84 protein-coding genes (1 of these 84 only partly in view) are annotated in these 54,774 nt (G+C 34.5%); 18 read left to right on the top strand and 66 right to left on the bottom strand.

The features are described from left to right. Window positions 1–3: 3 nt before the first annotated feature. Window positions 4–135 carry a hypothetical protein gene (locus WFI24_RS13370; RefSeq protein WP_260984592.1) on the top strand — a complete coding sequence of 44 codons (132 nt, stop codon included), beginning with the start codon at window positions 4–6 and terminating at the stop codon, window positions 133–135. Between the two features lie 112 nt (window positions 136–247). Here the strand turns inward: WFI24_RS13370 and WFI24_RS13375 are convergent, their stop codons facing one another. From WFI24_RS13375 to WFI24_RS13455, 17 genes are all read right to left on the bottom strand, one after another. Further along, entirely contained in the window at window positions 248–610 is a 363-nt protein-coding gene (locus WFI24_RS13375; protein ID WP_336761451.1) for a hypothetical protein, read from the bottom strand. Then, complete coding sequence (locus WFI24_RS13380; protein ID WP_336761453.1) at window positions 582–965, bottom strand: hypothetical protein; 384 nt, start codon at window positions 963–965, stop codon at window positions 582–584. The genes WFI24_RS13375 and WFI24_RS13380 overlap by 29 nt, the downstream gene beginning before the upstream one ends. 225 nt (window positions 966–1,190) lie before the next feature. Then, on the bottom strand, window positions 1,191–1,469 hold the full coding sequence (locus tag WFI24_RS13385; RefSeq protein WP_336761455.1) for a nucleotide modification associated domain-containing protein: 279 nt from the start codon (window positions 1,467–1,469) through the stop codon (window positions 1,191–1,193). Between the two features lie 16 nt (window positions 1,470–1,485). Beyond that, a complete protein-coding gene (locus WFI24_RS13390; RefSeq protein WP_336761457.1) occupies window positions 1,486–1,992 on the bottom strand; it encodes a 3D domain-containing protein in 507 nt (168 codons plus the stop codon). 72 nt (window positions 1,993–2,064) lie between these two features. Beyond that, entirely contained in the window at window positions 2,065–2,568 is a 504-nt protein-coding gene (locus WFI24_RS13395; RefSeq protein WP_336761459.1) for an HNH endonuclease, read from the bottom strand. Between the two features lie 96 nt (window positions 2,569–2,664). After that, complete coding sequence (locus WFI24_RS13400; RefSeq protein WP_336761461.1) at window positions 2,665–3,654, bottom strand: ATP-binding protein; 990 nt, start codon at window positions 3,652–3,654, stop codon at window positions 2,665–2,667. A 92-nt stretch (window positions 3,655–3,746) separates the two neighbouring features. Beyond that, window positions 3,747–4,778: a hypothetical protein gene (locus tag WFI24_RS13405; protein ID WP_336761463.1), complete on the bottom strand. Its 1,032-nt coding sequence runs from the start codon at window positions 4,776–4,778 to the stop codon at window positions 3,747–3,749. Window positions 4,779–4,893: 115 nt separating this feature from the next. Next, complete coding sequence (locus WFI24_RS13410; protein ID WP_336761465.1) at window positions 4,894–5,784, bottom strand: hypothetical protein; 891 nt, start codon at window positions 5,782–5,784, stop codon at window positions 4,894–4,896. Window positions 5,785–6,050: 266 nt separating this feature from the next. Beyond that, a complete protein-coding gene (locus WFI24_RS13415; RefSeq protein WP_336761466.1) occupies window positions 6,051–6,422 on the bottom strand; it encodes a hypothetical protein in 372 nt (123 codons plus the stop codon). A gap of 291 nt (window positions 6,423–6,713) precedes the next feature. Beyond that, complete coding sequence (locus tag WFI24_RS13420; protein ID WP_336761468.1) at window positions 6,714–7,091, bottom strand: hypothetical protein; 378 nt, start codon at window positions 7,089–7,091, stop codon at window positions 6,714–6,716. A gap of 62 nt (window positions 7,092–7,153) precedes the next feature. Continuing rightward, entirely contained in the window at window positions 7,154–7,288 is a 135-nt protein-coding gene (locus WFI24_RS13425; protein WP_336761470.1) for a cyclic lactone autoinducer peptide, read from the bottom strand. Next, window positions 7,281–7,814, bottom strand: coding sequence for an accessory gene regulator B family protein (locus tag WFI24_RS13430; protein WP_336761472.1), 534 nt, complete (start codon window positions 7,812–7,814; stop codon window positions 7,281–7,283). The genes WFI24_RS13425 and WFI24_RS13430 overlap by 8 nt, the downstream gene beginning before the upstream one ends. Beyond that, a complete protein-coding gene (locus WFI24_RS13435) occupies window positions 7,807–8,454 on the bottom strand; it encodes a hypothetical protein (protein WP_336761474.1) in 648 nt (215 codons plus the stop codon). Before WFI24_RS13435 ends, WFI24_RS13430 begins: the two co-directional genes overlap by 8 nt. 134 nt (window positions 8,455–8,588) lie before the next feature. Continuing rightward, entirely contained in the window at window positions 8,589–9,602 is a 1,014-nt protein-coding gene (locus WFI24_RS13440; RefSeq protein WP_336761476.1) for a phage lytic cycle repressor MrpR family protein, read from the bottom strand. Further along, a complete protein-coding gene (locus WFI24_RS13445; protein WP_336761478.1) occupies window positions 9,595–10,914 on the bottom strand; it encodes a DNA sulfur modification protein DndB in 1,320 nt (439 codons plus the stop codon). Before WFI24_RS13445 ends, WFI24_RS13440 begins: the two co-directional genes overlap by 8 nt. A 153-nt stretch (window positions 10,915–11,067) precedes the next feature. Further along, on the bottom strand, window positions 11,068–11,256 hold the full coding sequence (locus tag WFI24_RS13450) for a hypothetical protein (RefSeq protein WP_336761480.1): 189 nt from the start codon (window positions 11,254–11,256) through the stop codon (window positions 11,068–11,070). A gap of 87 nt (window positions 11,257–11,343) precedes the next feature. Beyond that, a complete protein-coding gene (locus WFI24_RS13455) occupies window positions 11,344–11,709 on the bottom strand; it encodes a type II toxin-antitoxin system PemK/MazF family toxin (protein ID WP_110894699.1) in 366 nt (121 codons plus the stop codon). Window positions 11,710–11,952: 243 nt separating this feature from the next. Between WFI24_RS13455 and WFI24_RS13460 the strand changes: the two genes are divergently transcribed. Then, entirely contained in the window at window positions 11,953–12,435 is a 483-nt protein-coding gene (locus WFI24_RS13460; protein WP_336761484.1) for a hypothetical protein, read from the top strand. Between the two features lie 69 nt (window positions 12,436–12,504). Here the strand turns inward: WFI24_RS13460 and WFI24_RS13465 are convergent, their stop codons facing one another. The 30 genes from WFI24_RS13465 to WFI24_RS13610 all read right to left on the bottom strand — a co-directional run bounded on the left by WFI24_RS13465 (window position 12,505) and on the right by WFI24_RS13610 (window position 25,359). Further along, a complete protein-coding gene (locus tag WFI24_RS13465; RefSeq protein WP_336761486.1) occupies window positions 12,505–13,956 on the bottom strand; it encodes a hypothetical protein in 1,452 nt (483 codons plus the stop codon). A 50-nt stretch (window positions 13,957–14,006) separates the two neighbouring features. Further along, on the bottom strand, window positions 14,007–14,420 hold the full coding sequence (locus WFI24_RS13470; protein ID WP_336761488.1) for a hypothetical protein: 414 nt from the start codon (window positions 14,418–14,420) through the stop codon (window positions 14,007–14,009). A 17-nt stretch (window positions 14,421–14,437) separates the two neighbouring features. Beyond that, entirely contained in the window at window positions 14,438–14,797 is a 360-nt protein-coding gene (locus tag WFI24_RS13475; RefSeq protein ID WP_336761490.1) for a cyclic-phosphate processing receiver domain-containing protein, read from the bottom strand. A 46-nt stretch (window positions 14,798–14,843) separates the two neighbouring features. After that, the gene (locus tag WFI24_RS13480; protein WP_336761492.1) at window positions 14,844–15,068 is read right to left on the bottom strand and encodes a hypothetical protein; all 225 of its coding nucleotides are present in this window, start codon (window positions 15,066–15,068) and stop codon (window positions 14,844–14,846) included. A 32-nt stretch (window positions 15,069–15,100) separates the two neighbouring features. Further along, window positions 15,101–15,427 (bottom strand): hypothetical protein, encoded by a 327-nt coding sequence (locus WFI24_RS13485; protein ID WP_336761494.1) that lies wholly within the window; start codon window positions 15,425–15,427, stop codon window positions 15,101–15,103. A gap of 42 nt (window positions 15,428–15,469) precedes the next feature. Next, on the bottom strand, window positions 15,470–16,081 hold the full coding sequence (locus tag WFI24_RS13490; protein ID WP_336761496.1) for a DUF2971 domain-containing protein: 612 nt from the start codon (window positions 16,079–16,081) through the stop codon (window positions 15,470–15,472). 290 nt (window positions 16,082–16,371) lie between these two features. Beyond that, the gene (locus WFI24_RS13495) at window positions 16,372–16,608 is read right to left on the bottom strand and encodes a hypothetical protein (RefSeq protein WP_336761497.1); all 237 of its coding nucleotides are present in this window, start codon (window positions 16,606–16,608) and stop codon (window positions 16,372–16,374) included. A gap of 1 nt (window position 16,609) precedes the next feature. Further along, complete coding sequence (locus tag WFI24_RS13500; protein WP_336761499.1) at window positions 16,610–17,002, bottom strand: hypothetical protein; 393 nt, start codon at window positions 17,000–17,002, stop codon at window positions 16,610–16,612. Between the two features lie 107 nt (window positions 17,003–17,109). Then, window positions 17,110–17,442, bottom strand: a complete 333-nt coding sequence (locus WFI24_RS13505) for a LytTR family transcriptional regulator DNA-binding domain-containing protein (RefSeq protein ID WP_336762235.1) — start codon at window positions 17,440–17,442, stop codon at window positions 17,110–17,112. Between the two features lie 280 nt (window positions 17,443–17,722). Then, complete coding sequence (locus tag WFI24_RS13510) at window positions 17,723–17,905, bottom strand: hypothetical protein (protein ID WP_110894719.1); 183 nt, start codon at window positions 17,903–17,905, stop codon at window positions 17,723–17,725. Between the two features lie 275 nt (window positions 17,906–18,180). After that, window positions 18,181–18,399, bottom strand: coding sequence for a hypothetical protein (locus WFI24_RS13515; RefSeq protein ID WP_336761501.1), 219 nt, complete (start codon window positions 18,397–18,399; stop codon window positions 18,181–18,183). 202 nt (window positions 18,400–18,601) lie between these two features. Then, window positions 18,602–18,769, bottom strand: coding sequence for a hypothetical protein (locus tag WFI24_RS13520; RefSeq protein WP_336761503.1), 168 nt, complete (start codon window positions 18,767–18,769; stop codon window positions 18,602–18,604). Window positions 18,770–18,801: 32 nt separating this feature from the next. Further along, window positions 18,802–19,026, bottom strand: a complete 225-nt coding sequence (locus WFI24_RS13525; protein WP_336761505.1) for a hypothetical protein — start codon at window positions 19,024–19,026, stop codon at window positions 18,802–18,804. A gap of 30 nt (window positions 19,027–19,056) precedes the next feature. Then, entirely contained in the window at window positions 19,057–19,311 is a 255-nt protein-coding gene (locus WFI24_RS13530; protein ID WP_336761507.1) for a hypothetical protein, read from the bottom strand. 35 nt (window positions 19,312–19,346) lie between these two features. Then, window positions 19,347–19,514, bottom strand: coding sequence for a hypothetical protein (locus WFI24_RS13535; RefSeq protein WP_336761509.1), 168 nt, complete (start codon window positions 19,512–19,514; stop codon window positions 19,347–19,349). A gap of 21 nt (window positions 19,515–19,535) precedes the next feature. Beyond that, window positions 19,536–19,778: a hypothetical protein gene (locus tag WFI24_RS13540; protein WP_336761511.1), complete on the bottom strand. Its 243-nt coding sequence runs from the start codon at window positions 19,776–19,778 to the stop codon at window positions 19,536–19,538. A 34-nt stretch (window positions 19,779–19,812) separates the two neighbouring features. Next, a complete protein-coding gene (locus tag WFI24_RS13545) occupies window positions 19,813–20,256 on the bottom strand; it encodes a GTP pyrophosphokinase (RefSeq protein WP_336761513.1) in 444 nt (147 codons plus the stop codon). A gap of 9 nt (window positions 20,257–20,265) precedes the next feature. Next, the gene (locus WFI24_RS13550) at window positions 20,266–20,433 is read right to left on the bottom strand and encodes a hypothetical protein (protein WP_336761515.1); all 168 of its coding nucleotides are present in this window, start codon (window positions 20,431–20,433) and stop codon (window positions 20,266–20,268) included. A 42-nt stretch (window positions 20,434–20,475) separates the two neighbouring features. Then, window positions 20,476–20,625, bottom strand: coding sequence for a hypothetical protein (locus tag WFI24_RS13555; RefSeq protein ID WP_336761517.1), 150 nt, complete (start codon window positions 20,623–20,625; stop codon window positions 20,476–20,478). Between the two features lie 532 nt (window positions 20,626–21,157). Further along, window positions 21,158–21,940, bottom strand: a complete 783-nt coding sequence (locus WFI24_RS13560; protein ID WP_336761518.1) for a hypothetical protein — start codon at window positions 21,938–21,940, stop codon at window positions 21,158–21,160. Window positions 21,941–22,066: 126 nt separating this feature from the next. After that, window positions 22,067–22,291, bottom strand: a complete 225-nt coding sequence (locus WFI24_RS13565; RefSeq protein WP_336761519.1) for a hypothetical protein — start codon at window positions 22,289–22,291, stop codon at window positions 22,067–22,069. A gap of 26 nt (window positions 22,292–22,317) precedes the next feature. Then, window positions 22,318–22,479 carry a hypothetical protein gene (locus WFI24_RS13570; protein ID WP_336761521.1) on the bottom strand — a complete coding sequence of 54 codons (162 nt, stop codon included), beginning with the start codon at window positions 22,477–22,479 and terminating at the stop codon, window positions 22,318–22,320. Further along, window positions 22,469–22,726, bottom strand: a complete 258-nt coding sequence (locus tag WFI24_RS13575) for a ClpX C4-type zinc finger protein (RefSeq protein ID WP_336761522.1) — start codon at window positions 22,724–22,726, stop codon at window positions 22,469–22,471. The genes WFI24_RS13570 and WFI24_RS13575 overlap by 11 nt, the downstream gene beginning before the upstream one ends. A gap of 25 nt (window positions 22,727–22,751) precedes the next feature. After that, window positions 22,752–22,907: a hypothetical protein gene (locus tag WFI24_RS13580; protein ID WP_336761523.1), complete on the bottom strand. Its 156-nt coding sequence runs from the start codon at window positions 22,905–22,907 to the stop codon at window positions 22,752–22,754. A 37-nt stretch (window positions 22,908–22,944) separates the two neighbouring features. Then, window positions 22,945–23,196 (bottom strand): hypothetical protein, encoded by a 252-nt coding sequence (locus WFI24_RS13585; protein WP_336761525.1) that lies wholly within the window; start codon window positions 23,194–23,196, stop codon window positions 22,945–22,947. 31 nt (window positions 23,197–23,227) lie between these two features. Further along, complete coding sequence (locus tag WFI24_RS13590; protein WP_336761526.1) at window positions 23,228–23,479, bottom strand: hypothetical protein; 252 nt, start codon at window positions 23,477–23,479, stop codon at window positions 23,228–23,230. 49 nt (window positions 23,480–23,528) lie between these two features. After that, window positions 23,529–23,903, bottom strand: a complete 375-nt coding sequence (locus WFI24_RS13595; protein ID WP_336761528.1) for a hypothetical protein — start codon at window positions 23,901–23,903, stop codon at window positions 23,529–23,531. A gap of 30 nt (window positions 23,904–23,933) precedes the next feature. Beyond that, window positions 23,934–24,200, bottom strand: a complete 267-nt coding sequence (locus WFI24_RS13600; RefSeq protein WP_336761529.1) for a hypothetical protein — start codon at window positions 24,198–24,200, stop codon at window positions 23,934–23,936. Between the two features lie 93 nt (window positions 24,201–24,293). After that, entirely contained in the window at window positions 24,294–24,794 is a 501-nt protein-coding gene (locus tag WFI24_RS13605) for a hypothetical protein (RefSeq protein ID WP_336761531.1), read from the bottom strand. Between the two features lie 172 nt (window positions 24,795–24,966). Beyond that, window positions 24,967–25,359: a hypothetical protein gene (locus tag WFI24_RS13610; RefSeq protein WP_336761532.1), complete on the bottom strand. Its 393-nt coding sequence runs from the start codon at window positions 25,357–25,359 to the stop codon at window positions 24,967–24,969. Between the two features lie 223 nt (window positions 25,360–25,582). Between WFI24_RS13610 and WFI24_RS13615 the strand changes: the two genes are divergently transcribed. Then, window positions 25,583–25,804 (top strand): helix-turn-helix domain-containing protein, encoded by a 222-nt coding sequence (locus WFI24_RS13615; RefSeq protein WP_336761534.1) that lies wholly within the window; start codon window positions 25,583–25,585, stop codon window positions 25,802–25,804. 203 nt (window positions 25,805–26,007) lie between these two features. Here the strand turns inward: WFI24_RS13615 and WFI24_RS13620 are convergent, their stop codons facing one another. The 19 genes from WFI24_RS13620 to WFI24_RS13710 form a co-directional block, all read right to left on the bottom strand. Then, entirely contained in the window at window positions 26,008–26,217 is a 210-nt protein-coding gene (locus WFI24_RS13620; RefSeq protein ID WP_336761536.1) for a hypothetical protein, read from the bottom strand. Between the two features lie 42 nt (window positions 26,218–26,259). Then, window positions 26,260–26,511, bottom strand: a complete 252-nt coding sequence (locus tag WFI24_RS13625; protein WP_336761538.1) for a hypothetical protein — start codon at window positions 26,509–26,511, stop codon at window positions 26,260–26,262. Window positions 26,512–26,554: 43 nt separating this feature from the next. Continuing rightward, window positions 26,555–26,758, bottom strand: coding sequence for a hypothetical protein (locus WFI24_RS13630; RefSeq protein ID WP_336761541.1), 204 nt, complete (start codon window positions 26,756–26,758; stop codon window positions 26,555–26,557). Window positions 26,759–27,060: 302 nt separating this feature from the next. After that, on the bottom strand, window positions 27,061–27,510 hold the full coding sequence (locus WFI24_RS13635; RefSeq protein WP_336761543.1) for a hypothetical protein: 450 nt from the start codon (window positions 27,508–27,510) through the stop codon (window positions 27,061–27,063). A 107-nt stretch (window positions 27,511–27,617) separates the two neighbouring features. Beyond that, window positions 27,618–28,664: a hypothetical protein gene (locus WFI24_RS13640; RefSeq protein ID WP_336761545.1), complete on the bottom strand. Its 1,047-nt coding sequence runs from the start codon at window positions 28,662–28,664 to the stop codon at window positions 27,618–27,620. 15 nt (window positions 28,665–28,679) lie between these two features. Then, window positions 28,680–28,862, bottom strand: coding sequence for a hypothetical protein (locus WFI24_RS13645; RefSeq protein ID WP_336761546.1), 183 nt, complete (start codon window positions 28,860–28,862; stop codon window positions 28,680–28,682). Between the two features lie 45 nt (window positions 28,863–28,907). Continuing rightward, complete coding sequence (locus WFI24_RS13650) at window positions 28,908–29,102, bottom strand: hypothetical protein (RefSeq protein WP_336761547.1); 195 nt, start codon at window positions 29,100–29,102, stop codon at window positions 28,908–28,910. 15 nt (window positions 29,103–29,117) lie between these two features. Further along, window positions 29,118–29,336 (bottom strand): hypothetical protein, encoded by a 219-nt coding sequence (locus tag WFI24_RS13655; protein ID WP_336761549.1) that lies wholly within the window; start codon window positions 29,334–29,336, stop codon window positions 29,118–29,120. A 41-nt stretch (window positions 29,337–29,377) separates the two neighbouring features. After that, window positions 29,378–30,253, bottom strand: a complete 876-nt coding sequence (dcm, locus tag WFI24_RS13660) for a DNA (cytosine-5-)-methyltransferase (RefSeq protein ID WP_336761551.1) — start codon at window positions 30,251–30,253, stop codon at window positions 29,378–29,380. A 46-nt stretch (window positions 30,254–30,299) separates the two neighbouring features. Further along, window positions 30,300–30,569 (bottom strand): hypothetical protein, encoded by a 270-nt coding sequence (locus tag WFI24_RS13665; RefSeq protein WP_336761553.1) that lies wholly within the window; start codon window positions 30,567–30,569, stop codon window positions 30,300–30,302. Between the two features lie 429 nt (window positions 30,570–30,998). Next, window positions 30,999–31,241: a hypothetical protein gene (locus WFI24_RS13670; protein ID WP_336761554.1), complete on the bottom strand. Its 243-nt coding sequence runs from the start codon at window positions 31,239–31,241 to the stop codon at window positions 30,999–31,001. 56 nt (window positions 31,242–31,297) lie between these two features. Then, window positions 31,298–31,552 carry a hypothetical protein gene (locus WFI24_RS13675; protein WP_336761555.1) on the bottom strand — a complete coding sequence of 85 codons (255 nt, stop codon included), beginning with the start codon at window positions 31,550–31,552 and terminating at the stop codon, window positions 31,298–31,300. A 194-nt stretch (window positions 31,553–31,746) separates the two neighbouring features. Then, window positions 31,747–32,088 (bottom strand): hypothetical protein, encoded by a 342-nt coding sequence (locus WFI24_RS13680; RefSeq protein WP_336761556.1) that lies wholly within the window; start codon window positions 32,086–32,088, stop codon window positions 31,747–31,749. Window positions 32,089–32,351: 263 nt separating this feature from the next. Next, window positions 32,352–32,513, bottom strand: coding sequence for a hypothetical protein (locus tag WFI24_RS13685; protein WP_336761558.1), 162 nt, complete (start codon window positions 32,511–32,513; stop codon window positions 32,352–32,354). 613 nt (window positions 32,514–33,126) lie between these two features. Next, window positions 33,127–34,674 carry a DEAD/DEAH box helicase family protein gene (locus WFI24_RS13690; RefSeq protein ID WP_336762237.1) on the bottom strand — a complete coding sequence of 516 codons (1,548 nt, stop codon included), beginning with the start codon at window positions 34,672–34,674 and terminating at the stop codon, window positions 33,127–33,129. Between the two features lie 97 nt (window positions 34,675–34,771). After that, the gene (locus WFI24_RS13695) at window positions 34,772–35,020 is read right to left on the bottom strand and encodes a hypothetical protein (protein WP_336761560.1); all 249 of its coding nucleotides are present in this window, start codon (window positions 35,018–35,020) and stop codon (window positions 34,772–34,774) included. Window positions 35,021–36,487: 1,467 nt separating this feature from the next. Further along, entirely contained in the window at window positions 36,488–38,005 is a 1,518-nt protein-coding gene (locus WFI24_RS13700; protein WP_336761562.1) for an ATP-dependent DNA helicase, read from the bottom strand. Window positions 38,006–38,058: 53 nt separating this feature from the next. Beyond that, window positions 38,059–38,727 (bottom strand): helix-hairpin-helix domain-containing protein, encoded by a 669-nt coding sequence (locus WFI24_RS13705; protein ID WP_336761564.1) that lies wholly within the window; start codon window positions 38,725–38,727, stop codon window positions 38,059–38,061. Next, on the bottom strand, window positions 38,724–39,773 hold the full coding sequence (locus WFI24_RS13710; protein WP_336761565.1) for a tyrosine-type recombinase/integrase: 1,050 nt from the start codon (window positions 39,771–39,773) through the stop codon (window positions 38,724–38,726). Before WFI24_RS13710 ends, WFI24_RS13705 begins: the two co-directional genes overlap by 4 nt. A gap of 156 nt (window positions 39,774–39,929) precedes the next feature. Between WFI24_RS13710 and WFI24_RS13715 the strand changes: the two genes are divergently transcribed. The 15 genes from WFI24_RS13715 to WFI24_RS13785 all read left to right on the top strand — a co-directional run. Continuing rightward, entirely contained in the window at window positions 39,930–40,136 is a 207-nt protein-coding gene (locus tag WFI24_RS13715) for a hypothetical protein (RefSeq protein WP_336761567.1), read from the top strand. Between the two features lie 30 nt (window positions 40,137–40,166). After that, window positions 40,167–40,631, top strand: a complete 465-nt coding sequence (locus WFI24_RS13720; protein ID WP_336761569.1) for a hypothetical protein — start codon at window positions 40,167–40,169, stop codon at window positions 40,629–40,631. Continuing rightward, window positions 40,632–43,208 (top strand): RNA dependent RNA polymerase, encoded by a 2,577-nt coding sequence (locus tag WFI24_RS13725; protein ID WP_336761571.1) that lies wholly within the window; start codon window positions 40,632–40,634, stop codon window positions 43,206–43,208. It abuts the gene before it with no gap. A 190-nt stretch (window positions 43,209–43,398) separates the two neighbouring features. After that, window positions 43,399–43,722, top strand: a complete 324-nt coding sequence (locus WFI24_RS13730) for an HU family DNA-binding protein (protein WP_336761573.1) — start codon at window positions 43,399–43,401, stop codon at window positions 43,720–43,722. Window positions 43,723–43,837: 115 nt separating this feature from the next. Beyond that, complete coding sequence (locus WFI24_RS13735; RefSeq protein ID WP_336761574.1) at window positions 43,838–44,032, top strand: YonK family protein; 195 nt, start codon at window positions 43,838–43,840, stop codon at window positions 44,030–44,032. 11 nt (window positions 44,033–44,043) lie between these two features. Continuing rightward, the gene (locus tag WFI24_RS13740; protein WP_336761576.1) at window positions 44,044–45,258 is read left to right on the top strand and encodes a metallophosphoesterase; all 1,215 of its coding nucleotides are present in this window, start codon (window positions 44,044–44,046) and stop codon (window positions 45,256–45,258) included. A 160-nt stretch (window positions 45,259–45,418) separates the two neighbouring features. Beyond that, complete coding sequence (locus WFI24_RS13745; RefSeq protein ID WP_336761579.1) at window positions 45,419–46,321, top strand: hypothetical protein; 903 nt, start codon at window positions 45,419–45,421, stop codon at window positions 46,319–46,321. After that, the gene (locus tag WFI24_RS13750; protein WP_336761580.1) at window positions 46,321–48,072 is read left to right on the top strand and encodes a DNA-packaging protein; all 1,752 of its coding nucleotides are present in this window, start codon (window positions 46,321–46,323) and stop codon (window positions 48,070–48,072) included. The genes WFI24_RS13745 and WFI24_RS13750 overlap by 1 nt, the downstream gene beginning before the upstream one ends. A 33-nt stretch (window positions 48,073–48,105) precedes the next feature. Next, on the top strand, window positions 48,106–49,671 hold the full coding sequence (locus tag WFI24_RS13755) for a hypothetical protein (protein WP_336761582.1): 1,566 nt from the start codon (window positions 48,106–48,108) through the stop codon (window positions 49,669–49,671). Window positions 49,672–49,694: 23 nt separating this feature from the next. Beyond that, entirely contained in the window at window positions 49,695–51,215 is a 1,521-nt protein-coding gene (locus WFI24_RS13760; protein WP_336761584.1) for a hypothetical protein, read from the top strand. A 27-nt stretch (window positions 51,216–51,242) separates the two neighbouring features. Next, window positions 51,243–51,749: a hypothetical protein gene (locus WFI24_RS13765; RefSeq protein WP_336761586.1), complete on the top strand. Its 507-nt coding sequence runs from the start codon at window positions 51,243–51,245 to the stop codon at window positions 51,747–51,749. 37 nt (window positions 51,750–51,786) lie between these two features. Then, window positions 51,787–52,896, top strand: coding sequence for a hypothetical protein (locus WFI24_RS13770; protein ID WP_336761589.1), 1,110 nt, complete (start codon window positions 51,787–51,789; stop codon window positions 52,894–52,896). A gap of 74 nt (window positions 52,897–52,970) precedes the next feature. Next, a complete protein-coding gene (locus WFI24_RS13775; protein ID WP_336761590.1) occupies window positions 52,971–53,639 on the top strand; it encodes a hypothetical protein in 669 nt (222 codons plus the stop codon). Between the two features lie 15 nt (window positions 53,640–53,654). Beyond that, window positions 53,655–54,080 (top strand): hypothetical protein, encoded by a 426-nt coding sequence (locus WFI24_RS13780; RefSeq protein ID WP_336761592.1) that lies wholly within the window; start codon window positions 53,655–53,657, stop codon window positions 54,078–54,080. Further along, window positions 54,071–54,774, top strand: partial view of an Ig-like domain-containing protein gene (locus tag WFI24_RS13785; protein ID WP_336761594.1) — the 5' portion only. The gene runs 526 nt beyond the window's last position; only the first 704 of its 1,230 coding nucleotides appear in the window; the start codon lies at window positions 54,071–54,073; the stop codon falls past the right edge of the window. The genes WFI24_RS13780 and WFI24_RS13785 overlap by 10 nt, the downstream gene beginning before the upstream one ends.

The following is a 54,774-nucleotide window of genomic DNA, read 5'->3' on the forward strand; positions in this document are numbered from 1 at the left end:
TAAATGGCTAAAAAGATTAAAATTAACTTGTCAGGTTCAAAGTCACAAATCAAAAGTCAACTGAGAAAAGCTGAGCGAGAAATTACAAGAGATATTGAAAGACAGTTGGAACGCCAGATCAATAAGTTAAGATAGTATTCTTCATAACCTTTTATCTCCTCCAGATGCCGGATAATATCTGGGGGAAACCTTATGACATAACTTTGAAGCTACTCAATTAATCGTATTACACCATCTGAAAGACTACCTACTCATATGTATTAATTGCTTTCTCAATGTCGTTTAATATCTTTTTCATTTCTTCAGCATTCTTTCCAAAAATTGAACCACCGCTTGATTTAATCTCAAACTTGAAGTTGTCCTTGTCCATCTCTGGTTCAACTGGAACGGTATTGTATATCAATGTACCTTTTGGAAAAGTCTTTTTAGTGTAGCTATCGCAATAATCTTCCTTAAGTTCTGTTAGACCTTTACAACCTCTAATTTGCTTAACACTTTTCTTTGATCTGATCCAACAAGAACCAAGTGAATTGAACTTATGAACTTCTAAAAGTAAACCATCTCTGATTCGCCATATATCCTTAATTGCGTGTGATTGTATTTTTTCCATATGTATCAATCCGTTTCTGAATCTTCTTTTTAATTCGGCTACTTTTTGTTTTCTTCATGCGTCTATTCAAATCAGGATATTTTACAAACTCTTTCTTGATCCATTTTGGGCTAAATGGCGCTTCAATCATCTCAGCTTCTACGATCGAACTTGGATTACCTACTGTCAAATTGATTCCCTTATCAGAAGTAATGTGAACATCGCCATTCGAGTGAATTTTAAAGTTTCCCAGCTCGATGCTATCTTTACTAATCTTGATGATCTTTTCTTCCTCAAACACGTCCGCTGCCAATGGTTTAACTGGTGTACTAAATCTATTTTTAACTTTTTGGATAAACTCTTTAAAATTACTCATTCGATCTCTCCTTGTTATATGAATTTATAATTCCGATGAAATACAGCTTTTACAGTAACTCAAGTCGTTTAATTAACTCCTGCACTTTAAGTCCATATTCAGTCCTACTTGCTTTTACTGCTTCAATAACCTTATCTATATCACTCTGCTTAGAGACGATCTGTTTGATCATCTCATCTACAGAGGTTTCACTTATGTATTTAACTGTTTTGAGTCTATTCATTCTTAAAATTCTTTCTGTTTTCTCAACTCAACTAAAGCAAGAGCCCCGTAACCTACCAAGTCAATAAGAGTATCTTCGATTGATTCGTCAACCTGTGCAAGATTACCCTTCATTAGATTCTCAAGTCTTCGCATTTTATCATCCATGCGAATCATTGCGCTCATCACCCCATACTTCTCAAACTGAATACTGAAGGAATTCCCGTAATCATGATTCTTTTTTTTAAGCAATGCTTCTACTTCACTACAAACATCTTCAATTCTTTGCTCTTGTGACTTCATATGTATTCATCCTCTACTAATCTATAATTCGAACTCTTACGTGTTTCCTTTTACCGAAATCGAAAGCATCTTTTTCACTCTCAAAGTAGACATCTATCTTATTCTTTTTAATTGCTCCACCTACATCTTGTACGATACGTTCACCAACGCCTTCGATGTACACCTTTGTACCTTTAGGCAACACCTTCCAGTCAGCAGCAATTGTTACTCCTTCTTTAGTCATTGCTCCACTTGCTGTCTTCCCATAATCGGGATGTCCTTTGCTTTTACCCGTACTATTTTCGTGATTAGTATAGGCGGTGAGTGTAAAATACATCCAATCATACTCTTCGTTACTCTTCTTGCTTGCAGTTGCCTTTACTTGCTTAATTTCCTTTTGAACAACTTTCTTAGACTCAACCGACTTTTCAACTTTAACACTCTCAATCTTAGTCGTGTTTTTCGCTTCTCGTGCTTGATTGGCACTTTCTAATCCTGCCTGACCAATGGACAGTGCCAACAATAGAGATAGGAGTACTTCCAACGTATCACCTTCCTGATATTTGATTATAGTAAAGCCCCACTATTTCAAGTGAGACCATATGTATTATTGATTCTAATTTCCTGCAAACTCTCCGTAATGTTTTGCTCTCATCTTTTTAGCAAATTCGTCTGCTACCTTTAAGTCATCAAACTTACCAACAATAGTATTGATTCCTTCAATTTGAATTTGTACAGTCCATTTTCTTGTTCTTTTACACCAATACACATTTCTAATGCCAGATTTACTATTCCTATTTGCTTGTGGACGATTACACATATTTTGTTTCTTATTAACTACTCTCATATTTGTAATCCTATTGTCTAGAGTGTCATGGTTAATATGATCGACATACATCAATGGGTCTTTGACATCCATAAGAAGTCTATGTAAATGAACTGTCTTTTGTTTTCTATTGCCTAGTTCGTCTCTAACCGTTTCAGTTGCTTTGACATAATAAGACTTGGTTTTATTGTCCCATTTCAAATGCCATGATAAGTTGAGTTTTTCAATTTCACTCAACTTATCGACATTAAATAGCGTTTCTAGGTGGACACCTTTCTTATTCTTAAGTTTCATATAGACAAGGTTATCTTCAATTCTATAATCGTTTCTAATTTCTTAATTATCCCTTTCTATATTTATATGATATCTGTCTTTCGTGAACTTTATGTATTAACCCTCAAGCTTATCTACTTCATCTTTAAGTTCATCCAATACAACTGCCATGACTTCTACTTGAGACTTCACAAAGTCAGTAACTTTTTTGTCCTTACCAAGATTGTTTTCAATGATTTCATTAACAATCGAACCTTTGTCATTTGCATGAAGCTTCTTACCATACTCGATGATTTTTGCTTTAAGTTTATCGAACTCCAACTCTTCACCAGTCAAAGTTTCTTTTTGCTCATCATATGTAACAGCAGTAATACCCTCAATTTCTTCTTGTTTCTCAATCGCTCTAACAATAGCCTCTTCCAGTGCTTCTGCTGTAAACTCCTGAAGCCCAGTCTGAATATAGTCAAAACGGCTACGTGCAAAGAACTTGTCTGTTTCTGCCATGAATGCTGATGACTTAATAACCTGATTCTTTTCATCCGTACCGTTGGAGCGGACATACACCACGATATCGCTATTATCAATCACTGGAGACAAAGCGCGCTTATCACCTTTAGGCCAAATCTTACCCTCTTTGTCTTCGGTTTGGTGAGCAATAAATACTACTGTAAATCCTGCTCCAATAAGTTTATCAATTTCTTCCCAATATGCCGTTTCGTACTCTTTCCATAGACCAAAACCATCTCGACCAGATGCAATTGTATCTGCCTCATACTTATCACAAATGAACTTAGAGCAATATCGAGCAGATGCTTCTACCTCATCGAAAATAATAGTTTGATAATACTCTCTTGCTTTAGCAACAGTAGATTTATGTGTGAGTTGTTTATTTACCTTCTTAAAATCGCTCCAGTTGTTAATTGCGGCAAATGGGACACCAGCAATTGCATTCAACCCTTTTTCGAATCCAAGGTAATAGGGCTTTTTAAGTCGTGTCGCTTGCTTTGTTTTACCCAAGTTGTTGCTACCATAGATAGTAATGATTTTTCCTTCAAGACCTTTTGCTACTTTGGAAACTGGTGGATTAAAGATATCGAGTGTTGACATATGTATAAAATCTCTCCCTATTATTTTATTATTTTTATGTTGGTATTGAGGCGGCTTGATTTTCAAACCGCCATTATTTATTTATGTATCAATTAAAACGGAAGATCATCATCGGAGATATCAATCGGTTTGCCATCATCAGAGAATGGATCGTCATTTTTAGGTTTTGCTTTAGTACTTTCTTGACCAAAAGGATCTTTGTCATCAAAAGTGTTGCCAAAACCATTAGAAGATTGTGATGAATTATTTCCCTTTTTCTTCTTCTCTTCCTTCTTGGCTTCAATTGCTGCATCGCGTTTTTTTAGTGCTTCTCGAATAAGGCTAGTATCAAAAGTATTCTTATCTTCATCATCATAGGGTGGAGTTCCTCCGACAATCACGTATTCACGAACATCTTTCCGGTCAATTTGTTCCTGTGGTTCTCCAAATCCAACTTCAATCAATTTTTTGGTGATGATGGTTTGATTAACAATGTTACCGAAAACTTTGACTGTCTGCCCTTTTTCATATGTATTTTGTACATAATTTACTGAAGTTGGATTATCTACGATAAAATCAAAAGGAACAATTTTCTTATAGTCATCTTTTTGTTCTTGATAGTTCACAATATATCCCTTAAGAATCAATCTTCCAGTCTCTTCACCATTGCGTGTTTCATCTTTAAGTGCTGCAATAACAATTTCAAGGGTGAACTTCGCTTGGGGCTCAAACACGTCGCTTGGAGTGACACGGTTAACAAACTTGGCATTCAATTGTGGGTAAGACTTCCATTCTCCGTCTTGTCCTACATACTCATTTTTCGCAACCTTACCATTATCGAAATTTTTGGTTGTCTCAATACGAACTTTATCGGCATTTTCGATTCCATCTTTTTCAATTGTTTTATATTCATCCCTAATTGTGCAGATTGCTTTATATAGTCCACTCACCTTATTTTCCTTTGTCATCTTAAAGGAGAATACGTTGACGGTATGTGTAGATTCTGCTGTCTCTTGAATATCGATCTCTCCGGTAATAGCATCTTTTCCATTAATCACAGTTTCCTCAATACGAATCTCTTTTACGATGCCCTCGATGTGAATGCTGTTAATTCCTTCTTGAAGTTGTTGTTTTTCGTTTGTCATTAAATTAATCTCTCCTAATATGTATTATTTTATTGTTTAATATAATCATTCCACCGTGAGTATGATTAGTTTGGTGGGCTGCGCATGGATAAAATATCTATGCTCTCACATCCTTTCAAAAGCCCCATTCATTAACTTTCTCGTCATGCTTCTCTTCTTCAAATGGACTTCCTATAATTCTATCATCTTCAAGTTCTTCGTTTGAGTATCTGCTTTGGACTATAGAGTTCGTGCTTCCACCTGTTATAACTAATTCCTTTATTGCTGATCCTGTAATGACTTCATAGCCATCAACAGTCTCCGTAGGGACGTAATGCTTAATAACTCCATGAACTCTAAGAGTTGAATTGGGTTGGATATTCGCTTTGAAATAGTTAATCAACTCATCATTTTTAGCGCTGAATTCATAAGGAACAATCTCAATATCCCCATGTTTCCGATAAATCAATTTGGTTTGGATCTTCTCGTTATTCGCGCTCAAGTATACAATCTCTTGATTAAAATAAGCTTCCTCATTACCTTGTATCTCTTCTGAAGATTCGCAATCATATAGTTCTTTAATTACAAACTTCTCTTGTATCTTATCTTTATACTCATCTATCTGAAGAGATCCTTTGACTAGAACAATTATTCCATCGCTCAGGTTCTCGTGGATACTTTTAATTGAATCGTATGGCAGCAATGAGGTATCTCTATTCTCATTAATGTTTAATCGTACATTGAATGAATTCCTAAAGGAGCTATATCTCTCACTATATCTGTCAGACCAAGGAACTGTAATTGAATCATCCTTGTCCACTCTCTTCCCAATTTTCTTATACATCTTAATTCTGTCTTGCTTAGAGCCCATCAGCTCAACATAGACTATAGAGTTGCTGCTAACTTTGACACCAAATTGGATTCTATTCCAAGTACCGTTATCACCTTCTGTATAAGCCTTATCGCTCATCATGCCAACTACTTGACCTCTAAGTTGAAAGTATCCATATGTAGGTTCTAAGGTCATTCATAACCCATCTCATTCTTTACTGGTGATGCTCTATTTCTCATAGTCACGCCTCCTGAATGATGTATTTATATAATCACGCTGAGCGTGTTATTTTCATCTTCGTTATGCTCACTTATACTCTCTTATGCTTCACTTTACAAGTCCAAATTCTTGATGAAACTATTATTTGATTAACTTGTTCACCTTACTTACTTAGTATAAGTTTAATATCTAATATCGTCAAGTATTATTTTTGTCCTTTAATGTTAACCGGGAAATCCCGGCTACATAAACTGCATTGAAAATCGGTCAAATCTAATTTCTGGATTGTTCAAATGAAGATTATAAATAGTCATTGTATCATTGCAATTAAATCTATCCATCTGCCATTTTGAAATGGGCTCTTGGAATAAACGCTCTAAAGCAGTTTTGTCATCGGTATTATATGTATCATTAAACTCTTCGAAAGAAGCAAAACGAGTTCTTTTAATCATATCTTTTCTGTAGTCATACAAAAAAGAATGCATGAACCCAGAAGATTTATCTTTGCATTTATCAATAAAAAAATCTAGGTTACCTTGGAAAAGAAACGCAACCATGTTTAAGAAATCTCCAGCCTTCTTGTCAACACCTAGTAGATCAATTATTTGCTGCATATACTCAAACCCTCTCGTGATAAAAATGTATTTTCTAGATGACAGTTTATCTTATGTACCAATCATAATCCATCATTATACACTTGACAATGACTGTTAGTAGTCTACTAAAAGTGCTTGACATGTGCATAAATATGGATATTATCCCAAATAGATGTCGCACTTTGTCGAATATGATAAATATAGAACTTGTGTTCGTATTTATTATACAACAAATTCAATGAATGATACAGCACTTGAGGGAGTATTCTTTTAACTAAAAAGAAAATATTTTAATCTATGTATAGCTGCTTATTTTCCAAACAGCTTTTTAATGTACTCTCTTACTAAATTAGTTCTTGGTCTTGAGATAGTTATGTACTCTTCCTCTTCCAAATCGAAGTACACTTTGCCGTTCTCATAATCTACACTTTTCATTTTAGTTAGGTTTCCCACTACTCCTGCATCAGTCATTATCATTCCATGTCTCTTGCTCATTAGTCTTAAAAACGCGTCATTACTAAAACAATGCACAAACTGTCCATCTTCTGTGTGAATCACAATTCGGTATTGCTGTTTAGCGAACATTTCTCTTGTAAAGTGCTTGACGTCATCAGCATTGATCCATTCTGCCTCATCACTTATGTTTTTACCGTCTCTCCTCTGCACCATAATTCTATCTCTAAACAATGCATTCACCTCATTTAAAATCAGCTCCCCATCCCTACAAGAAGAACAGGGAGCTTAATTTGTTACTTCATTTCTTCTGGTACTGGTTCATTATGAATCACAGTCCAGCTTGCGACATTGGCACCTACTGTTGCTACTGTCATAAATAAAAATCCTAGGGCAGTTACACCCATTCTAATCATTTTTGTTTTAATCATTCTTTTCACCTCCCTTCAAGCGAATGAGCAGGAGGGACTGAACTAATAGAGCCGCACAAATTAGATAGTTATTTAACAAAAAGCTCACTATTATCATGCCTATAGATATCCACTTTAAGTATTTAAAATGCTCCTTGAGAATCTTAGTTTGGTTCTCGATATTCGACGGTGCGAAGATTGCCACCAACCCTAAACTTAATAAATTCATAAGCATCGTGTAGTCACTTAAAAGATATCCAAACTTCGCAATAAGAGCGATTAAAATGGTTGAAATAACAAGGCATACTTCAGGTTTTTTAGCGTGATACCCACCAGAAACCATCCTTAAGGATGAGAAGGCGATTAAGCATATTATTACTTCGCTAACGATATTTAGTATTAAGCCGATAATCAATAATAGTACTACGGGTGCAATGTTAGATATTAAGAATTTGATGCCATATCTTGTTATACCTATTGGCGGTAACTCATCTGGAAATCTTTCAACCAGCTTAGTCGATATTCGTGTGGCGAAACTATCAATCATACATTCCACTCTTTTCTTTTTTAATATCTATGTACATTAAATTTATTAAGCACACTCCCCAGAACAAGATAGTCAGATATATATTTTCAACTGTTTTCACATTGTACAGCAGCGCCATAATTACGATGGCAATAAGTGTGCTAAAAATGTTAATTTTGTTTAACTTAATTTTGAAACTATAATCGTAGGACATAGTACTGAACCAGATTCTTTTATGTCTTAGAATAAGTGTAAGAACTATTAAAAATCCATTTGCCAAGAGCTGTACTAAAGAGCCAAACTCACTTGATGCTTCTGTAAAGTTTAATCCTGAACTAAGCATAAACAGTGCAACAACTGAGAACTGAGCCACTATTTGTGCCACAAAACCATAACATGCCAACTTGAAGCTCTCCCACAATTTTATTCTAAAATAGAAAGTTAATGATAATACTAATAAGGCAAAACATAACACTGGAACAAATCCTAAAATTGTCTCATACCCTTTAAGAAAGAAAGTTCCTATTGAGATTATTAGATTAGTTACTAGAATCTCTTTCCAGTAATCTTTAAAGCTGATCTTGAAACAGCCAAATGCAAACATAAATATTGTTACTCCATCCATTAGACTCATTAGCGCATACACGATATCGTTCTTCATCTTACTGTCTCCATCCTCTTATGTAGTTTATAACACAAAGATAATATGTATTTCTTGATTTAAATATAACATGGCCTCTATCAAGAGTCAACAGTTAAAACAACAAAAAAAGAATAAAGTTTGCACTCTATTCTTTAAAGGTTGTACACTTTTTTAATTGTTGGGACATTCAAAAATTCTGACTTCATGGAACCGTAATGATACAGGCCATTTTTATCCTTTTTAATGTTGTAATGATCACAAACAATACTGTATTCTTCTTCTTCCAGCTTCCCACGTTCAACATATAGATCCTTTGCCATCTTAAGCATTCCGCTATTTCGAACATTAACAATAGTTAGAAGGGGTAGGTTGTGCCACTCAGCAATCTTAGATAGTCTCATTGTTACTAAATAAATTGATGCTGGTTCATCAACGCCTTGTTTGATACTAGAATTCACAGCGGATCTAATAATATAGTCATTATCTATTAAATTATTATGAGTAACTTTTGTACTCGGTACTAAATTTCCATTGTTCTTAATATATTTATCTTCTTTATTTGCTATCCTGAGGATATTATACAGATATCCTGAAATAATTATCTCTCTGATTTCTTGACCATCACGAGATTCGTTAAATAATTTTATCTTATATTTATCTATTTCATTTGTCTCAATTATATGTTCCATTTTCATGTTAAGTAATTCACTATTCTCTCGTCCCATTATACCTTCAAATAATGCTTGAACCACGGCTTTATCTTGGAAGTTTAAGCAGCCTTCTACTACGTTTTCTATATCCTCTTCAGTAAATAAAGTTTGTCGACTATCATCCACAAACTGACTATACCATTCAAAAGATGTTACCGCATTTAGTGGATTAATATTATCTTTACGTAAGTCTTGTTCTATGGCCCAACCTATGTAGTTGTTGATAATACTCCCAGCCTGTTGCAAAGATGACACTTTTGTAGACTTTAGTAAATATAGAAATTGCGATATTTCTTGAAGATTAAAATCATATAGATCTTTATCTAGCTTTTTTTCCATTATTGAAACTCTCTTTAGTACTCGACCATATGCCTTTTTAGTAGCATCGCTTAAATTTTGAAGATATCTGTCTTTTTGTTCTTTATTAAAGAATTCTTCGTCATATATTTTATTCACTCTTATCGCCTCCAAAAACATTTACAAAATAATCAAAAAGTTTCTCACGAATTCTTTTATTGCCCGTAAGTGATTTCTTTGCATTCAAAAGTGGCACAAATTCATCGGCATTTTTACCAATAGTATCAATATACTTCTCTATTTCATCAAAATCAATTTCATTGTCTTGCATATATCGTGACAATACAATGTAGCCAATAAACATTAGTGGATGACTCATGAACTCATTTTTTCTTTCATTAAAGTTCTTTGAAAACTCATTGGGGTAACTACCCACGAGATAAACAAAAAACTCGTTTAGATACTTAGATATCTTTATAACATCTAATTGTCTTTCAATTGTATAGGAACGATCAATTGCGTATGACATAATATCAAAAGTTGTTAGATCTCCAGCTAAATCACTAACCATACTGCCTGAAGCAATTTGCTTTCCGATTTCAGACTTACGCTGAAGGTCTGCTACTACTTTATCAGACAATCTTTCTTGTGCTAATTCTTTTCTTCTTTCTTTATTTAAAACATTAATTGTATTTAACTGACTAAAAAAACGTTTTGCAGTCTCATAGTCATATACTCTAATTGATAATATTTCGTTTAATTCAACGTCTGGATTTAGACTAACAGCAGCGATGAACCCTTGTAAGCGATGGAATCCATCTAGTATAGACACTATTGCACCATCATTAATGGTTAATGATTTAGAGTTTGTGTCATAACTAACAGGCTCAACCTCAGTTGAGTACACGTTCAGAGTAATCATGTCCTCAAAGTATTGATTTTCAGACACTTTAGATGCAATTCTTTTCACACTTGCCTTGTTAACAATAGGAGTTTTAACTATTCCACCTGATTTATTTTCCTTATAGGTTACTCCGCGCTGAGTCTCTTCTTCATAAATAATGAGTTGACTATCGACCATTTTTACTAATTCTTTAATATTTATTTTAGTTATATAACTATCAAACTTAATTTCAATGACCTCTTTAAATGTGTGTGGTAAATATAACTTATCGAGATCTTTATCTTTTAATGTACGTTCCGCATCTCTTATCTCTCTTACACCAAAATAAGTTTCTGGGTTAGGATTTGAATTGTCAGCATCATACATTGCAGAAACAATACCTATCAAATGGTGTACATCAAATTCAGATATTACTTCTTCGTTTTGTGAGATTTTTTGCACCATACCAAAAGGCACATTATAATCAGCAAGTTTTAAATTAAGTTCATATTGTTTTTGTCTTGAATTTTGAATCAACTTTAAATTCTCTAATACTTCTTTTTCAATAATGTTACGATCTACTTTCATATGTACTCACCTCTAATAAACATTATAGCACATATAGTTAAAAATAATACATGTATCAATATCAAAGTGCTATAATTTCGAGGAAATATGTTAAGAAACTATTATGAATATACTACACAATTCAACCCTTTGCAAAATAAGAAAAAGCCTCAATTAGAGACTTTTATCATTTAACCACTTATGTAAATCTAAATTTGTTTTTACTACTTTATTCTCTTGTATGTCGTAAATTCTATAGCCATTAAACAAAAAATTATTTAGTTCATGTGGCTTTTCAGTTCCTAAATTGAGACACTTCCAAGTTTCAACTTTCAACTCTTTATCGTAATCTACAAGCTTCATTAACCAGTATCTCTTCATGCTCCACCTACCTTAACAATAGTATTCAAATTATATTTGTGTCAATGGTATGTGACAAGCGGTAAAAAATTACAATGAAAGAGATAGCTGCAGTGCTTTGTTAATTGCATTCCCAAAGTGTCTAGGTAGTTCTGCAATCTTAAAATCAAGTTGATCTTTTGATACAGTCATTATCTGTTCCAACAAAATGATACTGTCGTCATATAGCCCAATCTCTTCTTTTTCTACTTTTACGTGTGTGGGCATAGGTTTTTTAACTCTGCTCGTGACTGGTGCAACAATTACTACTGGACTATATTTGTTACCCATGTCATTTCCTAATACTACGCATGGTCTTTCTCCGCTCTGTACGCTTCCTTTGTTTCTACCCAAGTTCACATTCCACATATCTAAGCGCTTTACATCCTTCATCATTCGCTCCATTGCTACTGCCATCTTTAACACTCCTTATTATCTATTATCTTCTATAATCTATATGTACCACATTCAATGTGTTTTTAAACTGTATGTTCTATATAAGTATTATAGTTGTATTATAAAATTAAAACAATACGGAACGTTTGTTCTGTCAAGAACTTTTAGTAGCCGACTAAAATATTGCGTGGGTGAGCGAATAACCTATTGACTTTTAGGATATATATGGTATTAAGACTAATCAAATCAAGTTGGGGTGTTTAAATGAAAAGAAAAGATGAGTGGAATGTCGATGATGATAACTTATTAGCTAGCACAGTACTAATGTACATTAAATCAGGAAAAACTCAATTAAAAGCCTTTGAAGATGTAGGCTCAAAACTTAGTAGGACTTCTGCTGCCTGTGGATTTAGATGGAATTCAGCTGTTAGGCATAGATATATCGAAAGTATTGCTGAGGCAAAGACATATAAAATAAAAAACAATTACAAAAAATCGTATTCTCATGATGAGCTATCAATTGATAGCATTATCTCATGCCTTCTGACTCTTAAGGATGATCTACAGCGCGTTGAGATACAGAAGAGTATAATTAGTAAGAAGATACAGAACGTATCGTCAGAAATCAATGCTAGACGTTCTGAAAGGCATTTAGATGCTGCGGCAAATAAAGAAGCCCTTTCATTATTATTGTCCAAAGCTGCTGAGCTAGGACTATTTGAACAAAACAAAAAACCCGCCATTTAATTGGTGGGTTTTAATATTGTCTCTATTTAAAATCTACACTTCATTGTATTTTTCTATACACACAACAATTTAATATTTCGTCCAAAAATCAAATAAATGTTCAGTTGTGTTATGAGATATCTGATAGTACGTTAGATAAATTGCAACTAACGCTAAAAAAATAGTTGCAATTGTTAAAGCTACAGTTTTCCTCTGTAAAGAAAAATTTGTCTGTAGAGTTGCTAATTGAATAGTACTGTCAAATTGTCTAGTTAATGATTTTGCATGATCATCCGTTTTATTAATTAAATTGACCGTATATTCAAACAAGAGCTTGTCGAAACTTTCTGTTTGAAGTTTTGAATAATAGTTATAGTCTGCCTCGAATTCGTCTTTGATCCTGTTAAACATATGAATGTCCCGCTCTAGTTCTAGTCTGAGATTTATTATGTTTTTATAGTTGATCTTTTTAATGGACATTGAGTTATATGAACTAACTCGAAACAAAGCAATCTTTTCACTTATAAAAAGGGTGTATCTTTTGACTGTCAGCATTGGCAGTATAGACCTAACAAAGTCATCTGCTTTATGAATAATAAAATCAACATTTTGTTTTTCGAAGTGCTCATCGTCACTTGCATTATATAAAATATTAAGAGAGTCGTCGAGTCCGTCAAAATATTCTTCGTGGAGATACCACATTTTATCTTCTGATAGACTATAATTACGTCCATTTTTTAATCCAACCGAAGGCCAAAAATAATTTTTCTCAGGTATATCAGATTTCTGTTTAATTCTATACAACAACAAACTCGGAGCTACAATGTTGTTTTTATAAAAGAAAGCTGGGATATAATCACTAATCGTATTAAATAATTTCCATTTTAATTCTAAAATTTGATCTTCTAGCATTCTTCTTTTTACAATCTCAGGAGGTAGAGTTGAGCTATTCCAATATTTAAAAAACCCCTTAATTTTGGGTTTGAATATCAATTCTCCTTTAACATTATTCTGGATCAAATCCGTTAAGTTGGATAAATATTTGGAAGAAGGATTTATCAAAAAGTTTACAACCACAATTGAAGATGTAACTTGTGTCGCCTGTATGTTGACACGATCTATAAAGCTGCCTATCTCCGTGTCTCCCCTGAATTTTATGTAGCCTAGGTTACTCCATCGGTTTCCATGAATGTTACTTGCTACATTATCACAAAATTCATCAATATAATCGAGATTATTAATGTTCAATTCTGGACGATACTGATGAATTAACTTTTTCAATCCGTTTTTTAAGTCTACTAACTTTTCTACTGGTACTATCTCGGCAGCCGCTATGGATAATAAGTCTACCTCAGTACCTTTCGGAATGGAAACCTCACCTTTATTTAGTATTGAACCCTTTTTGCTCCAATAAAAACATGATAGTAAATTATTTCGATCTTGTTCCTTAATTTCAATGCGAGATATTTGTTGCGCCAAGAAACGTCCTAATTTTTCCCGTCTACTTAATCTTCTTTTACTCCAAGGATTGGTTAATTTCAAAATGTTCCCCCACTCTTTTTTAGAACTAAAGATTCGATGAAGCATGCCTTTCATCGATAGTCCTGACTGGCGCCATTTGTTTTAATTATCTTAGCGATTCTACCCTCTAAGTGTTCTGGGCGAATCATTTGTTTTACATCCAAACCATACTGTAAACACAAAGACTTATAAAAATCATGTCTCTCAGTAGTGGGTCTGTGTTCTACCCAAGAAAGAACATGTTCTTTTAAGTCAATATTGAACTCATCCGAGTCGTTGATTTGATTTTTGATTTCGGCAATATAATCTGAGTCTTTTCTGGGAGCGATATTTTTATATCTCCACACGATCTTGGCATAAATTGCATCGATATCAGAATCATTATAATCACTTTGGAGGAAACCCAATCTTTCACGAATATATACATCGATATAATGAAATAGGCTTGCTTTTGCTTTTACTGATAATTGATCAACTTTAGACACTATAATTCCTCCTTATTTTATCCTGAATACTTATTCACCGTTATCGGATAATGATAGACCTCAATATCCTCTGCAATGAACTCTCTTCGTTGAGCTGCTAACAGAGTCTCATACATGTTCTGTCTCCCAACTGGGTTATCGGTGTGTATGTATATCTTATCTACCCTCATTCCGTGTTCACAGAAGTGCTTCACCAAGTCATATCCATTAGGTAATTCTACACCATCTACATCTTCACCCAGATCATGGTCTAATGTAAGAATAGCCACCTCTCTACTCTCAAGGATATGTATTGCTTCGTAGTATGTACGAGCGACCACAAAGCCATCTGGACAGTCTCTGAGGTCGTCAACGTATAGGTTGATCTTATCTGTCATGGTCGCATATCCCTCCCCGTGAAACACATCCTTTACTGACTCTAATCTATTTGAAAATCACATAGAGAGCTGCTAATACAGTAATGCAACTGAAACCAACCACTACATCCTCCATGCCTACAGGAATTGTTAAAGGCATCAGAAGTAAAATTGTTAAAAAGATCGCTGGCAACCCGACAATTCTGAACAAGAATTTCAATCTTTTTCTACGTTCATCTTTATCCTTAGTTAATAGATCAGAGATACTAATTAGTTTTTTACTGTAGAACATTTCAATCCCCCCTATACTTGCAAGAATCCAAATTACAAATTATTCAATTCATTCTCACAACACAATAAATCGAGCTTATAATTCTCAATTCGTCTGTTGATTGCTTTAATTTCTTCCTGTTCCTTCTCAATGAGCATGTTAATCTCATACTTTTTTCTATGTAACTGTATGATTTTATCTTCTTTGCTCACCGTAGTTATTTCTTGAAGATCTTTCAATTTAGACTTTCCCACTCTTCCTGTATCCATAAATTTAATCTTCACCATATCACCCTCTAAAAAGTCAAGCACTATACACTTTCTGCCGTTGTTTTTAGTACTACTGTTGATAAGGTAGGAATAACCTCTTTTTATGTTCATTTGTTATCCCCACTCTCTTTGAAATAGCCATTTTACAGGTTATCAACTTAATACAGGATCTAAAACAACCACCCCTGATATACTACTTAGTATTTCTTTATCGGCTTTTTCCATAAATTCTCGGTATTGCTCCCCCTTAGTTAATAGAACAGTAGCTTCGTACAATTGAAATGTCATGTCACCCTTAACTCTCCACTCTCTTTCGTGAGTCCAATCTTGCATATTATTTGCGTCCCCTATATGGAAGTTTACAATCCTCCACCACTCATCTTCTGGTAAAATCCTTTTTGCTATAACAGAAGCTTCATAAATTACTGGTCGGCCACCCTTATGAAAAATATTCTTTTTTGTGAAACCCAAACCCACAGGTTGATATCGAACTTTGCCCCCGAGTTCCTTTCTATACATCTCTTCATATAAAGTGTTCTGGCACAAGCTACTGAGTGGAACATCTTGAAAACATACGGCTGGATTCTGACCAATTACAAAACCAGATGAAGTAGTGCTACCAATTAGCTTTCTTTCTTTTAAAATTTTTAGAAGAACATCTACGACAGACATTGAATCGGTTTTTCTAGTTAAATGGTAGACATAAGTGCTCATATCTGTACGATGTCGCATTCTTTGCCGCCATTGACTAATGTTATATGGCATTGTGCTATCTCCTTAATCTAATTTAACAAAATGAAACAGTCATTTGATCAGATCTTTACCAACTGTTACCCAAAAGATTGTAGGATTTAAGAATTATTCCTAATAACCCACAACCAAAGCCTCCGAGTAAGGTAAAACCTATGCATAGCCTATATGCAAATTTAAAACCCTCATCTTCTATGTTTCTAAAATTCTTAATTAATAGCAATCCTATGATTAAAGATATACATGTCACAAATACCCATATCGATTGAGTAATAATATATACTCCCCCTCTTCAGATGAAATAGTTATTTGATCAACTTTAAGTTATCTTTATATTCTTTTCTCTTCTTTTTACTATATTTCAGATCAATATTGTACTTATCACGAAAATATTTATCGTAGTCTTCTACTTGCTCTTTGGATGAACAATACTCCGATTCCATTTCAAATTGAGTTCCATCATCATTTTTAACTTGTACACACCATAAACGGATGTTCCAATCAAACCAAACGTCTGTCCATGTCGGCATTTGATCATTCATATTAATTTTCTCCTTGAATAAGGTTCATTTTCAATAACTGAGATGTGAAGCCTTTCGCTCTTTTTAGGCCAGCTTCGTTTTTATCACCAGTCACAGCATTCAATGAAGATATCTCAAGTATAACGCCATAAGTGTGGAATTCATCCCACTTCTTTCTTGTATTCTTTACGCTTCTGATGCCATATTCAGCATAGTCATAATCACTCTCTATCGAGCTCAATTTCAGTTTAATGTATTTTGGAAACTTGGAAATAAACTCTCTAACCGCTTCTTCGCTTTCAAATCCTTGTAAAGTAACTGCCCCATTTAATTCAACAGCTTCTAGTATTGCCTTTTCTGTTTCATCTATTTCATTTTGGTATCCCCTAGATGTAATCTTACTATATGGTTTCATGCTAATCCTCCTCATTCTATTAAGTTCTGATGAAATAAACCTTTCACAACCATATGTATGTGCCACTATATCATTAACTTAATTATATAGCAGCGACCACTTATACACTACTCAGATTTATCTAAAAGTTTCTCTATCCTATTTATATGCATCTTTGATACACTTGCTTGCTTTCCACTTTCAAATTCTGCCATCAGGAGCTCTTTGTCTAATTTCTTTACTTTTGTAGGATTAATGTACGTTGACCAATCAGATTTTACGAGTAATTCCTGATCATTTAGATATCTTAATATCTCAACATTGTTTAACATTCTGTATTCAGTGTTGTTGGCAACTAAATTTATCATTGATCCGTTTAATCCAGTCCTTCGAACGTATGCAATATCAGAAGCATTCACAGTTTTAACTTCATCTGTCACAATATCAATTACGGGTATCATCAAATGGATTCACCTCTTATTATATTTTATGTAATTCCGCTCCATCACATCGTTGCCAGTTACAGTAATATGTTGCTTTCTTAACTGATATCATCTTATCACAATTATTATATATTTGTCAATATTATCTTTGTGTATAAAAAAGACGGAGGGTTATCCTCTCGCCTTCGAATATGTATTCTGATCTCTGCTATATATTTCAGCAGCCTCTTTTAAGCTCATCCACCTACCATCATGGTCTTGTACCCACATAGATCCGTCTGGAAGACGTTTACCTCGTTTATACACTGTAGTAGTAAGCTTCCCCTGTCTGAGCGATACGAACATCTACAGCCTGTTTTAGATCCATGGTCAGCGAGTACACTCTGTCCATGAGGATGTGAGCAATAGTATTTTTACAGCGCCCTTGTTCTTCTACTGTTTCGATTACCTCATTGTTTACGATGATATTGTATGTGTTCATTTCATTTTCTCCTTTATTGTTATATATTATTTTTGTGTTTATTGATTTCCTTAAAAAGACTTATTTTACTTACTTAAACAGCGACAAGGTTTCTCTAGCGTGTTGTCATTCCTTTTTCCTCTATAAGACATAACAACTAGTTTACGCTGGCAATGTTTACAGTACCAAGTTTCTCGCTCTCCAGTTGTTACACCGTAACACTCGGCCACTGAGAACCTCCAATGTTGATATAACACAGGCATTATTACTACTCCCCTTCCTTTAAAATACTTCTTTCATTCATAGTCCTTTGCGCAGATACGTCCATTATAGAAGAACATAATCTTATACTGATTTTCCAATGAATCTCTAATGATCGAACCAATCTTCAAACTTGCATCCCTTAGTATAAAGAAGTAATCATCTTTATCATAAATCTTTACTGGTGTATATCCGTTTTCCTCTGCTTGCTTCAATCGTTCGTCTAATGTTAGTTTCTTAACATTCCAAATCAACTTTTTTCATCTCCCCATGAAAGAATCCTTTTACTTACTTCCAGATAAGCTTCTGATTGCAGCTCCAACATCTATCTTCTTTTGGATGCCAACCTATAGATTTATTACAATTTGGGCAATATGTGAAGCTTGGAGTGTATCCTACACTGTGCCAGCCTCTTTTCGATACTGTATCAGTGGGAACTTCTTTATCCATTTGCAATTAAATTCGCTCCTCTCTGCTTCTACAATTATGACAAAGAGGATTGTTCTTTTTTAATACCTCTATCTCTTTCTGTTGCTTCTTTAGAAGTGAAATAATCCCCATCATGACGGGACTATTTCTCCAGTGCCTATCGTCTATAAGTTTCTCTAATTGCTTAATATTCATAATGACAACTCCTTCCATGTTGTTTAACATCCTTATCTGAATTGCTTTATTTCTTCTATCTCTTTGCGCTTTAACACATCTAAAACTTTACCCAAATCTTTATCAGATATATTGTTTTCATCGCGAAAAGCTTCGTGTCGCAAATGCCAGTACTTCATTCTAATTTCTCTAAGTTCCCTGTTTTCAATGCGATCTATTTCTTCATTATTTAGAATCTCCTTGAATTGTTCCTTGTAACTCAAAAATTCTTTGCCCATAAAAATTCATCTCCTTGTAAAATAATCTATTTATTCGAACGTCCAAAAACAGTTACCTGTGTTGTTGTAACTCAACTCATAAATTTTCTTGTGAGCAAAAAAGTTTTCTAGTTTTTTATAAAAATCTTTAGTGGGGTTCACAATGAAATTTTTGATGTATTGACTATCTGACAAAACAATATCTACAACATTGTCCCCATTCCTATAAAGACGGATAATGCTACCCTCTAATTCAAGAATTTTGCTAAACTCATCCACGTGTTCTTGAGTAATTACAGATTTCATAATGTTCCTTCTCCTTTTTAAATAAAATATTCAATTCATTTAAACCTTTCTATCGAAATCACTTCTTCAGATATACCTTGTACCTCATAGTCATTTATGCAATCGAAATCTTTATATTTATTTATCGCTTCTTCTTCACTGCGCGCTTCAACTTCCATTATGTGTTCGCATTCCTTATAATACTTTACTTTATAAATAGCCATGTGAGCGTCTCTCCTTCGCAATCATAATGGATACTTCCGATAAAGTTTTTCCCTGAACTCATCATTTTCTATTAAATAGAACTCATCAATAACTTCATTATCACCGTTCCAGACTTTTAATTTCCAATCGTTTTGAATTTCAATTGTCATATCATTGTACTTAGCTAAAGATTCTAAAAGAAATTCCACTTCATTGTATTGAATACTTTCTTCATTAATGTCTATCCAGTTAGACTCTAAGACCTTGATGCCGAAGAGCTCCATTCGATTACCTCCATTTATGGTTTAAGTAAAAGGATCATTTTATGTATTCTATCAGCATCAGATATGCTTGTTGATATTTTTGCATACGCTTCATATCTTCTTCTTTTGGGTTTGGAATTCTACTCCAATCCATATTGTCTTTTACATCGGCAAGCTTAACTTTCACCCCAATAGGATTCAGTCTTGCTCTTCGAATGAAGTCCCAATAATTCTCCATTCTACCCGGAGATAATCTATTTCGAGTCACACTCTTTATTGCCTCAACGATTTCTTCAGTGAACCCTAAATCCAATAAATCTTTCTCCTTAATATACGTATCCTCTAAAACATCATGCAGTACACCCACAATTCGCTCTGCTTCAGTATCAAACTGCATCATAACCCTCAATGGATGGAGAATGTACGGATCTCCTGCCTTATCAATTTGACCAACGTGCGCTTCCGCTGCTATCTTGATTGCTAGATTTAAATTTGACATATATCTCTCCTATCCGAATTGTTCGCAAAGCTCATCTTCTTCCACAATTCTATCTTTAATCATGCAGTGCAATCTATTGTCATCAGTTGAGAATGAATTATCACATCCCATACAATCAAAGTATCGTCTGCTGGGGAAATCCTCTCTCAATTGATCAATTAGTTTTTCTTTGTTCACAATACTCCCCCTTTAAATATCTTGATCAAATTATAGATTCATTTAAACTGCAATCAAATCTCTTTGAAAAACAAATACGTCATCATCCTCACACAATTCCATAAACATGTCACGCTGTTCTTCAGTTGGAAATCCATATGTATTCTCTGTAACTATACCAAGAATCTTCTCAATGACAACCACTTGATACAATGTGATCACCTCTTCTATTTGATAATCTTATTGTATACTATCGATCTTTATTTGTAAAGTATTATCTTTGTCTTTTAAAAAAAGAAAAGAGATGCTTTTGGCATCTACAGTTATACTCAATTAGTATTGGTTTTCATAAACTCAATATAATGCTTCTTGCATCTATTTCTCATAAACGACCTCTTTTTGCAACCCTTAATACTGCAAACATTGTATTCGTACTGCATCATATCAGCCTTTGATTTGTGTTCTGCTTTTGTTGTACTTCTAATTATTCGAGCAGTATCAATCAGGTACTCCCTACATTGGTAACATAGTCCCATAGGAGAGTTCTCATTTCTGTAGTTCTTACAACCATCTCTTAAGCACTTGACGAGAGTTTTACTCATAGCATCCACCATCCAGTAAATTCTAAGTTGTCTATATATCTATTCTAACACTGGATGATCTTCTGGGTAAAATTAATCTTTCATGAGGTACTTATGCAGAAAAAAGGGAATGCCCTTTATCGACACTCCCTCTAAAATCAAAACTATTTAGCATCCAACTTTAATCTCACAGCTTCTTTGGCTTCCATTATCTTCAGAATTCCATTCATAACAAATGAATCGGACATGGCAATTTCATCTTTAAACTTAGACATATGACTTGGCTTTTGATCATCTAAGAATTCAAGAACAGCATCGAATGCCTTACCTTTAGAGTAGTAAGCTGTACTTAAATCAGAAGTGGCTCCATTTAACTTCGTTTTTACATCTTTAGGGAGACCTTCTGGAACCTCTAAATTATAAAACTTAGACTGCAAGTGATCAGCAGCTTTCTTCGCATTTTCTGTTGCTTCATATACGGTATAAATATCAACAGTACCATTTCCCAAACCAGTCATTGCTTCTTGGTATGTACTCATAATTGGAGACATAGTTTCTTCTAATGCGTAAACGGATTTTTCAAATGCTAGCACTTCTTTTTGATGGGCTTTTTTAGTAGCAGCATTTTTGGCTTTTAGCTCGGCTTCTTCTTTAGCCTTCTTTTCTTTTTCTAGCTTTTCCGCTTCCTCATCTGACTTAGCTGTACCTTTATCAACCACTGCAACCGCCTTTTCCACTTCTGGCACTTTTTCTTGCGTGGCTACTTTTTCTGTTTCACCCGTTGCCGTCACGTTTGGCTTTTCCTCGGTAGGTATCACAATAATCAATAAAACTAAGCCAGCCCATATAGCACCGCCGATTCTTGCAACCTTGCCAAGTTTCTTCCACGAGACAGCAATAATGATGAAAGGCAAGAATATCCATGCTAAAATTCTTAGTAACTTCAAAACACTACCTCCTAATGTACTATTTATCTCAGCTAATTATATAGTAAAGGGTGACTAATGTCTTTAAATATTTTCCATTTTACCTATATGAAAATAGGTCTTAATGATCAATATAAAATCAGACTTTCATAAACTCTTTGACGTATCAATTAATCCTGACAGCAAACTCCCCATTTGACCAATACTATTCTTATACAATCCATCTATGTAGTTGTCTCGATCATTTAATCTTTTTGTTAGTTCCCTATTTTCGTATCTTAAATTGATTAGTTCTTCTATCATTTCAACAGTTGACAGAGCGTTTTCATAAGTAAGCCTTTCTTGAGGCGATAAAAAGTCCATATAATTCATATCAATTCTCCCCTTTTATGTATCTATTATATTTCTTCATATGATTTAATCTTCTCAGTAGCTTCAATATATCTACTCAGGTAGCTTGGTGAAACTCCAAAAGAGCCTATTTTAACGGCTAAATCGTGCTCTTGTTTGTTGTTCTTCATATTACTATCAAATAGCTCTAGTAACTCTTCACGGCTCATTTCTGTTAGTTCCTTCAGTAATCCCATCGCGATCGTCTCCCTCATCTAAAATTTCTTTGCATATCTCTATACATTCATCACAGATACTTGCCTGTTTTGATGCTACCATTCTTACCACTTCTGATTGACCCTTGCCGCAAAAAGAACAATGCATTTCAAGTTTTCTCTCTGGAAAGGCAATTAACTCATCATATTTCTTAGCTTTGTCCATTAAGATCATAGCTTCTTGCATCAATTGTGCATTCATTTTGAATTCTCTCCTTTATCTATGTTTATTCCTCTGATTTAAATAAATCTTTCCAATCTTTATCTACAATCTCTTTTATGTTTCCATCTTGTTGTTCTACTTGCGTATTTTGTTGGTCTGGATCATAAGCCAATCCATATCTCTCAGCAATTTCTTTAATCTTATGTTGGATATCTCCCATTTGACACCAGCTTTCTAAGTGATATTCAACTTTTATCTCAATCCCAGACCCACATAGAATATTCTGCTATGGGCTGGATCAGTCTCGTTTTAAAACCCATAGCCTCTATATGACTAACTAGCCTGTTTAGTGCTTCATTTCTAACTTCTTTATTTGCATATCCATCTTGAAATTCTTCATAGTATTTACAATTGAATGCATACAGTGTGTCGCTGAATATTTCTTCAGGCAATTCTGATTCAATCACATGATAATTGCTGTAGTTATCAGTCAATCCAAAAGATTTCATTGCTTTACCTCCTTGTAAAATAACTGTTTTATTAAGAAAATAATTTATAGTTTCGATCTAATAAATCCAATTCATCGTCATTAAAGAACTGCCACCAATACTTCTCCACTAGATCAAAGTTAGCAGTATAAACTGTATCTTTGTCTACATAAGGAATATGTAATTTAATCTTATAATCATATCCACCGTAATCTTCATAGCCGCTATCTTTTCGCCCTATGATAATTCCGGTTACTTGGGCATAAGGGTTGATATAAACTTTATCTCCTACCTGTCGTTTCATTTTAAATCCGTACCTCCTTTTCTCGATCAAATCCTGCTTTGATTAACTTTCAACCTAACCCCAGTGCCTTAATTATCTCTTTTTGTTTTGCTGCTTTTCCTTGTAAATATCCTTCGTTACGCTGTTCAGAAATCTTATGTCCTATCATAGTGATAAATTCAATTGCTCCAAATTTACGAATTACTAAACTGTACAAATATTCAACCATCTCTACACCGCAATCTTCAATCTTCAATAAATTTTCAATTACATCAATGACCTCTGGTTCTGTTATGTAATAAGTCTCATTAAATCTACTCTCAAATCTATACAGTCTCTTTGAGTTAGTCCTGCCGCCTTTACGGATTCTCAATTCTGGCGTTCCTCGCTCATAGTAACTTCCACTTGTGTCATCCTTTTCACCAATCCACTTTTCATTAGACATTTTTTTATCTCTCCTTGTGAAATACTGTATTTACTCAGAATCAGCTATACTACTTCTTACAAATTCTTTAATGTCATCAAGGATTTCAAATTGCCAACTAGAGAAATCGTACCTTTCTCCATAACGTTCACAGGCTTCAGCTTTGGCAATTACTACTTTACCTTCCCAATCATCAAACCTATGAGTTGTTTGCCAGTCATTAAACGATCTAATGACTAAATTCACTCTCTCCCTGTTACTGTTCCACCAGTCAATATCAGTGTCGGTGTCCAGTTCCTCAATAAGTTTAAAATTCAACCCTTATCCTCCTTTTCTGTATGAATCGTTGTTTTATCGTTGTTGGGCACATGTTTGATTATTTACATGTGCCACAGTTGCAATTGATTAATCTTACTCGATACCACATTTGTCACAAAAATTGTCCCACGCTTTATCATATTTTTTGCTCCCCGCTCTTCCTCCAAATTCCTTTGACCACATATCTGCCACAATTTCAAACTGTCTATCAGAAATATCTTCAATTTCCTTTGTGAAGAGAAGCTCTGCTATACTGTAGAAAATTCCTTTTTCCTGAATACGAATTTCCATTCCACTTGCTGGATAATATCGTTTATTGTCTTTATCCATAAGGTAATCGATAAGCCATCCATTTTTACTGTAATAAAAATCTCTATCTTTTTTCTCTTTTTCTGCTCTCTCCTCCAACTCGGATAGTCTTTTTACTTTAAATTCTATGTATTCATTAACATTTCTTCTATCTCCCATTTCCCACACTTTAATTCCTGAAACGATTTGGACACATTCAGAGCCATAGGATTGGCCATCAAATTCAAAAACATTCTTAATTCCTTGTCCACATCGTGCACAGTTTGTTATGATACCTGTTTCCATATTTGTTACCTCCCTTAGTTTTAATGAAATCGTTGTATTATATTATCTTTATGTAATTAATTTTCCAGTATAGTGTTTCTAATTCCAATACATTGTTTCCTCTGCTTCATACCCAAATTATACATCTAACTATATGTATTGTCAATATTATCTTTGTGTTTTAAACAGGGTATTAAACTTTCGCTAGTATACCCAACACCACTCCAAATCTATTTGTTTTATTCTCACTCCACAAATTGAACAGATCGCCAAAAATAACCCCGTATTGCTTCATCTGTTGCACATGAGAATCTGTTATAGATTCGTTGAATAGATCGCTCAAAGTTTTTACGGGATTTTCTTGAAACTCTTGATATATTGTATCAGTTACAATAGAATTACTTTGATGTAATTTTCTGAATTGATACAACACTCTATGGATATTCAACTCTGAATAATCATTATCTAGACGCAAATAGAACTCATCAGTTTCTTCATGAGTCTTCAGAATTGTCCGTATGTTTGATTTTAATATTGTAGCTTTTTCGCTGATCTCTAAAATATCGAACAATGATTCTATTGTCATAGATGAATCTCCTTATGTATGTTTTACTTTGCTGCCTTGGAGGTCATTTAACTTTTGTGCTTCATAATACTTAACAGTCCAGTTTAATCAACTGCTAGTTAAGCACTCTCTATAATGAGGGTGCTTTTGTTATGTCTTCTTTTTGTTACTCGAATAGTAACACTGTTCTAAATTTAACCCAGTTACTGTCTGTTGTCAACTGAATTTGTAAGGAGGATTGTAAATGGTTTCTCGACGCTTAAAAGTACATTTAGGGAATCTACTCGCAAGTAAAGATTTGTCTGCTAGACAACTTGCAAAACGAACTGGTTTACGTCATGTGACCATAAGTAATATCATCAAAGGTGAAGCTGTATACATATCATTTGAAGCCGTCGAGAAGATCTGTAATGAATTAGATATTGACGTTAATGAGATAATGTCCATGATTGAAGAAGATGAGTAGAAGCACGTTTATCTGGCTAGTAGGCAATTGCTTGGCCCTCATAGCTTATCTGATATATGTTCTTACAGATTTAATTGAGTATGTATATGTTGTTTTGACTTGCGCGCTAATTCTTTTAATACTCTCCATATACTCAATAATCAAAAAGAAATAAAAAAGGAGCTGCTTAGTGGCAGACTCCTCTTTCTTATGTACAAGTAACTTTAAATTGATTTTCTATTTCTAATCCAAACCAGTACCTTTTCCCTTACTTCGGTATCAAACCATCCCCATTCGGCTGCTAAGTGTTTGATGTCACTGGGCAACTGTTCGTGAATATTCTTAATAGTATCTTCAGACGGTACTCTGTTATAGGTGTCTACATAACAATCGTTAATCACAGAGCTTCTATCGTGGATTTCTACATCTTTCATTTATGCGTCTCCATTCTTTATCAAAGTAACATTTGATCACCTTTAGGTTGATTTAATCCGTTTTCTATATTCCCTGCGCTTCTTTAAACTGTATTTGTGATCAATATTGTATTCCTTTTCCCATTCGGATTCTGTTAGCAGAGCACCCTCTTTAGAGCCGTAAAAAGCCTCTCCTACTTGAGTTTCATCATCAGTCATTAGTTGAACACAATATCCGTATTTCCCGTTGTACCAATTCTCAATCCATGTGGGAGTGACATCTTTTGGTTCGTCATCTGGAAAGTTGAATTGCATTCTACTCATTCCCTTCTGAGGATTTTTTGATCATATTAAAATTTCATTTGAATTTAGTATTTATCAATGTCATCTCATCAACACTAAAATCATTCATGAATTTACTCATACAATGCTCACTATGGAAATCATATTCTTTGTTGTCCATTTCAACACTTTTACATTCATCACCTTGGGAGAATCGTTTTTGACCACAATAGCACTTTGTATTTGTTTGCAATGTACCTTCGTTATTCTTCTTAATCATGTTATCGCCTCCATAATTTTATTATCTCATGAATCTAAAGTTCAATGGAATACCCAATCTGTCTTCAATTTTTCTGATTTTACTCTTCAGGATCATTCTCTCTTCCCAATTTAAATTGTCATTCATTAGATAATCTTCCTTGAGACTTTTCAGTAGATCTCTTGCACTCAATCCTAACACCTCTCTATGTATTATCATCTCTATCTGATTATAATTATACAACAATAAATATACATATACAAGTATTATTTTAGTGTTAATCATGATAAAAGTCTTGTTTTACCAAAAACAAAAACAGCCCGTTAAGGCTGCTGGTTGACTGTTTCTGTTGTTGGGATCTCAACCCCTAAAGATAATCCTGTCACAATGAATGAGACGATAAAAACAAGGATATATAACCATATAACCGTAAACCTTGATCTGCCATCCATAAAGGCCAATGCAGGATGAATAATGCCAAATAGCATTAATGGGACTGAACTAACCATAATCGTAAATGGTATAGCTGCAAAACGATTGAATGGTGCAAAGACAAAGCAGATAAAGAAAAAGACTGCAATTGTGGCAATTGTCATGTACTTGAATGTCTGAAGCTTCTTAATGCGCTTTCTAGCCTTTGGTTCTCTGTCGTAATAATCACTTATGTACTTATCTTGGATGTAGCTGTAAACCTTGTCTGATCCCCTCTTTGATGATTGTCGTTCTATCTTGTTCATTGATCTCTGAAACTTCTTCTGAGTCGGTGTTGGCAAGCCGTATCCCCCTTTTCGCTTTGTATACAGAGTGTATCATCATTCGAGTGTTTTGAGAACAAAAAAGAGCCCAATATGGACTCCTTTATCTTTGTGAAAGACTGGTTTTACTTAGTTTCAATAACTCCATTTTTGATTACATATTTCTTCGTTTCTTGCATTTCTACCTGAGTATTATCAACTACTTTACTACTATTAAGGATCTGGGAGATGAATTTCAGTTTATGTTCTAAAACAGACTTTTCTTTTTTAAGTTTACTATTTAACTTGGTTTTGTTGTTCAGTTGAGCATCTTTTCCTTCAATTAGAACTTCTTTCAATTTAAGTTGATTCTTTAGATCGTTAACTTCTAACTTCAACTCATTTATTTGAGACTGCAAGTTAGAGTCTTCTCTGACAATCCTCATAGCCTTTTCAAATTCACCTACAAGAGACTGTACTATGTCCGGTTGCTGTTGTTCATCTAAACTCTGAATCGGATTAACGATGTATTCTGGAGCGTTTAAATAGATTACATTCTTCTCCACTAAGTAATTCCGTAGAGATCCATATTTCTTTTTTATTTGGTAGTACTTTTGTTGAACATTATTAGCGTTCCTATTTAGTTTCTTGGCTGCTAGGCGAAGTGCGCCCATTTTTGAGTTTCCTTTGTTTGATTCTTCATTGATTGTCTGTTCAATCAGAAGCAAATCGCCATCAGACCAATTACCCAAAATTTCATTTTTCACCTCGTCAGGCACAACCGCTTCTACCTTAAGCAAATAATCTCTTACTTTTACAGCCACTTCGCTATCCTTTAAAAGCATTCCGATACGCAACATGGCTTTTCTTGTAAAGAGAGTGATGTTTGATTTTGCTGATAGCGTGACACCGTGTAACGCTATATTTTGTTTATAATCTTTAAACTCGATTCCAGCCATTGTAACTACGCCATCTTGATCTAACTCTTCTTTATGACGATTTCTAACTTGGCGAATGGTTGACACATCTACATCATAGTAGTTAGCCACTTCTTTGGACTCAATATGAACTTTATCTGGGAGTACAATAATATTTTTAACTTTATCAAGAACTTCTGTTTTGTTTATGTATTCGTTTCTAATACCTTTATTTTCAATAAATGATTCAGGCTGTAGTTTTAAAGCTGCATTCATATCAATCACTCCTAATTAGTTAAGTTTATAAGTACCAATGAATTCTTCGAGTTTCAAAATTTCAGGTTTTTGTAGAGGTTGCTTACCATTAATGAAAAGTGAAAATAACGCATTACTAATTCCTAATTTCTTTGCTATAAATGATTTCTTAATCCCGTGTTCGTTTATAACAATCTGAGTTCTCTCTTTCAGCGTCATGTGTTCACCTCCTTAAAATAAATTTTAATTTATGATTAAAAAAAATCACCTCACTTCTTCTAAATTAATTTTATAAACGTCTTTGACAATTTTTTTTATAACTCTTGTCGAGGAGCTTGTTCCAAATTCCCATTTTACTGCAAGTTCGAATACTTCATCCTCTGAAAGGTTGTCGATTTCTACTTCAGAAAGTCCAAGAATCTCTTTTACAGCTTCATAAGTACGCTCTGAATATCTCATAATTCATCCTCCGCTTTAGTTATATTTTTTAATGAATCGCTCAATTTGTCTTCTCATCGTTTTTAATTCATCAGGATCTTCTTCTTCATAATAGCTCCCACCGTCATTGATGACAGAGAGAACATAAAATGAATCTTCAATTGCTTCTTCTAACGTCTTATTTTCGGTATCTCCATCCCATCTAGAAAATACTTCATTTGGGACATCAGTCATCCAGTTATTGAGCGTTTTCATGTTATATTCTCCCTCTCATCTATTATATCAATCTATGTATTTTACTTCATAAAACTTAGTATGTGAGCAATAACATCTACTGTCCAACCATCGCCAAGCATATTATATCTATGTCCTTCTGCTACTCCTTCGGTGTATCCTTCCGGTACTGTTTGAAGTCTCTCGTACTCTAACGGGGTTAACCGTCTTATTTTATTTTCATTTTCTATGTATACTTTCTTTTGTTTATATCCGCCCCTACAAGCTGTTAAGGTGGCACATTTATTATTTTCGTTATAAACTCTCTTTAGTAAGTCATGCGTATTCAAATGGAGCCTAGTAACTATTTTCTTTGACAAGTCTAATGGATCATAAGTACGTTCGTAATAATACTTGCTGTCCACTTTTTCTTCCATAATATCTCTTAAGACTAGTCTTTTATCTTTGGGCTGCTCTACGCCTTCAATGTTTGTCCAATAGTATCTTTTTCGATCTTGAGCACTGACCAGTGCACTATCGATCATTATAGGTTCTACATCTAGCACTTTCGATATTACATCTCTGTCCTCATTGGACATACTCTCTACATTTTCAAGAATAAAATATTTAGGTTTTACTATTTGTAGGGCTCGTACATATTCATAAAATAATTTCGATTTTTCACCATCTAATCCTTGACTGTGCTCTGATCGGTCTATGTTGATAATCGAGAGATTTTGACAAGGGCTGCCGCCGACCAACAAATCTATTTTTCCTAACTCCCTTAATTCCACTTCTCTTAGATGCTCTACGTTCCCCAATTGTATTGTTTTAGGAAAGTTCTTATTTGTGATTTTAATACTGTGTACGTTTATTTCACTTGCATAGTACTTCTCTACTTGGATTCCCAATTTGTTTAATGCGATCTGTCCACAACTCATCCCATCAAATAGACTCAAAACTTTTATAATTAACCATCTCCATATATTATATAAGTGTATAAAATTAAACTTCGTACTGTCCTACAGTCATCATACCGTGTCCGTGATCCTGTTCCACTAATACAACACCTTTATCTACATAGTGAGTAAGAAGCAATTCTACTTCCTCATCACGAGACTCATTAAACGCTGCAACATGGTATTCTTTGTTCCCATTCTTGTCTAAAGTAAAAGATTTTGCATCTACATTGATGTAATCATCTACTGCATCAAGTCCCTCTAATATTGGTGTAAGTACTTCCCATTCTGCTTTCAGTTCTTCAAATCTTGTCATTTTAATTGTTCCTCTCTTTGTTTTATTTGTTATATTCATTATAACAATAAATATAAATATAATCAAGTATTATCTTTGTATTATTAGAACAAAATAAGCATTTTATTCAAACTCTTCTTTGCAAGAATAACACTCTTTACTTTCTTCTATGACTTGTTCTTTACTATTCACCACATACGAAATTGCGGAAAGTTGATTGCAAATGTAACATTTTCCTAATCCATTTCGCTCCTCATATTGTCCAGTATAGATTGAATTGTCTTCTTTTAAGTACACTATAGGCACTAAACTCTCCACCCTTCACCCATTAATTATAGTTATGCATTTTTATGTATGAATCTATCATTAATTACGAGGGTTATACTTGTGAGTGTGAATATTCATACGGTTACATCTAAGTGAAACAAGAATTTCATCTGGATTCCAATCTTAGCTTTGGAACAATAATTCTGAATATTCATCGATGAGATTGGTTGTTAGCAGACGGTTATTGTATGAATCATACTCCAATTGAGATAAGTAGACTTTCATATTTTTCTTCTTCACCTTTTTTATTGCTTCTATTACTTCATCTGCATTAGAAGTGGCACTTTCTTCTTTCAAGAAACTATTCATGTTTTGTCCACCGTCTTCAGATACTACAACCACTCCATAGAGTATATCTATTCTCATAATTGATCCTCCAAGTAATCATATTTTTGAATGAATTCACTCTTTTACTTAGTGTTTTAGAGATTGGAAACAAGAGTGTATGGTATATCGCCCTTTTTTAAAATCCCTTTCTCAAGCAAGTCCATACAAACTTTATGAGAACCTATTTCACGTAAGACATCAAGAGTTTCGCCCTCGCTTTTACTTGCGACTAACGCATGTATTTTTCTTGTCTTGGGAATTAATCTATAATACACAGATTCTTTATGATTTTTTTCAACCTCATTCATTCTCTGAACAAATGTAGATTGTGCTTTTGTTAGTGCTGTCATTAACTCTCATCCTTTCCAGAGTGTTTTGATAAAATGAGTATTTTAAATCGTTACAATACAATGTTCTTTTTCCAATTCGTTGTTTATCTATTATCTTCTACTTGATAATGCAATTATAACACCTAAAAGAACTATTGTCTAGTATTATCTTTGTATATTAAAAGAGATTCCTAAGTGGAATCCCTCATCACAATCTATTTAACTTTAACACTCCAAATTTCAACCTCTTCATCTACATCAATGGGTTCGACATAAGTAACAATAACCTGCTTACCTTGATACTGTTTACGCAATACATTGGTAAACGACTTGTCCTCTTTAGTTGTAGCAATATCGGTCACTTGCAACACCCAGAAACGACCATCCTGATCCTTGGTGGTGTGAGCCACATAATAACCGCTACCTTTCATGTAATACACCTTCTCGACCTTCATAGTCGCTTGCTTAGCCTCTTGGTTGACCCCATTTGCCATACTCACACCGGACATCATCAACGACAATACAAACACCATTAGCGTTACAGTATACTTTTTCATTCAACACACATCCATTCTCATATTATTTTAGTCTATTTATTAAATGAATTTATCAGTTCGAGATGCTGGCTGAAGGATAACCCTACCGATGAACGTTTAGTCTGATTTTGTGAGTTTACTCTTTGCTCTGGCTGCTTAAACGCTGCATATGGATTAGTTTTATGTACTGGATGTATGTAATAGATTCTTAACAAGTGATTTCCTCCTTTATTCAAGTTCATTATCTATGTGAAAGGCCACTTTCATGGACTCTTATTTTAATCTTATTTGCAGCTCTCATGAGTTTCGTCTCCATTTAGTATCCACTCTCTCACAATTGCACGAAGCTCCTCTACACTAATGTCATCAGGTAAATCCATCACATCAACAATATCGTTCTCCAAGATAGCTATTTCCAATTCTTCTTTATTCATATTATCAACCATTATAATTACCACCTTATAATTTATTATTTTTGTGTATAATATATTAACGAAGGATTAGTGCTCCTACGATTGTTTTACTTTTCAACGCTTGCTTACGTGTCCATTGTGATTTCATAATTGCCAGTTTAGTCTGACTCATTTGGTTTCAACTCCTTGTTTCGTTTTCCTTTACCTTATATACCTATTATACATCACAATTATACAATTGTACAGTATTATCTTAGTGTTTTAACCCAAATAAGCCACCTTTTTTATGGGTGACCTAAATGAGTTATAGATTAGAATTGAGTTACAGGGAATTAGTAGATCAAATGACAGACACAACGGTCTTTGTTGTGGATGAAGGTGAAGCGACAGCCATGGAGTGAAACGGAATGGATCTCGCCACCTATTATTAAGTGTAAGATGAGATTCAATATGATTAATTCCATTTTCCTTATGTATCAACGATTTTTTAAGTTTTACTACATCAAAAATAATCAATTATGTACTTTCATTTTCCACGTTTTGGACGCAAAAAAATTCAAAAACCCTTATGTATCAACGGTTTCAAGCATGTTATTACCTATTAAAAACCCTTATATAAAGGATTATTCCACGATTTGGACGCAAGCTACACGTCAAAAGCCTGATATTTAGCCAAAATCCAGCATCTCTTGTTGTAATTTGGATTGATTTGACCGTCCTCCAATTTCCGTCTTCTGTCTTTGTTCGTTCTGTCATTATTATTTAAACTATAAGGTAAATCATTCTTCAAGAAGTACATGTTTAACTGATCGCAATCCTTCTGTAATCTGCCACGTCCATCTCTTAAATCAATTCTTTTGATTAATTCAGCCTGATCGTCCTTGTATAAGCGCTTTCCTACAATACAATCCAGATAATCTGATATTGTAGCCTTATTAACTGTATCATCCAATACACTGTGATTCAATTGTCCTAGCTTATCTTTCATATAGTTAATATATCCTTCCTCTTTGTTAAGTAAGTTATTGTATAAATTTTGATCATAGCATTCTTTAAAGTATCTTATTTCGTTTACTACCTTCTCATATCCAACCACATTTTTAGCTGCTTTGTCGTAGATAAGAGGATTGTTACTTCTGCGATACTTTTTAATATACTCAGCAGATCCAGTTTCAAGTAAATATTTCGCTGGAACAATAGTACGTTCACATTGAACCATTTTCTTATTCATCATCTTGTTAGACATGTCTTTGATTATGATAGTAACCTTATCTCGACCATCTACAATACGCTTTCTGCCTAAACATTGGATTAGAGTATCCACATCTTCAATATCAGCAATAACATATTTGATATGTCTGTCTTTGAGGTTAATACCATTATCCAGTGTGGATGTAGTAAATAAGAATTTCTCTTCAAACATTTCATTAACAAGCATGTGACTGATTTTTTCTTTGTCTATTTTCTTCCCTACACCAGATACTGTTTTCTCAGCACAAACAAAGAGCGAATCCTTAAACAACAAATGTAAATCTGCTGCTCTTGTTGCTGACTTAGTAAAGCATATCACCTTCTGATTCTTAGGAATCGTATGTAGAAACTTTTCCAACACCTTATCGCTTCTATAGAAAATTAATTCTTTAATATGACTATAATCGTGAGGAACATTGTAACTTCTGTATTGGATACCCTTATGTTTGAAGTACTCAATAGAAGAATCTGCTGTAGCTGACATAAAGATTTTTGTTTTGTTGGTATCAGCCAAAATCATATTGAACGAGTCTTCAGTATTAAAATTAAACTTTGACTCCGTTAAGAAATAATGAAACTCATCAGACACAATATATTGATACTTGTTACTGAACACCCTACTCTTCTTGCGTAAAGCACTCTCAATAGTTTGATAAAGAAAGATATCAATCGTATCTCCTTTATTATCTTGTTCAATCTCTCGTTGAAATTGTTCACTTAGTCGTGTTCGGTTAAGTAAGAATAATATCTTGGTTCCTTCACGTTTAGCCTTCTCATATAGAGTGTTCTTGATGAAGTATGACTTACCTACACCTGTACCAGCTTCAATCGTGATAATCTCACCTTGCTGCCATTGTTCAACTTCATTGCCTATGATGTCTGTTACTGTGAGTCTCTTTTTGCGAGCAATAACTTTGGCCCTCCCTTCTGTGATAAGTGATATGAATCATATATATAAAACTCTATTGCTAGAGTGGAAGCGTACATCCTTTAATGAATATGTAATATGTTATTATTGTGTTAAATGACAAGGGAAAAGACTATTCCCCTTTGACTATGCTTAACAACTTAACAGTGTACTCTTCTAGAAATATTCTAATTTGCTCCTGTGCTAAATCCTCATTTGAAATAGATCCATGTTTATATGCTTCCATTACACCCAGTAAATCATCAACTGTATATCCTACTACATTATTGTATGCTTCAGTATTGTTAGGTGTAATGACATCACTGATGATAGTTTGTTTAAGCTGCTTGTCTTTGTTGTACAAGTTATCAAAGCTGTTCATATGTAACTCCTCCTTATTAATTGTATTGGCTACTACATTGCCAAGTGTAATCATACGTATTATACCCCATTCATATGTAATTGTAATTTGGATTGTTGATATAGATGAAGCCAGTAGCCACAGTTAGAACACCGTGACTACCTTGATATATGTATTGCTTATGATAAGACTAACAATTGCATGACGCTTATTGAACCCTTGAACCTTATACTTATATGCTTGTCTACCTTCATCCCATTCATGTGTTATAGTCTTTGGATGCTTTAGGATGAACAGTAAACGTTCAAAAGTAAAATTTCTATCTGGCTGAGATAGTCGTTGTTCAGCATGTGATGATAATATGATATGTCTCTGTGATGCTAGTTGTGGTATAAGTGTTAGTAATGTATCAGTTGATAATGGTTCATGTATCATGATGTTCACCCCCTATAGTGGATTGCTTATTTGATAATCTAATTATACCATTAAAATATATAAATTGAAAGTATTATCTTTGTATTTTTAGATTGAGATTATGAAGTGGACAAGTGAAAAGTAAAATTGGAAATGGAAAGTTGGATTCGAGATTCGGTTTAGGGATTGCTAAGATTAAATTTGGATGAGATTATACATACGATAAGTAAGACTAATGGCAGATAGATAGATGAGCATATGTGATGAGTAGGAAGATATGTAGGTGATACGTGGAAAGTAGTGATGAGAGAGATAGATTAAGGTGAGAGTGATGAGATGAGTGGATAGAGTTATAGTGATAGTGGAGATAGTTAATACAATAGTTATAGTTATAATAAGTCATGATTTATGCAAACACTGTTACCCAGCGATTTGGATACCCCCATAGGGTATAATGATTCCGAAATGGAAACTTTGAATTTTTTTGAGTTTTCGAATATTTTTTTGAAAATTACATTGACAATTAGGCAGCATACTGGATCAGTTCAAGTTGTGTTGGTGAGTGTGTCTATCAGTAATACAATGTATCTTATATACCTGATAGCAAGGGTATGGGGGGCTATTTTAAATCCAAAATCGAGTCATAATTGGAAAATAGTGGCCTAGCACTTCCACTTCCACACCCTGATTTAATATTCATCCCTCCCATATTATTACCAATATATTGTAATATCTTTGTAACTATTCACTCTATTTTCACCAAATATCAATCACAATCTCAATCGCAACTATTCTAATTTCTCTTACTCCCATCTACCTTTATAAATTTATTACATTGCTGTAACCATCGCATATCATCTCATATTCTGTCCTTTTTCACCCTGTTTCCCTTGATACGTATAGGTTTTTGCGATACACATCACTGATCAACATACCCCCTAACACAATTTCTCTCATTTTCCCTTGGTGTATCTGTGTTTTACGCTACAGCGACTCAATTCACGATTACCCTTTAATCGTAAAACAAAAAAAGCCTACTGGACAATTCATCCAATAGACCTTCGATTCACTTATTTAATTATTTTCTTGTAACAGTCTACACAAATGTGTATTTCTTCTCTTGCTTTCTACTTTTCTAATGGCAAAGTTTAGTGTCTCTGCTTGAGTTAGAAAAATACACTTCGAAACACTTCGAGTTATTGCTGTATAAACTAAGTTGGCACTAATCTGAAATTTATTAGATCTATCAACTACAATTAATGTTGCTTCACTGGAGCTTCCCTGGCTCTTATGTATGGTCAATGCCCAAGCAGATAATAATTGAGCTGCTAAATTAATGTCTAATCTGACCAATTGATCGTCAAATTGAATAATAATTCCTTTTCTTTCACTCTCCGCTAATTCATCGTCACTATTCTTTTTATCATCTTCCAGCTTTATATCGATTACTTTACCTGAATCTCCATTTACTATATCTGTTCCTTCTTCAGACATGTTCGCTATCTGGTACATGTTAACCGTATTAAGGATGTAGTCTCCAACTCTAATTAAACCATCATATCCATATTCATGTTGTTTCTTTGTTGAATCAAATGGATTAACTTGCTCTTGTATGTATTTGTTCAATTCTACAGTTCCCAACTTCCCTTTCTTAGTTGGAGACAGCACCATAATATCTTCAGGCTTATATGTATTCAGTAACAAATTATAATAGTGTTTATAACCCTTTTCAATCTGTACCTGATCAACACAGTGCAGTAAAAAGTCGTTTCCAAATAAGTGCTTACCTTCAAAATCATTATTTACAATTTGCTTGCCCTCTCTTATTTTAGTTGCAACATCAAGGATACCTCCATCCCCTTGCCTAAATACGATGTCCAATTTAGTCATTGGAATTACTCCGCTTTCAATAGCATCGTGAAGAAAGTTTCCTGCCTGTACAGATAATAACTGAAAATCATCACCAACGAATAATATTCTTGTATTCGGATTTTTAATCTTAGAGAGTAATGATGATAGTATAAATACATCGGTCATACCGGATTCATCAATAATCACAAAGTCTTCATGGATTTCTAACATCATCTCTTCTCCCTTATCCATACCAAAACCAATTCTTCTATGTATAGTTTGAGCATTTACTCCTGTGTAGGTACGAGTAACTTTCGCTGCTTTTGCAGATGGGGATAGTAATACATATGTGAGTCCTAATTTATTTAGTAAATCTACAAGGAACTTTTGAAGCTTACTTTTCCCTGTTCCGGCATACCCAATAAGTAAGTTGACTGAATATTTCTGAATACTTCTAAAGAAATCCTTTTGTTGATATGTAAGTCCTTTGGGTATATCTTCTTTATACGTTTCTTCAATCTCCAGAATGTACTTATCAGGATCAAAGTTTAGTGAAACTCCGCCTTCCAACATTTCAAATAATCGTTTTGCTATGTATTTTTCAGCGTTGTAAGTTCTAGTAAGAGAAACTTTGTCATCTACAAATACTAATCCATCTGTATCATATAGAAAATTCTCAATCATTACTTCAGCAAGTTCTAGTTTCTCAGAAGCGTTCCTCAGCAACTCATCTTTTAACATATACGTGTGCCCTTGTAGTTGGTTATCATCAATGGTGAATCTTATCCCATACTTTATTCATGTGGATCGTCTTTCTTGAAACCCATTAACTGTGCTATCTTATCAGCTCTTTTAAATCCAAATCCAGATAATTGAGTAAGCTCGTATGGGTTGTCCTCAATTTTCTGGATAGCTAATTCCTTTGACCCAAATGTTCTCTCAAGTTTTAAAATAATGTCATATGTTATACCGTACTTCCCCAATCGGCTCAATACATCTCTATAGGCTATATTCTCAAGAATTCTGTCTCTTATCTTATTGTATGTCTTTGATCCAAACTGTTTAACTTGCTCATATTCAAATTTATTATCTACAATCAGCTTAACAATATCCTCGTTTGGATAGGTTTTATATACTTCCTTTAACTGTAGATCCGTCATAAGTGTCGCTAGGAACGCCTTCTGACCCTCCATTGTCTCAGGAACATCCTGATATATCGATAACACGTTATAACTTGCTCCATATTTTGCATCAACTTTTTCAAGCTCAATTTGAGCTTCATACTCCACACCTAATTCTAGTCGTTGCATGATCCCTTTAACACTAAGATTCCCGTATGAGTTTAAAATCACATTTGGGCTATTGGTGTTACATGAGTATATCCTGAAATCATTTTTGTTATCTGCTTCTTTTCTGGGGAACATCATTTTCTCTGGCGTTAACTTCAATTCAACAATACTCAATTATTCATCTCTCCTTTATTTTGAATGTACTCTTGTGCCTCTCTTTTTAATTGCGCTAATGTTCCATTATTTTGATTCATAATCAAATCAATGAGTTCTTGCTTAGTAAGTTGCTCAAGAACAGAGTCATCAATTTTATCCTCGATTCTTAAACTTATACTGTTTGAATAGTCTTCGTTTATATGGCGGTAGTAAGTCTCAGTCGTAGAGATATTTGAATGATTAAGATGCTTCTTTGCCTCTTCTAAAGTACCAAAGCTCGCAGCCACGTTTCTGAAACTGTGAAACTTGACATTTCTATCAGAAGAGATATTCATTTTTTCTTTCAACTTGTTCATCATTGTCTGTATAGTATTGTTGGATAAATGAAAAATCTTGTTGTCCTTATATTTGTGATAGTATTTCTGGTCTTTAATTTTCAAGAGTTCGTTGTACAGATCAACCGATATCGGCATTGTATGTCTTTTATTCCCCTTCCCTATGGTTGTAACTAAATAGTTTTCTGCATTAGGATTCTTCTTTATGTCATCCCACTCTAGCGATAAAATCGAACTTTTTCTAAAACTAGTAGTGTAAGCAGTTCTAATGAGAGCAGATTTTTCTTGTCCTTGTTTTCTGTCATCATGAACAATTCTAGCCATTTCTTCTGCCTCATTTAGATATAGTGGGCCAGTGTGTTCTGAGTCATCAGAAAGCATATCGACTTTTACATGCTTCGAGTTGATGGGATATTCGTTTATCTCCAGAAACTCATATAAACTTTGGATCGGAGCTATGTAATTGTTTATGGTGATATTTGTGTACTCGGCCTCATGATCTTTTAGATACTTTTGATATCGAATCATATCCGCATTCCTTACTTTTAAATCATCAACGCTCAAATATTCTATATCTTTGTTAACATTATGCAACCATAAAAAGAAATTTCGAATGCTCCTCTCATAATTTTTTTGCGTGTGTTTGCTCTCGAACTTGCCTATGAAAGTCATAATGTCTTCATAAACTCTTCTACTATACAACTGAATTACATTGGCTTCGCTTTTCATAAAGCATTCCTCCTTCGACCTCTTGATTTTATTATATATGATATGCATTTAAAACACAATGATAATACTTGACAATATTTAAATATAAACTTATATTGTATCTACGGACATCAAATCCGAATAAACGAAGGCTACTAAGCCGAAAGGGAAGATTTAATGAGAAAAGGACAACAGGGAAATCATTCAACTATCACGTGGGAGGATCGATACTACGATGGATACGGCGATGACCGGGATTATTATGATGAAAGAATGGTATCAGAGTATATGAAACAAGGAATTGATGATTGTATCGAATACATAGAAGTGGTAGTAGATCAAGAAGTCTTATGGTTGAAAAAAATACACATAGATAATACATAGAACATTTTATTAGTAAGGAGAAAGAAACTATTGAATATTGAAAAGTATATCAACACAAGATTTAAACATTTAGGGGTTCACGGTTTTAGAAATGAGTTGATTGAACAAAAGCATTACTTAGTTTTTAATACAACTATTAAATATTTCGAAGTTCTAGCCTTATACTTTCATGACAAAATGAGCAACAAAGAGATCAAAAAATTTATTAATGATTTTAGTAAGGAACTGCACGGAGTTATTAATCAAGGTTTCGACGATTGTCACGAGTATGGCAGTAACTGCGGCTGTATAGATAGCGAGTCCAATGTCGCTTGGGATTTAGGTTTTAGTATAGATGATGATGGACACTGGATTCCACATGATGATAATTTTGTTGGTCGCTTTGAATTTTTATATCCAGATGAATATGAATTAGTGGATGCTAACGGTAATAAATTTGATGTAGAAGAGTATCACTACTTTATGGTTTTGAAATACATAGTAAAGGGTGTTTGAATGGCATTGGATAAGCAAGTCTACATATACAGTGTTGACACAAGTGCTTTCTTCACACAAAGGGAAGGTTTACTTCGTAAAGAAATTAACAAAGCAAAATTAAAAAAAGAAACCGAGAAAGTTAAAGAACTTGATGAGAGTTTTCGCAATATCATCGATTCTAATGTACATTTAAAACGTAAACTTAATCCAAATAGTTTATCCATAGCCAATAAAGTCTCATTATTTGAGTCCTCGCTCACAAGAACGCTGGGACTTAAAGAAAACAATACATACGAAGATGTAATTATTGTAGAGACACACTACTACAGCATCTTTGACAGTCTCATTGAGAATGGCTTTACTCTTAATGATGAAGAGTATGTACCATTTACAGCCTCAGCAGGACAAATTAGAACTAAAAAAACCGTATTTATGAAAAAAAACACTTGGGATGAGGTTAAGCAAACTCTGATGTGTGGTCTCTCAGAGGACAGAATTAACAATCATTACGATATTAGCAAGAACGATAAAAGACTATATGGTGTAAGTATAAATAAATACTTGGCATATTTAGCGCTATGCTCAAGCGCAACTGACTTATGGGAAGGATTCAACATAGATCGTTCAATTGTTGTAGATGATTTCGAAACTTCGATCAATACAACAGTTGATTATGTAGATGATGTCACCTACACAGTTAGTCGCAGAAAAATGGATGTACCCATAAATCATACCGATGGTTGCGGAATGATTTTACCGAAGAAAAGTAAAAAAGCATTCATGGTTCGCCTACCATGGGTTAAAGGATTGCTAGTCCCTTTCCCCTTCAATAAATTCGTCGATGAGAAGAATAGGTTCTTGATAGACATTTATGGTAAGAAACACGATGTAATTAAAGAAAAAATAGAGGTTATTTTTACCAAGAGTCAATTTAAGATGTGGAAGTATTATCAAAGCTGGGATGAATATAAGTCTCTATATAAGCAACACAATTGTCATGCAAGCTTAACCAATACAGAAGAGGATGAATTAAGCTCAGCGCGACTTTGCTATCAAATGTTGCAAACTCTGACCCTTATCTCCGAAGAAGAACTTGATAAATTAGTATCAGTTACGCGTAATGAAATTCAAGAAACGGTCAGCAATCCAGAGGAAATGCTCAACTTATTGGGGGCAACTAAGGGAAAGTTTGAAGATAAAAACAATTTACAACAATCATTATACATATATCCTGAACTTTTATTAGACCCACATGTAAAAAACAAACTTAAGGAAGCAAAAGCTAGTTTGATGAGGAAGGTGTATACAGGAAAAGTTAAGGTCGATGGTTGTTACACTTTTATCGCTCCAGACTTGTATGCTTTTTGTGAGTATTTATTTGAGGGAAATAACAATCCAATGGGTATCTTGAAGAATGGAGAAGTGTCATGCGTTGCAATTCAGAATGGTGAGAAAGTTGATTGTTTGCGGAGCCCTCATCTTTACAAGGAGCATGCTGTTAGATTAAATGTTAAAAATGATCAAACTCAAGAATGGTTCATTAGCAAAAGCGTTCACACCTCTATTCACGATCCCATCAGTAAAATACTAATGTTTGATTGTGATGGTGATAAGGTAACAGTAAGCAATGATAATACATTAGTAAGTGTTGCCGAAAGGAATATGGCAGACGTTGTACCTCTGTACTATGACATGAAAAAAGCGCCAGCAGAAAAAATCAACAGAAATAGCATAAAGCAGAATCTAAAAAGAGCCTTTAGTGGCAACATTGGTATCATTAGTAATGATATTACGAAACTCTGGAATAGCGATTCCGTAGATATCGATCTTGTTAAAATTAGAACGATGGAAAATAACTTTGAAATTGACGCTGCTAAGACAAACTATAAGCCAGTTCGACCAAAGCATATCAAGCAATTATTTAAACCATTCAATAAAATGAAAATGCCACACTTCTTTTCTTATGAAAAATACAGACTCAAACCACAGGACAGAAAAAACAAGAAATCTAAGCGAACCACTGAGCCTTGGACTAACACTACAACAGTTAACAGACTTAAAGGGATGTTTCCAGATGTCCGTATTAGATTTAAAACAGTGTCCGACAAGTATGAGTTCGACTATAAGAACATGATACACCAAGAAAGAACAAAGGATGATTTATACTACACCATACTAGATAAGTATAAAGAGTTAAATGATACTAAGTGGATGCTGTCTTCTAGAAATAAAAGTAGCGACATTAACAATTCCGACCACCTCCCTGTCTATATTTATATAAGAAATGAGCTTTTGAAAATACATAATGATCCATATTACGTTGCAGATGTAATTATTGAATATCTCTATAGTGGATCAAACACAGGATATAAAACAACTCTTTGGTCTAGTTTCGGAGACATAATTGTCGATAATCTTAAAAAAAATCTTGAGTCTAGGATAAAAACATGTGAAAGATGCAATACAGTTTTTTCAAATGTACGAGACAAGAGCACAAACTCTAGGAAGTATTGTGATTCATGCTCTTTGGATGTGAGAAAAGAAAAAGTTAGAGAAAATGTGAAAAATTTAAGAAATAAGAAGAATATCATATAATTATTTTTGTGTAATCATATCAAAGAACCACTATTTCTGACAAATCCTTGATACATAAGGGTTTGCTGAAAAACACGACTATTTTAGATGGGTGTTTTAGGGAGGGTATGCTATTGCAGCTTAATGACAAGTAATAGAAGTTTTAACTGGCATACTTTCACCAAAAAACAATTACAAGGGAGATATTTAAATGAATAAATCAGGATTGGTAAACGCAGTAGCAGAAAAAACAGGATTGACTAAAAAAGATACGGAACAAGTTATTAACGAAACTCTAGCAGCTATTACTGAAACTCTAGCAAATGGAGATAAGGTTCAACTCATTGGATTCGGTAATTTTGAAGTTCGCGACACAAAAGAACGTAACGGTGTAAATCCGAAACTCTTGAAAGAGCTAAAAGAACAAGGCGTAGATGAAGCGACCGCAAAAGCACAGGCGAGTGTATATATCCCTGCCTCCAAGAAACCTGCCTTCAAAGCCGCAAAAGCCCTAAAAGAAGCTGTAAAAGAGTAATTTTATATACTTTTAACGATAAAATAATACATAAATATACTTATATGATGGGAGAGGTAATTCCTCTCTCCTATCCTCTTTCTATTAAAATAAAATAATTTGGGGGCAATATAATATGGCAAAGAACAAGGATAGTAAAACAGTTAATCGTACTGGCACGTTTGATATGGATAAAATGCAAATTATTGCTGAAGACAAAAACGGGATTCAAACTTTCGATGTAAAAGCTTTGCTTCAGGAGTTTGATGGCGAACAAATTTCCTTCACACTAGCTTCCGACTTTAATCCAAGTCATGTAGTTGAAGAATAAGGAGTGAGTTAATGACTCCAAATATACTATTCAGAGAAACCTCTGAAGGGATCAATGACTACCTAGTTAGATTAGGAGACAATCAGGAGCTATATGGCTTAAACTGGATTCAAATTGCTGATTTACTTAACAAAGAATCGGGTGAAGAGTTTTCAGAGTCAAGATGGCGCAAGGACTATGCTTCATATTCCAAATGGAAACCCATCATCCTTGAAAAATATGCAAATAATGAAGTCGTAGATGAAATTAGAGATGCTACATTAGAATCAAAAAAAGAACGTGTTAAGCTTCAAACTGAAAAGATTGAGTATAACAAAATGATTCGTGAGCAAGGTAGAGCGGATTTGCTTGACGAGAAGATTATAGAAGCAGTAAATAATCGCCCCACTATACATATTCCAGATATTCATATCAAAAAGAATAACGCAAAACGTGACTTCCTCTTCCCTATTGCGGACATGCATGACGGCGTATCATTCAAACTGTTTGGATGGGAAGGTGAACTTCTAAACGAATACAGCCCAGAGATTCTAGAGAAACGTATGTGGAAATTGCTCGAAGAGTTTGTGTCCATCAACGATGAACAAAAGATTAACCACGTAACCCTTCCCAATTTAGGTGATAGTGTTGACGGTATTCTTCGAATGAGTCAGTTAATGAGTCTCAAAATGGGAGTCACTGATTCAGCAATCCATTTCGCAGAATTTATGAGTCAATGGTTGAACGAATTGTCGAAGTATTGCTTAGTTGACTACTACTCTATATTTGGAAACCACGATCAGCTTAGACTCCTGTCAGGCAAAAGAGATGAATTCCCACATGAAAATGCTCAAAAGTGGATTACTAAGTTGATTTCAGCAAATCTAAAGGATAATAAGAATGTTTCAGTAACTAACTGCAATGAATTCATGTATCTAGACATCCTTGGTACAAAAATTTTAGGGGTTCATGGCGAGAACGAAAAGAACCTAGAAAATAGCATCAAAGATTATTCATTAACATATAACAAGCCAATTCATCTTTTGCTCAGTGGGCATTTGCATCACTCACATGAGAAAACTATTGGTATGAGTGGCATGAGAGATATTGAATACGTACAATCCCCTTCTATTATAGGTATTGATGATTACTCTCTCAAGCTTAAAAAGACATCAAACGCTGGGGCTAAAGTAATGATTCTTGAAGAAAATAAAGGGCGTACACTCACCTATAACATTAGATTGTAAATTTAAAAGAATACATAAATCGACTACCTGATTAAATTTAGAATCGGGTTTTTTCTTATTTATTTTTACATGGGGAGATCCTGCCATAAGGTTCTTTAAACCGGACGCTCCCTCCTACCCCATGGTTTTTTATTAAGGAGCATGTTTAGGAAGGTGATTTATGGATAGTAAATCGATCAAAGAAAAAAAATATTGTAATACATGTGAACGAGATAAAAACGTTACTGACTTCTATGTTTCAGGAAACAAGTTTGACGCAGACGGTAGATTCGGCGTTTGTAAACCATGCCTGAAAAAGAATATAGACTACTCCAATATGCAAACAGTAAAAGATGCACTTTTGCAAATGAATCGTCCATTCATTGCATCGATATGGAAATCTGCAATCGAAGAAGCAACATTGAAAAGACAAGATATATTTGGTTTATACATAAAAACTATTCAACTCAAAAAATTTAAGGATTTAACTTGGAATGATTCTATCTTAAACGAATCGACAAGCAAATTGGTACAAGAAGAAGATTTGACGGTTGAAAAAAATACTCATAATACAAGTTTTGAAGTTACTTCAGAAATGATTATGAGATGGGGATCGAATTATGAGCAGTTGGACTATGCTAAGTTAGAAGATTTCTATCAGAAAATGAAAACCTCTAACAAAATTGAGACTCCTAGTGATGAAACTTATTTAAAAAAGCTGTCAGTTATTTCTCTGAAGATGGACAAAGAACTTGAAGAGGGAAATTACGGTCAGGTTAAGCAATTAGGAGATTTATTTTCAAAGTATATGGCCGACAGCAAATTCAGAGCATCAGACAAGACCGAAGCTGATAAAACAGGTGGAATAAGAAACTTTAGTACGATCTATGCCGAGCTCGAAAAAGACGATCACATTCCTCCTTGGGAAGAATATCGTAAAGTTAAAGGAATAACTCAAGATTTAGTTGATGAAACAATTATGCACATTGAAAACTTCACCTTGCGACTAAATAAGATCGAAAGAATGACATCTCCACCTTCAGACACCCCCAAAGTCGAATTAGATGATGAGGAACAATTGTAATGAGCTCACATAAAAATTACAGCCAGAAGGAACGAAACCACCTCGACAGTGATGCTTTTAAGTCACCTGAGTTATTTGAAACAAATAATGTTAATCAAATAATGGTTAAAAGTTTTGAAGATATGAAGGATAAATGGCGAGAATACTGTAGCTATTTCCGTTCTTACCCCGATCACTTTTTAGACTTCATATCTCCTCCTGATTCAAAAATTAAGCTTTATTTTTATCAGCGTATTTATCTAAGAATAATGCTGAGGTACAGAAAAGTATATCTTACTGCAACTCGTGGAACGTCAAAAAGCTATCTTCAAAATCTGGCATATATCATAAAGTGTATTGTTTATCCTAAAACCAGACTATTCATATGCGCTCCCGGTAAAGAACAGGCCACTAAAATAGTGTCTGAAAAATTGGATGAGATATTCGACCATTACCCTCTCCTTAAAAACGAAATAAAAGATATTAGTTTACAGAAAGATTACATAAGAGTAATTTTCCACAATGGATCACGCTATGACGTTGTTCAAATGACCGATGCCACTCGCGGTGGTCGTAGATTTGGTGGAGCTATAGAAGAAATAGCAGATAAAAAGTTTAATGGCGATGTGCTTAACAGCGTTATTATTCCGCTGATGGCAAACAACAGAACTGCTATGAACGGAACAATCGACCCCCACGAATTACATAAATCGGAAATTTACATAACAACGGCTGGAACCCAACAACAGTTTGCGTTCGAGAAACTCAGAGAAGTTTATAATGAAATGATTGATGGTAAATCGGCATTTTGCATAGGGAATTCCTATGAGTTACCCTGTTTATATGAGCAATTAGATATTGATTTTGTTGAAGCTCTCAAAGATTCTCCTACTTATTCAATTATGGACTTCATGAGAGAATACGAGTCTCTTTGGACAGGTAGCTCATCAGACAGTTTAGTATCAGATGAGAAATTGAACAAATGTAGAAATCTAGGTGTTGCTGAATGGGAACATTGTGGTGATGAAAATGTAGACTATGTTCTTGCGTATGATGTGAGCCGTAATGAGGGTGATGAAAATGCTCTCTCCTGTTTAGTTGTTTATAAAATAACACCTCAAAGCAGCGGGAATTACATTAAAGAGCTTGTGAACATTTTTTCTATGGAAGGACAACATAGTCAACTACAGGCTAAATTTCTAAAGCAAAAAGTTAATGAATTCAAAGCAAATATTTTAGTAATCGATGCTAATGGACTAGGTGTGTCTGTGGTTGATAATTTAGTCTTAGATTTGGACGATGGAAACCCACCTTATTCTGTGGTAAATGATGACAGATATGATAAATACAAAATGGATAATAGTATACCAATGGTATATGCATTAAAGTCTCAAAACAAAGAAACCCGTGAGAGCAACATGATAAATCATCTTATGCAGACTTTTTCCAAAATGGATATATCTCTTCTTAAGTCTCCCCATGAAGGCATCAAAGATCTAGAAAAGAAAATGAAACATAAAGTTAAAGATAGTGAAGAATTATCCAAACTTCAAGTTCCATATGTACTTACGGATGTTTTATGTGAAGAAGTAATGAATCTAAAGTACAAACAGGCTGGAAATGAAACTAAGGTTGAACGTGTCTCTTCTAGAATAAAGAAAGATAAATTTTCTGCACTTATGTATGGCCTTTATTGGATCTATCTTAGAGAACAAGAAAACCGAGTTCAAGAATCGGAATCTATGAATTACCTTGATTATTTCTTCACATGATTTACTAAACGCATAAATGAAAGTGGGTGAAAAATGAAAAGCACACCTAAGAAACCGGAAGAAAAAGAAGTGGCAGAAGAAACCAATATTGATTTTAACGAAGAGTACGCAAAGAAATTCACACAAGTTTTATTCAGCGCTATGAATAATCCATCAATGATCAGTCCAATTTGGCAAAATCAAATTCTAAAAGATATGAACATGTCTCCTGCTAAATTTAACCGTGATAGCGTAAAAAGAATGTTGGCTGATCCGAAAAATCACGAACGAGAATTGAAGGATTTATCTCAATACTTGTTCAATTTTATCATGCAGTTCAAGAAACTTGTTATCTATATGTCTGAAATACTTACATATGACCACTATTTGGAACCAACAAACGCAGATGCCGAAGACATGAAAAGCAAAGCATTTAAAAAGTCTTATTCTAAGGCATTGCAGTGGATCGAAGATTTTGATCTAGTGTCTGAACTACATAAAGTAGCCGAAGGAATGATTCTCGAAGATGCAAAATACTATTATCTTCGTGAAAGTGAAAATGGTATACGACTTCAAGAATTACCAAGCAACTACTGTAAGATATGGTCAAGAAATGATCTAGGATACCAGTATGCGTTCAACATGTCGTACTTTCTAAATCCGGGTGTAAGCTTAGATGATTTTCATCCCGACTTTCGAGAATACTACAATAATTTTATTGGTGAAAAAGAACATTCTAAGAAGAAATCTGGATATGAAACTGGTCAATATAGCTATTGGCAAAAACTAGACCCAGCTAAAGCATGGACGTTCAAGTTTGATGATACTCGCGCTGGTATCTCTCCTCCTCTAATGGGATTGTTTTTAGATAGTATTGAAATCGTTAACTACAAAGAATTACTTAAAACAAAAACCTCTCTAGATGTATGGAAGCTATTGGTCAATAAAATCCCTATGCATAAAGATGGTGCAGGAAAGAGTGGAAAGCAAAAAGATGACTTTGCCATCATGGCCGATACTGCTGGTCAATTTTCTGCGCTTATGCAAGCCGCTGTACCTCAAGGAGTTAAAGTTGTAACTACTCCTTTGGAAACTGAAGCATTGGATTTCAAACAAGCGGATAGTAAGGATAGCATTGTAGGTTTAGGTAATAGCGAGTTCTGGGAAACATCAGGCACATCCCCTGTTCTATTTGGCGAAAAGCAACTGAATGGTTCTGGTTTGGCAGCATCCATTAAAACTGATGAAATGTTTGTTTATAGAATTTATAGACAGTTTGAAAGATTCATTAACTTCCAATTGCGCCAAACAACGGGCAAATACAGGTTTAAGTGTCATCTTGAGGGTACTCGATTCGATCAGCAAGAAAGATTTGATCGTGCCATAAAAGCCGCGCAATATGGGGCTCCCGTAACATACGTTGCTACAGCCATGGGAAAGACCCCACAAGAATTCTCCAATTTGATAAACCTTGAAGATTCTATTGATCTAAAAGACAGAATGCGTCCTCTCTCCTCTTCTCACGTCCAATCAGGTAGTGAAGTCGGCGCTCCGCAAAAATCTAATCTTACTGATAGCGGAGAAAAAACACGAGACAACGACTCCAATTTGGACATTTAACAATGAAGGGAGGTGATAATTAATTGAGCAACAAAGTTTCTAGAAAAATACCAATACTTTTTCAATCTGTAAATACATACGAATCAGAAGAATCAGACATTAGGTTTCAAAAGGTAAAGATTTGGCTTTGTCACACTGGTAAAAATCATAATGGTTCTTATTTCTCAAAAGAAGTAATTGAAGAAGCCATCCCCTCTCTTAGTAACACTCCAGTGCTTGCATATGTAGAAAATAATCGTTCAACTGGACAAGTAGACTTTTCAGATCACCGTGAAATCCTAGTCAGAAAAGACGGAGACGTTGCCACCAAGTATCTCGGCAAAGCTATAGGTATAATTCCTGAATCCAATAATGCTACATTCGAGGATAGATTGTGTGACGATGGTGCAACAAGAACATTTCTAACGGTTGAGGCACTGTTGTGGACTAAATTCGATGATTCAGTTGACATCATGAATAGAGATATTGTTAAAGGTCAGTCAATGGAGCTATCAGATGAATTTGAAGGTGAGTGGGGAGATGATAACTGTTTCCACTTTACTAAATTTCAGTTCTATGGCGCATGTGGGCTTGGCGAAAACATTCAGCCAGCCATGCAAAACTCAACAATAGAATTACAATTCACCTCCACTGACTTTTCAGAATTTTCAGACGAAGTTAACACCATGATGGAAAAATTTAAACAGAACTTTGCAACAAATGAAATAAAAGAAACTGAACAAAGGGAGAACGAAGATTTGAAAACTAAAAAAGAAATCGCAACCTCCTTTAATCTCACAGTTGGGCAACTTAGCGAGGAATTGAGTCGTAAACTTTCAGAAGTTAAATACGAAACAATAAATTGGTGGGATGAAGAGATTGAGGTTGTAAGATATTACTTACGTGACTTTGACGATCAGAATGTGTATGCAGTTGATCGAATGAATGATTATCAAGACGTACGAATCCCGTATTCAAAAAATGGTGATAACGTTTCCTTCAACTTTGAATCTACAACCAAGATTAAATATGTACCAACCGACTGGGATAATGGTAGTGCTGATGAAGTTGAAGTGAGTTTTGCCAAAGCAGTGGTTGATGAGCATAAAGAATATGCAGTAAAAGCAATCAATGATCTTAAAGATGAAATCTCCACCAAACAAAACGATTACATTGAATTGAACGATAAGTTTAGTGTTGTTCAGGAGCAACTGACTCAAAAAGAAAGTGAAATTGAAGGACTGAATGCTACGATTGAGCAACTAAAAGAATATCAAAAATCAGTCGAAGACAAAGAGAAAAACGAGCAAGTTGAAGTCATCTTTTCGAAAATTGCACGAACCTTCTCTAAAGAAGAGTTGAACGAATGGCGTGAGAAGATCACTTCTTATAACTCTGTTAGTGAGTTTGAAAAAGATATCAAAGCATTTGCCTATGATAGAATTTCCGAAAGCAATAAAGATGTGAAAGTAGATTTTAGTCAGATGGGTATATTACCTAACGAAAATGATGAAAAACCTGAAGCATCTACATCAAAAGATGTTTGGTCCCGTCTTAGCAAGTAATTATACATAATTAAAGGAGATTTTTAAATGCAAATTGTTAATCTAGGTACTATGGCAGGAACTAATGTTGATGCCTTTGTTAAAAATGTAAGAAATACTGAAGAAATGCCTAATGGTAGCTTTGTAGCTATCACTTCTCAAGTTTATGGTCAACCGGATTTGTATGTAGCGGCAACCCCTACCGATGTCACTAAAGAGGAAGTTTTGTTGGTTCGATCACCTGAATTGATTGAGGTGAATGGTCTACGCGTGGATCTTACGGATGTAACTCTGTTTACTAACCCCGCTAATCGTCCAGCTACTGCTTTTCACTTGAAAGTCGGAGATGACTTTACTATTACAGATGATGGTATTACTGGTGTTACTACTAAGGGAAAATATGTTGTTCCTGTGAATGGCGATATCAAACCTGCGGTAGCAGATGACCTAGCTGGAAACACCTTGGTTGCTATGAAAGTGGTAGATAAAACAACCATTTCCGTAGGTAATCGTCGTATCCCTGCTACTAAATTGCTTGTTGTGCGCGCTGTTTAATCTAACCAATATTATAATTCAAGGAGATAACAATTAAATGAAACCATACTTTTCTATGAGATACAATGAGCTTGATACGCAGCAAAAAGATATCGTTCAGGCAGGTGTAGAGCTTTTCCGTCATTATCGTTACGAGAATTCCACAAATGAATCCGAAAAAAGCAAACTTCGCCAATACTCCGGTTCTATGTCTTTGCAAGACAAGCAAGACTTGTTTTCTAAGAGTCTAACAACTGTCGCTAAAAAATACGCAAACTTACCATCTGAACATCAATTCAATGAAACAGCACTTCAGAGTCACCCTACTGTAAAATGGACAATGTTCTCTCTCATTTCTGAGATGTTGGATATTATCGTACCTGAGACAGTCATGGATAACTTTAGTCAATTTGCAGATGTTAAATCTGTAGGTTGGGGAGACAATCTGGTATTTAATGTACCAAATAGTGATTTGTTCGTTGTGTCAACCGCTTCCAATGGTAAACGCAAGGGAACACGTCAACGTTTGCTTGGTAGTGATGTAATTCTTACACCTGTCAATCATATCATCACAGTAGGCGAAGATTGGTATCGAATTGTCTCTGGTAAAGTGAACTGGGGCGAATTCGTTACGCGAGTTGTGCGTTCAGTCGAGACTCAAATCACTGTCGATGTATATAATGCAATTATTGATAGCTATCCTACATTGGGTGCTGGCTATAAAGAAACTGGTGCATTTGCACAAGATAAGTTTAACCGATTGACACAGCGTACTGTCGCTGCCAATGGTGGTGGTACTGCTGCCGCTTTCGGTTCAAAACTGGCATTGTCCAAAGTTGTACCTGCTGACCAATACTTTAAGTTTGGCCTTGGCGATAAATACAACGCTCACGGATATCTTACAAACTTCCAAGGTACTGATCTCTTTGAGTTGGAACAACGTTTGATTCCAAACACAGATGACTTTGCCATTGACGAAGAAACCCTTCTAATCCTCTCTTCTGCTGTTCAGAAGATTGTTAAAATTGGATTCGAGGGTAACACTCAAATCATTGAGTCTCAAGCCACTCAAAATGCCGACCTTTCCGTGGATTACACCATTCATCAACGTTGGGATGTAAAAATCGTAACAAGCGGTCGCTATGCAATGTGGAATTCGTTGGCATAATAATATTCAAATGAGAAGGGGTGCTTTTTATAAAGTACCCCTATTTTATATTTACAAGGGGAGTGTTTTAATTTATGGCGGCACCGAGAAAGACAGCCAATGCTGAACCTGCAAAAGATGTTGCAGATGAAAGTTCTCTAGAGAAACAAAAAATGTCTACAGAGATTGAAGAGTTAAGAGCTATGGTTAAACAATTGCTTGAAGATAAAGTTGCGACCCAATCAGTCCCTACAACTGCCGAAAAAGTAAAAGACGAGTATTACGACATTGAAGAAGAATTGAATATTAACTCAAATCAATTAGTTAAAATTGTCAGTCTGATTGAAGGCGGATTGAACTTAAAGGGTAATTCTCCTCAACCACTCTACCTTCCAGAGTTTGGTGCTACGCGATCCGTTACTTACGAAGAACTGCGAGCTATTTATTACAATCATCCTGAGTTAACTCGTAATGGGGCATACTTCATCTTGAATAAGAATGTTGTTAAAGCTCTCTATCTGGATTCAGATTATGAAAATATTTTAAACAGAGAGCGACTTGATAAGTTGGTTGATTTGCCAACCGTTGAAATGATGTCTGTTTTAAAAGGCTTGACTAAGGTTCAAAAAGAGACTTTTATTCAACGATACATTCAAGGTATCAAATCTCAAGATAATCGATTTGGGGATTTCAATAAAATCAAAGCTATCGATGATTACATTGGGAACAGTTTGATTGAGTTGGCAAACCAAGAGCAAAATTAAGATGGGCGTGTTCAAATGACTCCATTTGTAAATATCTATGAACGTTTCAGCACGAAAATTCAAGATTATATGTTGGATGAATTGTTTAGAGAATCAACTGATACATATGAAGATTATATTTTCAGCTTTTTAAAATCATCTATAGCAAAATTTACTCACTGTAGAAAGAACCTGTTTGACAGAGATGAAAATAGAAAGTGTTTTAACATCACTCTTTCTGAATTAGAAGAAGAGATTCTTGCCGAAATGATGAAGGTTGAATGGATGGATAAGGAAGTTAATAATGTTTTAGAAATGAGATTAGCTTTAAATAATTCAGATTTCAAAAGATATGCTGAGTCAAACAATTTAAAAGCAAAAATGGACTTAAGAGACAATATCCAAGAACGTGTCAATAATCTCATTGTGCAATACTCTTATTCTTCCTATGAGTGGAAGTAGGTGAAATTATCGCTTACAAAAGTTTAAATGCTCGAATTAAGAACTCTCCCTCTTCTGTCCCTGATTTTAAGAAAAACCAAAATATAAACATTATAAGTAATGACTTTACCAACTCATTGTCATATGAAGAGATTGCGCTTAATGATTCTGTAGAAAAATCGCCTGTACATATCCTGTCCAACGGTAAAATTCCTACGATTAAATCAATTGTAATGTATCCGGGATTAGAGATTAAAGCTGGAGATAAAGTCACTCAAGACTCTGGATCTCAGTGGATATGTCTTCATGTCGAAGACAATTCACTCTATTCAAAGGGAAAGATTGAAAAATGTAACTTTGATCTTAAATGGATTGATCAAGATGGATTTATTCAAACCTTCCCTTCTATCCTTTACTTCAATGCTCGCTCTAATTTTGGTACAGAAGAAGACAAAGTAATGAACCTTCCTGCTGGACGTAGAAATATTGCGGTAAGCAAAAATGCCAATACTCAATCGATACAGCGAGATGCACGTTTTATCATTGGTAGCGAAGCATTTAAGGTGATTGATACAGATTATATGTCCGATGATGGATTGGTAAATTTGAGTTTACAGTCAGATCAAATTGATCCAGTCAAAGACAATCTTGAATTAGGTATTGCTGACTACCACAATTTAGGTAAATATGAATTGCATATCCACAACGACAATCC

The sequence above is a fragment of the Paenibacillus sp. USHLN196 genome (genome assembly GCF_037144955.1).
In the GTDB taxonomy this organism is placed as follows: Bacteria; Bacillota; Bacilli; order Paenibacillales; family Paenibacillaceae; genus Paenibacillus; species Paenibacillus xylanexedens_C.

Coding starts and splice junctions, on each gene's coding strand:
- WFI24_RS13370 (WP_260984592.1), top strand. CDS start 4: ATGGCTAAAAAGATTAAAATTAACTTGTCAGGTTCAAAGTCACAAATC.
- WFI24_RS13375 (WP_336761451.1), bottom strand. CDS start 610: ATGGAAAAAATACAATCACACGCAATTAAGGATATATGGCGAATCAGA.
- WFI24_RS13380 (WP_336761453.1), bottom strand. CDS start 965: ATGAGTAATTTTAAAGAGTTTATCCAAAAAGTTAAAAATAGATTTAGT.
- WFI24_RS13385 (WP_336761455.1), bottom strand. CDS start 1,469: ATGAAGTCACAAGAGCAAAGAATTGAAGATGTTTGTAGTGAAGTAGAA.
- WFI24_RS13395 (WP_336761459.1), bottom strand. CDS start 2,568: ATGAAACTTAAGAATAAGAAAGGTGTCCACCTAGAAACGCTATTTAAT.
- WFI24_RS13400 (WP_336761461.1), bottom strand. CDS start 3,654: ATGTCAACACTCGATATCTTTAATCCACCAGTTTCCAAAGTAGCAAAA.
- WFI24_RS13405 (WP_336761463.1), bottom strand. CDS start 4,778: ATGACAAACGAAAAACAACAACTTCAAGAAGGAATTAACAGCATTCAC.
- WFI24_RS13410 (WP_336761465.1), bottom strand. CDS start 5,784: ATGACCTTAGAACCTACATATGGATACTTTCAACTTAGAGGTCAAGTA.
- WFI24_RS13415 (WP_336761466.1), bottom strand. CDS start 6,422: ATGCAGCAAATAATTGATCTACTAGGTGTTGACAAGAAGGCTGGAGAT.
- WFI24_RS13425 (WP_336761470.1), bottom strand. CDS start 7,288: ATGATTAAAACAAAAATGATTAGAATGGGTGTAACTGCCCTAGGATTT.
- WFI24_RS13430 (WP_336761472.1), bottom strand. CDS start 7,814: ATGATTGATAGTTTCGCCACACGAATATCGACTAAGCTGGTTGAAAGA.
- WFI24_RS13435 (WP_336761474.1), bottom strand. CDS start 8,454: ATGAAGAACGATATCGTGTATGCGCTAATGAGTCTAATGGATGGAGTA.
- WFI24_RS13445 (WP_336761478.1), bottom strand. CDS start 10,914: ATGAAAGTAGATCGTAACATTATTGAAAAAGAAGTATTAGAGAATTTA.
- WFI24_RS13450 (WP_336761480.1), bottom strand. CDS start 11,256: ATGAAGCTTGTAGATTACGATAAAGAGTTGAAAGTTGAAACTTGGAAG.
- WFI24_RS13455 (WP_110894699.1), bottom strand. CDS start 11,709: ATGGCAGTAGCAATGGAGCGAATGATGAAGGATGTAAAGCGCTTAGAT.
- WFI24_RS13460 (WP_336761484.1), top strand. CDS start 11,953: ATGAAAAGAAAAGATGAGTGGAATGTCGATGATGATAACTTATTAGCT.
- WFI24_RS13475 (WP_336761490.1), bottom strand. CDS start 14,797: ATGACAGATAAGATCAACCTATACGTTGACGACCTCAGAGACTGTCCA.
- WFI24_RS13480 (WP_336761492.1), bottom strand. CDS start 15,068: ATGTTCTACAGTAAAAAACTAATTAGTATCTCTGATCTATTAACTAAG.
- WFI24_RS13485 (WP_336761494.1), bottom strand. CDS start 15,427: ATGAACATAAAAAGAGGTTATTCCTACCTTATCAACAGTAGTACTAAA.
- WFI24_RS13490 (WP_336761496.1), bottom strand. CDS start 16,081: ATGCCATATAACATTAGTCAATGGCGGCAAAGAATGCGACATCGTACA.
- WFI24_RS13495 (WP_336761497.1), bottom strand. CDS start 16,608: ATGAATGATCAAATGCCGACATGGACAGACGTTTGGTTTGATTGGAAC.
- WFI24_RS13500 (WP_336761499.1), bottom strand. CDS start 17,002: ATGAAACCATATAGTAAGATTACATCTAGGGGATACCAAAATGAAATA.
- WFI24_RS13505 (WP_336762235.1), bottom strand. CDS start 17,442: ATGATACCCGTAATTGATATTGTGACAGATGAAGTTAAAACTGTGAAT.
- WFI24_RS13510 (WP_110894719.1), bottom strand. CDS start 17,905: ATGAACACATACAATATCATCGTAAACAATGAGGTAATCGAAACAGTA.
- WFI24_RS13520 (WP_336761503.1), bottom strand. CDS start 18,769: ATGAATATTAAGCAATTAGAGAAACTTATAGACGATAGGCACTGGAGA.
- WFI24_RS13525 (WP_336761505.1), bottom strand. CDS start 19,026: ATGGGCAAAGAATTTTTGAGTTACAAGGAACAATTCAAGGAGATTCTA.
- WFI24_RS13530 (WP_336761507.1), bottom strand. CDS start 19,311: ATGAAATCTGTAATTACTCAAGAACACGTGGATGAGTTTAGCAAAATT.
- WFI24_RS13535 (WP_336761509.1), bottom strand. CDS start 19,514: ATGGCTATTTATAAAGTAAAGTATTATAAGGAATGCGAACACATAATG.
- WFI24_RS13540 (WP_336761511.1), bottom strand. CDS start 19,778: ATGGAGCTCTTCGGCATCAAGGTCTTAGAGTCTAACTGGATAGACATT.
- WFI24_RS13545 (WP_336761513.1), bottom strand. CDS start 20,256: ATGTCAAATTTAAATCTAGCAATCAAGATAGCAGCGGAAGCGCACGTT.
- WFI24_RS13565 (WP_336761519.1), bottom strand. CDS start 22,291: ATGAATTATATGGACTTTTTATCGCCTCAAGAAAGGCTTACTTATGAA.
- WFI24_RS13570 (WP_336761521.1), bottom strand. CDS start 22,479: ATGAGCCGTGAAGAGTTACTAGAGCTATTTGATAGTAATATGAAGAAC.
- WFI24_RS13575 (WP_336761522.1), bottom strand. CDS start 22,726: ATGAATGCACAATTGATGCAAGAAGCTATGATCTTAATGGACAAAGCT.
- WFI24_RS13580 (WP_336761523.1), bottom strand. CDS start 22,907: ATGGGAGATATCCAACATAAGATTAAAGAAATTGCTGAGAGATATGGA.
- WFI24_RS13585 (WP_336761525.1), bottom strand. CDS start 23,196: ATGAAATCTTTTGGATTGACTGATAACTACAGCAATTATCATGTGATT.
- WFI24_RS13590 (WP_336761526.1), bottom strand. CDS start 23,479: ATGAAACGACAGGTAGGAGATAAAGTTTATATCAACCCTTATGCCCAA.
- WFI24_RS13595 (WP_336761528.1), bottom strand. CDS start 23,903: ATGTCTAATGAAAAGTGGATTGGTGAAAAGGATGACACAAGTGGAAGT.
- WFI24_RS13605 (WP_336761531.1), bottom strand. CDS start 24,794: ATGGAAACAGGTATCATAACAAACTGTGCACGATGTGGACAAGGAATT.
- WFI24_RS13610 (WP_336761532.1), bottom strand. CDS start 25,359: ATGACAATAGAATCATTGTTCGATATTTTAGAGATCAGCGAAAAAGCT.
- WFI24_RS13615 (WP_336761534.1), top strand. CDS start 25,583: ATGGTTTCTCGACGCTTAAAAGTACATTTAGGGAATCTACTCGCAAGT.
- WFI24_RS13620 (WP_336761536.1), bottom strand. CDS start 26,217: ATGAAAGATGTAGAAATCCACGATAGAAGCTCTGTGATTAACGATTGT.
- WFI24_RS13625 (WP_336761538.1), bottom strand. CDS start 26,511: ATGCAATTCAACTTTCCAGATGACGAACCAAAAGATGTCACTCCCACA.
- WFI24_RS13630 (WP_336761541.1), bottom strand. CDS start 26,758: ATGATTAAGAAGAATAACGAAGGTACATTGCAAACAAATACAAAGTGC.
- WFI24_RS13640 (WP_336761545.1), bottom strand. CDS start 28,664: ATGAATGCAGCTTTAAAACTACAGCCTGAATCATTTATTGAAAATAAA.
- WFI24_RS13645 (WP_336761546.1), bottom strand. CDS start 28,862: ATGACGCTGAAAGAGAGAACTCAGATTGTTATAAACGAACACGGGATT.
- WFI24_RS13650 (WP_336761547.1), bottom strand. CDS start 29,102: ATGAGATATTCAGAGCGTACTTATGAAGCTGTAAAAGAGATTCTTGGA.
- WFI24_RS13655 (WP_336761549.1), bottom strand. CDS start 29,336: ATGAAAACGCTCAATAACTGGATGACTGATGTCCCAAATGAAGTATTT.
- WFI24_RS13665 (WP_336761553.1), bottom strand. CDS start 30,569: ATGACAAGATTTGAAGAACTGAAAGCAGAATGGGAAGTACTTACACCA.
- WFI24_RS13670 (WP_336761554.1), bottom strand. CDS start 31,241: ATGAGAATAGATATACTCTATGGAGTGGTTGTAGTATCTGAAGACGGT.
- WFI24_RS13675 (WP_336761555.1), bottom strand. CDS start 31,552: ATGACAGCACTAACAAAAGCACAATCTACATTTGTTCAGAGAATGAAT.
- WFI24_RS13680 (WP_336761556.1), bottom strand. CDS start 32,088: ATGAAAAAGTATACTGTAACGCTAATGGTGTTTGTATTGTCGTTGATG.
- WFI24_RS13685 (WP_336761558.1), bottom strand. CDS start 32,513: ATGGTTGATAATATGAATAAAGAAGAATTGGAAATAGCTATCTTGGAG.
- WFI24_RS13695 (WP_336761560.1), bottom strand. CDS start 35,020: ATGAACAGCTTTGATAACTTGTACAACAAAGACAAGCAGCTTAAACAA.
- WFI24_RS13700 (WP_336761562.1), bottom strand. CDS start 38,005: ATGTTAAAAGATGAGTTGCTGAGGAACGCTTCTGAGAAACTAGAACTT.
- WFI24_RS13710 (WP_336761565.1), bottom strand. CDS start 39,773: ATGAAAAGCGAAGCCAATGTAATTCAGTTGTATAGTAGAAGAGTTTAT.
- WFI24_RS13715 (WP_336761567.1), top strand. CDS start 39,930: ATGAGAAAAGGACAACAGGGAAATCATTCAACTATCACGTGGGAGGAT.
- WFI24_RS13725 (WP_336761571.1), top strand. CDS start 40,632: ATGGCATTGGATAAGCAAGTCTACATATACAGTGTTGACACAAGTGCT.
- WFI24_RS13730 (WP_336761573.1), top strand. CDS start 43,399: ATGAATAAATCAGGATTGGTAAACGCAGTAGCAGAAAAAACAGGATTG.
- WFI24_RS13735 (WP_336761574.1), top strand. CDS start 43,838: ATGGCAAAGAACAAGGATAGTAAAACAGTTAATCGTACTGGCACGTTT.
- WFI24_RS13740 (WP_336761576.1), top strand. CDS start 44,044: ATGACTCCAAATATACTATTCAGAGAAACCTCTGAAGGGATCAATGAC.
- WFI24_RS13745 (WP_336761579.1), top strand. CDS start 45,419: ATGGATAGTAAATCGATCAAAGAAAAAAAATATTGTAATACATGTGAA.
- WFI24_RS13750 (WP_336761580.1), top strand. CDS start 46,321: ATGAGCTCACATAAAAATTACAGCCAGAAGGAACGAAACCACCTCGAC.
- WFI24_RS13755 (WP_336761582.1), top strand. CDS start 48,106: ATGAAAAGCACACCTAAGAAACCGGAAGAAAAAGAAGTGGCAGAAGAA.
- WFI24_RS13765 (WP_336761586.1), top strand. CDS start 51,243: ATGCAAATTGTTAATCTAGGTACTATGGCAGGAACTAATGTTGATGCC.
- WFI24_RS13770 (WP_336761589.1), top strand. CDS start 51,787: ATGAAACCATACTTTTCTATGAGATACAATGAGCTTGATACGCAGCAA.
- WFI24_RS13775 (WP_336761590.1), top strand. CDS start 52,971: ATGGCGGCACCGAGAAAGACAGCCAATGCTGAACCTGCAAAAGATGTT.
- WFI24_RS13780 (WP_336761592.1), top strand. CDS start 53,655: ATGACTCCATTTGTAAATATCTATGAACGTTTCAGCACGAAAATTCAA.